The organism is Priestia sp. 40, assembly GCF_049368575.1.
GTDB classification, from domain to species: domain Bacteria; phylum Bacillota; class Bacilli; order Bacillales; family Bacillaceae_H; genus Priestia; species Priestia zanthoxyli.
Map to the genome: position 1 here is coordinate 1 of NZ_JBMPZA010000001.1, position 43,994 is coordinate 43,994.

Here is a 43,994-nt window from a genome sequence, read left to right on the forward strand (position 1 = left end):
AAGGGGGATTCCTTTTTTTATTATTAATTTTCTAGTGAATCAATCTGAGATTGAGCCAGTTTTTAAGTCCTGAACGAGATTAATTAGTTCACTATCTGAACGTATAAAGATTGTTAAAATTGCGATAAATACGTTGGTGCTAGAAGGTGCAGTAAATAGAAAAAAATCTCCTTGCTTATCAAGGAGATTTTTTTATCTTATTATTATATATTTTTTCTTCGATGCTCTCTCCATAGTGAAGTTAGTTCTTCTGACCAATATTTATAATCAAATACTGCTATATGTTTGCTAGGCATAAAAACATTTAAAAGCCAATTAACCCTCAATTTATCTCTGAGGCCTATCGTTTTATCATTTTTGCAGCAGCCTTCATCACAAGGTTTATCGTGTATTTTGTAAGGAATATTTTTAACGACTAATCCATCTTTTACACGTTTTGTGTATTCAATTCCTATAATCAAATATATCACTCCTCGCAGTAACTTCTATCTCCATAATCATATGTCTTAAGAACTTCTTTAATCATATCTATTTCATTTTTTAATCCCTTATCAACAAATTAAAATAGCATATAAAAAAGAGAGTCAATAAAAATGGACTGCTCATCTCTGTTATATAAATGAGGGGAGGGAAAGTATTTTTTAATGAAAGGGTAAGGAAGGCAGAAGCCAAAAATAAAAAAGCCCTGCTGTAGGGCTTTTAGATTAAGCAACTTTTGATGCAACGACAATTACTTTACCGTGATCTAATTCTTCTTCATAGCGTTCAGCTTCTGGCTGTGATAATCCTAGCGAACGCATTTTGGCGCGAAGCTCGTCTCCTCGAGAACGAAATACATTCGCAATTGAATCAAATACACCTTGCTCAGAAAGACCGATAGTGCTTGTGTTTGTTGCGGCTGTTAAATCCTCGGAGCGATCCTGATGGTGTGCAAGTAAATAAACTTCATCTTTTGTAAATCCTTCACGCAAAAATTGTTCAATTGTATCTTTTGCCTGTACCCCATTTTCAACTACTTTTACATTTACCATTTCAAAAAACCTCCTTGTATGATAGACAGCTTTCTGCAATACGTTTAGTAATGAAGAGAAGTTTAATTAACTTGTCTTCTTGTTTTGTGTATACACGTTATTGAAAGTGATAAAACCTATTTTATAAAATTGAGTTAAAAAGTCTAACATACAAGGAAGATAAAAACCTTTGTTATTTATGAGGAGCACCTGGCGGATAATAAGTAGGAGGGTACTTTAGCCAGCCTTTTTCTTGCATCAATTTTTTGACCTTTACGCCAAACAATACTTTTTCGGTATGAAATTTGAGCCACATCGTTCCAAGATCTTCTCGAATGGCCTGACTAATGTTTGTACTGCACATCACAATATTTGAAGCTACTTTTACTGAAATCAAATTCGAAATTTCAGTATTGGTTGCTTTTGCACCAAGAGGGATATCTTGTGAGTTCGATTCAGGCTTAGCAGCCGGGATTTCAGAAAGAGGGAGTCCTTCTTTCAGCATAAAGTGCTTAAGAGCATCCAACTGAGATTCTGCCAAATCTTTTGATTCGTTTACAAGTTTGACTAATTCTTTATCAGTTGTAGTATGTAAAGATGTTTCAAGCGCAGGGATTTCTTCTGCTAAAGCTGTAAAATAAAGCCAACACCCCATTGCTTCACCAATGTGCAAAGGAGGAAAATCGTCATTATGTGTGGATTTTAAGTACGTAAGAAGTGATTCCATTACATTCATTTGCTATGCTCCATTCTGTCACAAAATTTTCGCATAGTTAGTATGACCTTTCTGAATGTAATATAAACACTCTAGTGGTAAAGAAGACATGGGCGTATTTTTAAAACTTTTTTTAAAAAATAGTATTAGTATAAAAGATTGTAAACAGTCCGATTCTTTTTTTAAAAAATAATTACAGTGAAACTGGACGTTTAAATAGAAATGTCACAGCAAGCGCGGATTATAATCAAAGCAAATGGTTTTTTCTATGATAACTATGATACCAGGGTGGGAGAAACATATCATTATAAAGGTTATTGTAAAAGTAATATTTTTATAAAAATGAAAATTCCGCACTTATCTTTTTAGTCTTTTACCCTCAAGGGACAGAACGAACTCCAAAAAAGCCTAGATCTTAAACAGCTAAGATCCAGGCTTTTTGCATACATAAAAATAGAGAAATTTAAGATGAAAGACGTTCTTTTTGTTTTTCATAAACAGAAGTAGACTCGTTCCATGTATATCGACCGTCTTGTAATTGAATGGTTGCGCTGAATGGACAGTCTATTGACGTTTCTGCGTCATCTAAACTACTTTCAAGTAAACTTTTTTTAAATCGAAGCAAATCTTCTTTTGAAGCAACTCGAAAAACCATTTCTAATGTAAGATCATCGTCCATTGCATTGTGTAATTGACTAATACTTTTGCGGAATTCTTTATTATATTGGAGCATAATTTTAATATCTGCTACGCAAGCAACACCAAACACATCTTTCACAACAGACTCAACCGTTAACTGTGTTGTCGAAGCATATGTTGAAATATTACGCTGTGGATTTTCTAAATAATAAATCGTTTCTACAGGATGTCTCGTGATAAGCACCTCTTTCCTATTCTTAAGTATACAGGAAAAAAGAATGGAATGGGGAAAGATTTTTAGGAAAGGAGTCCTGACATACATAAAAAGACTGTTTGTAATAGGAAAGAGAGTTATAAATTGAGGGCTTTTCGCTTATCATTTTTGCTATAACCTTAAATCAACGAATTCTGTGCAACTTCCTATAAGATTTGATAAAATAAAACTCTACGTCTCAATTCTTTCCAATGGATCCCTCAACTACTATTTCTACTTATTTTAAAGGAGGACGCTATTTTGCAGTTTGAACAGGCTTTAACACATTTACAGTCCTATTTTGGCTATGATTCATTTCGAAAAGGACAGGAAGAGTCGATTCGTTACGTTTTAGAAGGGCACAATACAGCTTGTATTATGCCGACAGGAGGAGGGAAATCACTTTGTTATCAGATTCCTTCATTGCTTTTAGAAGGAACGACACTGGTTATTTCTCCGTTGATTTCTTTGATGAAAGACCAAGTGGATACGCTGAACGCAGCTGGTATTCCGGCCACGTATATTAACAGCTCGCTGACGCATACGGAGGTGCAGCAGCGCTTGGAAGAAGTGGCACTTGGCGAGTATAAGTTGCTTTATGTAGCGCCGGAACGACTGGAGTCACCTCAATTTTTAGAACAGCTTCAAATGCTTCCTATTCCGCTTGTAGCGGTAGATGAAGCGCACTGTATTTCACAGTGGGGTCATGATTTCAGACCGAGTTATTTGCGTATCAGTGATCTAATTACCAAGCTGTCTAACGCTCCGATTGTGATGGGGTTGACGGCTACTGCGACGCCTCAAGTGCGTGAAGATATTTGCAGAGCTCTTCATATTAATGAAGAGTACACGGTGATGACTGGGTTTGAACGTGAAAATTTATCGTTCGCCGTGGTGAAAGGTCAGGATCGAATCAGCTATATCGATCAGTATATCCGTAAAAATGATCAAGAAGCAGGCATCATTTATGCCGCTACGCGTAAAGATGTTGAAGAGCTTCACGCTAGGTTGCAAAAATCAGGAGTTAACGTATCGAAATACCATGCTGGTATGAGCGCAAACAGCCGTGATGAAGAGCAGAACCGCTTTCTTCAAGATGACGTTCAGGTAATGATAGCCACGTCTGCCTTCGGAATGGGGATCGATAAATCGAATATTCGCTTCGTTCTTCACTATCAGCTTCCAAAAAATATGGAAAGCTATTACCAAGAAGCAGGACGTGCTGGTCGTGACGGACTTCCAAGTGAGTGTATTGTGCTTTATTCACCTCAAGATATTCGCGTGCAGCGCTTTTTGATTGAACAGTCAACGTCGAATCCTAAAAAGCAGATTCAAGATCTTGAAAAGCTGCAAAATATGGTGAACTACTGTCATACAGAAGGCTGCTTGCAAGCGTATATTCTTCATTATTTTGGAGAAAGTGAAGCGCATGAATGCGGGCGCTGCAGCAACTGTACGGATGATCGTGTAGAAATAGACGTAACGGTTGATACGCAAAAAGTGTTATCTTGTATGATTCGTATGGGCGAACGTTTTGGTAAAATGATGATCGCTCAAGTGTTAACGGGTTCTCGAAATAAAAAAGTAGTGGATTTTGGTTTTGATAAACTGAAAACGTACGGCGTCATGAGCGATCGATCCGCTAAAGAAGTGAGCGATTTTATTGAGTATTTGATTTCAGAGCAGTTTATTTTAGTAGGACAAGGGTCATTTCCTACTTTATCCGTAGCGGCCAAAGGAAAAGGCGTGCTTCTTGGAACGGAAAAAGTAATGAGAAAAGAACAAATGGAAGTGAAGCAAATTGTCCAAGATGACGAGCTGTTTGCTCATTTGCGCTCCGTTCGAAAGCAGCTGGCAGACGAAGCCGGCGTGCCTCCTTTTGTTATTTTCTCAGACGATACTCTTCATGATATGTGTACAAAACTTCCGGTAACGCTTGAACAGTTCGCCACTGTAAAAGGAGTGGGAGAACAAAAACAAGAGCGATACGGAGAACGATTCACTTCTGAAATCAAACAGTTTTGTGAAGAACATCCAGATCGAAAGCGAGAAGTGTCAGCGCCTGCTCCGAAAAAAGCAAGAGCTTCATCAAAAGAAGGCTCTCACTTAATGACGTATGAGCTATTTCAGCAAGGCAAATCGTTAGATGAAATTGCTGAAGAACGTGAGTTGAGCCGTATTACTATTGAAAATCACTTGTTTAAATGTGCGGAAGAGGAAAAAGAAATTGACTGGGCGCCTTTTCTTTCGGATGATGACGAACAGCTTATTTTACAAGCCGCTTCGTCAGTAGGTGATGAAAAGTTAAAGCCAATCAAAGAAGAATTACCTGAAAACATTACTTATTTTATGATTAAAGTAGCGTTATTCAAACGAAAAATGAAGCAGATATCTTAGACAAAAGCTCCTATTAAAGGAGCTTTTTGTGTTGAATAAGGGAGTTTACTGATAAAATAGAAGAAATAAATATTTGAAAAGTCAGATTAAATGAAAAGGAGTACTGCACTGAGATGATTGAACGAGAGCTTGAAGCTATTTTGCATGCTTCTAACGACAATATCGTCATCACTGATGAAAAAGGGTGTATTTTACGAGCGAGTCAAAACTGCTGCGATATATACGGGTATGAGGTGTCAGAGTTAGTGGGACAAACCGTATATGAATTGCAAGACCGCGGGATATTTTCACCTTCCGTTACGATTGAAGTGTTAAAGAAAAAGAAAGAAGTACAGCTGATGCAAAAAACAGAAACGGGCAAAGTTGTAATGGCAACCGGTATTCCCGTGTATGATGAACATCAGTGTATGAAAAGAGTAATCAGCTTTTCGCATGATTTAACAGAGCTTCAGCGCTTAAAAGAAGATTACCAGCAGCTCGAAGTGAAAATGAAAACATATCAGCTAGAAGTGGAAGAGCTTCGTGAACAGCAGTCAAATGAGATGGTCATACGAAGTGAATCGATGAAAAAGGTATGGTCGATTATTAATCGCGTGGCAGACAGCGATGCAACGGTTGTGCTGCTAGGTGAATCGGGTGTTGGTAAAACGGCTTTTGCCCGTGCTTTACACTATGGAAGTGAACGAAAAGAAGAGCCTTTTGTTGAAATTAACTGCGGAGCCATTCCAGCTAGTTTGTTCGAATCTGAAATGTTTGGATACGAAGCAGGCTCTTTTACAGGTGCAAGTACAAAAGGGAAAATAGGAAAGTTTGAATTAGCTCATAACGGTACGCTTTTTTTAGATGAAATAGGAGAGCTTCCTCTTGATATGCAAGTGAAGCTGTTAAAAGTGCTGCAAGAAAAAACAGTCACTAAAATTGGAAGTGAACGAGCCAAACACGTAAACTTCAGGCTGATTGTAGCAACAAATCAGCCGCTTGAAGAAATGGTCAAAAAAAGAACGTTTCGCGAAGATTTATTTTATCGCTTGCACGTTATTCCGATTACCATTCCTCCACTTCGCGAGCGAAAAGAAGACATCACGGCACTGCTTTATCACGTGTTACATAAACAAAATGAAAAATATAACATGAAGAAATTTTTTCACGCAGAAGCATTAAATCTACTTCTTGAACATCAGTGGCCTGGAAATGTTCGCGAGCTTGAAAATACAATTGAACGCCTTGTGCTAACAACGGATGAAAACAGTATCTCGCCTCAAGACCTCCCGTTTTATTCAGAAAATGGCAGCAGTGAAAAAGAAGAATGGGAGTCTCTTGACACGTTAACCTCCCAGGGAATGACGCTTCAGCAAGCACTTGCAGAAGTGGAGAAAAACTGGTTGATTCGCGCTTATCGACAGTGTCAAACAACGTATGAAATGGCAAATACATTAGGAATTAGCCAGCCTACGGTTGTAAGACGTTTAAGAAAATACAATATTAAATAATGAGATTTTAATTCATTATGAATTAACTGATTCAATACTGAATCAGTTTTTTTGTTTTGATTCTATTATGAATTAAAAATCGTCCATAATTGCGCGGAATAAGGCGATAAAAATTGGCATGCATTTTGCATTAGTAAAAAGTATCTAAATAAAAAGCGTCAGTATCTAAAATAATGATGCGGCGCTAATGAATGAAACCCACTAGGAGGAATAAATCATGCCAAAATATCAGCCGAAAAATTCATTTGAATCTCCGCGTTTTTGCGGACCACGTACATTTATGAGACTTCCGTACGTAGAACAAGTAAATTCAGAGATGGATTTTATTGTAACGGGTATTCCATTTGATTCAGGTCAATCTTTTCGAACAGGAGCACGTTTTGGACCGGAAGCTATTCGAGATTTCTCCATTTTGCTTCGCCCGTATAACCCAGAACAAAAGATTAATATTTTTGATTACATTTCAGGCGTGGACTACGGTGATTTGTCAGTTGTTCCCGGATATATTTTAGAAACATATAAAAAAATTGAAGAAGGGCTAGCACCGGTTGTGAATGAAGGTATTATTCCTATTTCACTAGGTGGTGATCATTCGATGACCCTTGGTGAACTTCGTGCGATTGCAAAAAAACACGGACCGGTAGCACTTTTACAGTTTGATGCTCATTCTGATACGTGGGATAGCTATTTTGAACAAAAATACAATCACGGTACGGTATTCAGACGAGCAATTGAAGAAGGGTTAATCGACGTATCGCGCTCGATTCAAATCGGTATGCGAGGCGGTCTGTACGGCATTGAAGATTTAGAAGATGCAAAGAACTTAGGTCTAGCTCTGTATACGACAAATGAATATAAAAAACTGGGCGTTGAAAGAATGCTAGATATTATTCATGAGCGTGTAGGAGAAGGACCCGTATTTTTATCGTTTGACATTGACTTTTTAGATCCAGTTTACGCACCGGGAACAGGAACACCTGAAGTCTCAGGTGCAAGTATTGACGATGCGCTTCAATTCGTTCGAGGCTTAACAAATATTGACTTTGTCGGTTTTGATTTAGTGGAAGTACTGCCAGCTTATGATCATGGTCAAATTACAGCAGCAGCGGCCGCTAATATTGTCTATGAATTTATCACGCTTATTGCGTTAAGGAAAAAAGCAAAAGAAGAAGAAGCGCTGTTAGTAAAAGCACGCGACTGAATATAAACAAGACGTTAAAAGTGGGAAGGTACTATTATCTTCCCACTTTTATATAAGAGTTTTCTATAAGGAGCGTTTGACTATGAACGGGCAAGTAAATGTAAAAATAGATAAGAAGCAAGTAAGACCATTTAAAAGAGAAATAATCAACCCAGCGACCAATAAAATCATAGCGGAAGTGTTTGATTCGTCGCTTCAACAAGTAGAGGAAGCGGTAGGTAAAGCAAAGCAGGCTTTTGAACAGAGTGAATGGAAGAAAAATAAGTCACTGCGTGTAGAGGTGCTTACGAAACTAGCAAATTTATTAGAAAATGAAGCGAGTATATTCGCTGAAACAGAAACATTAAATACAGGCAAACCGATAAAAGAAGCGCAGTTAGATATTGAAGATACAATTAATTGTTTAAAATATTACGCAAATTTAATAGAAGAAAATCAGCCGTGGAAAAAGAACATGTTTGACGACACAAACAGTAAAATCATTCAAGAACCTATTGGCGTATGCGCGCTAATCGTTCCTTGGAATTTTCCTTTGCTGCTTGGCATGTGGAAGCTGGCTCCTGCCTTAGCAGCTGGAAATACGGTGGTGTTTAAGCCGTCAGAATTAACGCCGCTTTCTTTTTTAAAGTTAGCTTCACTATGTAAAAAAGCTGGTATACCAGAAGGCGTGTTTAATTTACTTACGGGAGACGGTGAAGTGGGAAGTACGCTAGTTAAACACAATGACGTAGCCAAAGTCTCTTTTACAGGAGGATCAGAAACAGGCAAACGTATTTATCAGCAGTGTGCAAAAGAAATGAAAAGAGTTTCGCTTGAACTGGGAGGGAAATCTCCGCTTCTTATTTTTGAAGATAGCGAAATTGATATTGCGGTAGACTGGACAATGTTTGGCTCGTTTTTTAATCAAGGACAAGTGTGTGTAGCTTCATCGCGTATACTCGTACACGAATCTATTTATAAGCCATTTCTTTCTGCTCTTACGGAGGCTGTTGCTACTATAAAAATTGGTAATCCGTTAAGAGAAGAAACGGAGATGGGTCCGGTTATTAGCAAGGAGCATCTGAATAAAATACGGGATTTTATAAAGCTAGGTCAAAAAGAAGGTGCGAATTTATTAACGGGAGGAACGTTAATCGACTGCGAAGGTGGAAACTATATAAAGCCGGCTGTGCTCGTTGACGTGAAGCAGCATATGAAAGTCGTACAAGAAGAAATATTTGGTCCGGTCATTACTGTTCAATCTTTTTCAAGTGAAGAAGAAGCCCTAGCACTTGCCAACGGCACGAGATTTGGTTTAGCTGCAGGAATTTTAACGAATGATGTAGCGAAAGCAGAGCGAGTTGCTGAACATCTTCAAGCGGGAACGATTTGGATCAACGGCTACCATACGCCTCATATTGAAACGGCTTGGGGCGGTTTTAAAGAAAGCGGCATTGGCCGGGAGTTAGGTCCATCAGGATTAGCTGCTTTTACTGAAACAAAACATGTGAATACAAATTCCAAGCTAGCTCGAGCCAATTGGTATCAATAAAAGTGAAAGGTGGAAAAGCAATGACAACAAAAAGTGGTCTCGCCCATGATGATGTGCAGCCGATTGCAATGAATAAAAGAAGTATGGGCTTCTTCTCTACATTTTCCATGTGGATAGGAGCCAATGTGGTAGTAACGACTGTTTTTACGGGAATGCTGTTTGTACCCGATATGACCTTTTTAAAGGCATTATTTATTATTGTGCTTGGCTCTTTAGTTGGTGCTATACCGCTCGTGCTGATGGGGAATATCGGAACTCGCACCGGTCTTCCAACCATGGTTTTAATGAGACCAGCTTTTGGGCAAAGAGGGGCTATGCTTCCTGCTGCTGTTAATCTTATTACATTAATAGGATGGGCATGGATTCAAGCCTACATGGCAGGGCTAAGTTTAAATCATGCCGTCACCTTTTTGACCGGTTACAGCAATATCAATCTATTTACAATTCTTACTCAAGTACTAGTAGTAGCTATTTCTATATACGGACACAAAGGCATTGAAGCAACGGAAAAATTAGTAGCTACGCTTATGGTCATTTTAGCAACCGTTGTGTTTAGCTATTTGTTTATCGAATTTGATGCAGCAAAATTAATTCAAATGAAAGCAAGCGAAAATCCTGGTATTACAGGAATGTTAGCTTTTGATATTGTAGTAGCTACAGCTTTTACGTGGATTCCTATTGTTTGCGATTATAACCGAAACTGTAAATCTGAAAAAACGGGAATTGCGGGAACTTATTTAGGCTATAACGTTGCGACTTTGATTGCGATGGGATTAGGAGCAACGGTTTCCGGCTTTTCAATTCTCGGAAATATGACGCAAACGTATGACCCGGTAAATTTAATCGGCGCATATAGCCCGCTGTTAGGATTAGTAGCAGCCATCGTCATTTTTTTATCGGTGTTGTCGACCAACGTAATGGTACTGTATAGCGCAACAATGTCTTATTTATCTATTTTTCCAAAGCAGCGCTTTTGGATACCGGCACTAACGATGGGAGTTGTCACAGTCCTAGGTTCTTTATTAAAAGAGTGGTTAATGACAAATTTTCAAAGCTTTTTGCTTATGATCGGCGTCTTATTTATTCCTATTATTGCGATTGTTCTTGTTGATTATTATATCATTCGCCGAAAACACTATGACATTTCAGCTATTTTAGATAAGGAAAATAAAATATACTGGTATATAAAAGGATTTAACCTTCATGTGTATGTATCATACGTAGTGGGGGCTGTATTTGCCTATTATTTTACGTACGTTCACCCGCTAGCCACAGGCGCAACAATCTTAGCTTTTTTATTTACAGGTGTTTTACACGTATCGTTAACCAAGCTTTCACAGCTCTCCATCACTTACTCAAAGGGAATCGACAGAAATGCTTGATAGATATTTTAAATAGACTGAATTATCTAAAAAATATCAAAAGCTCCTGTTTAAAGGAGCTTTTTGCCTTGAAAATAGGTGAGAAATAAGCAAAAGCATGGGAAAGAGAAGTTCTTAATCTAGCTTCAAATAAAGTGGTAACAATGTATTTGATTCTATAAGGGGTCTTTTCTATAATAAATGTAGGAAAACTTTCCGAAGGAGAATTTTATGCTCGAATTAGAGGCTATTCAAGGCAGGGCCATTGAAAAAACTAAGCATACATTGCTACAGGATATAAAAAGCGTATTAGGTGAACAAGACGAATGTCCGGATTTAGAGACGTATTTAACAGACAGGCACTCTTTTATTAAAAAAGCCTGGGGGACTGCGTGGAGAAAAATAGTTGTTTCTTCTGTATCTAAGAAAAACAGAAAATCGTATTTAACAGAAAGAGGCTTTGAGATAAAAGGATATAAACCTCAAGCTATCGATAAGTTATTTGCTAAAGAAACGAGAAAAGGTATAGAATTTGATGCTTTTTCTTGGTTAGAAAAGCAGTACGGAAAGGGCAATAAAGCAGAGTGGCTATCTCTATACGGAGAAGCAAGAGTTGAATTTGCCAAAAAAGAAGAAGAAAGAAAAGAGAAAGAAAGACAGCAAAGTATTAATGATCGAAAAGCTAGGTATCAATTACAGTCAAATTTAGAATCAGCTCCTATTTTGGAATCAAACAAAGAGCTGTATTACCTACATATAAGAGAAAAGCTTTCATATCAGCTATCAAAAGACATTGAAACAAACTCAAAGTATATTGAAAACTATGCGCCGCATACTGAGCTTGAAGATGAATTAATAGAAAACGGTGATTTAACACGTCATGATTATGAAACGGTTCATGACTTTTTTCAAGAGCTCACCGGGAACGTAAGCTCAGAATTAGACAGATATTCAACGATTATCTTGTTTGAAACGTATGAGGATGTATACGAGGTATTTATCACCGATAAGATTTATGAAATCATTCCAACTATGATTATGGATGACCTTCCTGCTTCATTTAAAGAAGAATATAAATCTTATACAAATGCTTCGGTAACACGAATTGATATTATAAAAGCACTTAGAAGTGATTTATCGGATTTGGTCTATGAATATAAAAGAATGCTTGTAGAAGAAAAGCTTTCCGATGTACTAGAAGTTTCAGATCACAATTTAACGATCGAAGAGCATCAAGAAAGATATCAACAGCAGCTGGAACAAAGACGATTACAACAAGAACGTGAACGTGAAGAAAAGAAAAAGCTGATTGAAGAAGAACAGCGACAATTAAATTATATTTTTGGGGCCGAATACGAAATGGACCCAAGAAAAGAAACGGAATACATTCTTCATCTCGGTGATACAAACACAGGAAAAACGTATACAGCATTAAAGTCATTAAAAAAAGCTGCTTCGGGTAGTTACTTAGCGCCGCTTCGCCTGTTAGCTTTAGAAGTTTTTGAAAAGCTGAACAAAGACGGAGTTGCTTGTTCATTAAAAACAGGTGAAGAAGAAAAGATTGTTGAAGATGCTCAGCACATGGCCGGTACCGTAGAGATGTTTAGTGAATTAGAACATGGCGATGTAACAGTCATTGATGAAGCACAAATGATTCAAGACAGAGACCGAGGGTTTTCATGGTATAAAGCCATCACCCGAGCCAATGCCAAACAAGTTCATGTGATCGGAAGTTTAAGCATTCGAAGTATGTTAGAAGAGATGTTAGACGGTGTGATCTCAGAAATTTATGAGTATGAAAGAGATATACCTTTAAAAGTAGATCTTCGAAAGTTCAAAATTGAACAAGTGAAACCCGCAGATGCTTTAATTGTTTTCTCGCGTAAAAAGGTGCTCCAAACAGCGGCTAAGCTAGAAAAAGATGGTCATAAAGTTAGCGTGATTTATGGAAGTATGCCGCCTGAAACAAGAAGAAAACAAATTGAGCAGTTCATTCATAGAGAAACAAATGTCATTGTGTCTACAGATGCGATTGGAATGGGATTAAATCTTCCAATTAGACGAATTGTGCTTTTAGAAAACATGAAGTTTGACGGGCAAAAGAGGAGATTGCTGACTTCTCAAGAGTTAAAGCAGATTGCAGGTCGTGCTGGAAGGAAGGGGCTCTACAATGTTGGAGAAGTTGCATTCGCTAAAGATGCAAAGCAAATGAGAGAACTATTATTTTCAACAGACGAGCAAATCAGCAAATTTTCAATTGCGCCTACTTCAGATATGCTAAGAAGATTTAAAGAATATCATCATGACCTCGGAACGTTTTTTGACATGTGGGCTAAATTTAAAAATCCAAAAGGTACACAAAAATCAAACCTGGCACAAGAACGTGAGCTTTATGAGGAAGTGAAAGACACGCTGATTGAAGCGAAAATGCCAATTGTTGATTTATATGGCTACTTGCAGCTTCCTTTTTCAGCTAAAGAAAGCTCTTTGAAAAAGCAGTGGGTGGCTAGCATGAATGCGATTGTTAACAGAGAAGAGTTACCTGAACCAAGGATAATAGAAGGTTCACTGGAAAAATTAGAGCTGTCTTATAAAGCGATTGGCCTGCATCTTTTATTTCTATATCGAATGGATAGAAGACCGGAAGCTATTTACTGGGAGCGTGTCCGAGAAGAGCTTACAGATAAAATCCATAACGTATTGAGAAAAGATATGAAAAAATTTAAAAGAACATGCAGTGCGTGTTCTAAAGACCTTCCTTGGAATCATGATCATGCGATATGCGATTCGTGTTTTCATAAAAGATTTCGCAGAAGACATGGGGACGACTACGATTTTAATTAATAAGATATAGAGATAAAAAAGAGGCTTGTATAAACGTATGTTAGTTGAAGGAAGATCCGAACGATAAATCGCTCGGATCTTTTCATTGTGATAGTGAACATAGGTTTCATGTATGTAGAGGCTTCTAGCGGTTGATTGGAGGGCAAGGCGAAGACTCCTGAGGAAAGTCAAGTCTTGCACGGAAATAAACTGCGGTGTCACAAGCAGTTCAGCTCATGTATCCCATTTATTCGTCTTTAGATTGAATTCGTTTCTTTATGTCTCAATCTCATTTTTTATACAGACTTTTAATTTTTTTGCTGCGAATTTCTGCGCCAAAGCAGATTTTTGTAGAAAAAAGGCGGAAATGTATAAGCGGTCATCTTGTAAAAAGAGCAATAAATTATTATGATATAAGATGGAACTTATATTTTAAAGGATTCCGTGATTTTTTTGTTGGGCGGACGTGTATTGTCTTAGAGTAAGTTTGCTATCATTCATTATGTTAAAAGCAGCACTTTTAAATAGAGATACGGTTCGTAATAGAAGGGAAGAGGATGATGACAAGTCATAACAAAGAAAACAAAGCTGCAGTCGAGCAGTATAGTAAAGGGAAAATTTTGTGGCAATTAACCCGTCCTCATACGCTAACAGCATCGTTTGTACCCGTTTTAATTGGAACAGTTCTAGCTATGTTTTATGGCCATGTGAACGTTTGGATGTTCCTTGCGATGCTTTTTTCATGTTTGTGGATTCAAATTGCGACGAACTTATTTAACGAGTACTATGATTTTAAACGCGGGTTAGACACAGAAGACTCCGTAGGAATCGGAGGAGCCATCGTCAGACACGGAATGAAGCCGAAAACGGTATTAAATTTAGCACTGATTTCTTATGGAATTGCTCTTATTTTAGGCGTATATATATGTGCAAACAGCAGCTGGTGGCTTGCTTTAGTTGGATTAGTAGGTATGGCGATTGGGTATTTGTATACAGGCGGACCGCTTCCGATTGCGTATACGCCGTTTGGAGAATTATTTTCAGGTCTTTGCATGGGCGCGATGTTCGTGTTGATTTCATTTTTTATTCAAACGAATACCGTAACGTCTGAAAGCATCTTTGTATCACTTCCGATTGCGATTTTAGTAGGCGCGATTAATTTGTCTAACAACATTCGTGATATAGAAGAAGATACAAAAGGTGGACGACGTACGCTAGCTATTTTATTAGGTTCTAAAAATGCGATCAGATTTTTAGCTGCTTTGTTTGGCATTGCGTATATTTGGACCGTTGCATTAGTGGTATTCTTCGATATTAGCCCTTGGATTTTCTTAGTGTTTCTTAGTGCACCTAAGCCAATTCAAGCCGTACAAGCATTTGTACGCGGAGAGCTTATTGCGATGAAAGCAACCGCGCAAACAAATACGTTTTTTGGATTTACTTTATCAATTGGATTATTAATTGGCTATTTAGTAAGCTGAGTGAGTGGAAAAAGCCTGTCTTTTTAAAGACAGGCTTTTTGTTATGCTTCAGTTATTTTTTCTTTTACTGCGCTAATAAATGCGTTCATATTTTCAGAAGATGAGAAGCTGGCTTGAGCTTGTTTTGGTCCGCCGCCGCCTTTTCCATCGTAAAGCGGAAGCAGCTCTTTATAAAGCTCTCCGCATTTTACCACACTGCCGCTGTGAGCCAGTAAGACTTTTTGATCACTTGAAAAAGCAAAAAGAAGCGTCGTATCAGGCGTTTGAAGCAGCTGCTTTGTCAAAGCTTGCACATCTTTTAATGTACGGTTTTCAAAGTGATAGTACAGAAATGAACCTTCTTTTTTTGCTTCTAGTTCACTCGCTAAATAAGCAGCATTTTCATTTTTTAATTCTTCTAGTTGTTTTTGCAGCTCTTTTTGTTCAGTCTCCAATTTTTTAATGCGTTCTACAACTAATTCACGGCTTGTACTGAATTTGTTGCTAAGTTCTGCTACGATTTCTTGAGACTGCTGATAATCAGCTAATGCACGCATACCGCATTTAAAAAAGAGGCGTGTATTGCCGCGCTGCTTTTCTGTTTTCGTAAGTTTAATGAGACCCAGCTCTCCAATTTGGTTCACATGAGTACCGCAGCAGGCAGAAACATCAATGCCTTCAATTTCTACGATGCGTACCACTTCGTCTTCTAGCTCGGGCACTTTGCGAAGCGCAAGAGTATGTAAGTCTTCCTTTTTCACTTCGTACGTTTTAATGGGGCGGTTGCTGTAAATAGCGTCGTTTACAACTTTTTCAATGTGTAATAGCTGCTCATGAGATAACTGAGGTACATTTAAATCAATAGAGACAGCGTCGCTTCCTAAATGAAAGCTAACGGTGTGAATATCGTATGTATCGATTAATAGAGCTGAAAGTAAGTGCTGTCCGCTATGCTGCTGCATATGATCAAAGCGGCGATGCCAGTCAATTTCACACGTGACGTTCGTTTGTGCAGGCAGTGTATCAACGAGATGATATACTTCTCCATTTTCTTCGTAAACATCTTTTACCTCAATTCCGGCAATAGTACCGTAATCAGAAGGCTGTCCACCGCCTTCTGGATAAAAAGCAGTTTGTTTTAATGTTAAAGCGTAGCCATTTGAAAGAGCGCGCGTCTCTGTCACTTCTGTTTCCCACGTTTTTGTGTAGGGATTGCTATAATAAAGTCTTTCTGTCATGTTCATCATCCTTTCTACTAAAACCATATCTAACTTTTTCTATAGTATCAGAAATATGTTTCTTCGAACATGGATAAGCTAACTTGTAATAATAAAACTGGGTGGGACATATGAAAAATACTGTTTATATTTATACGCGGGATTTAAAAAGAATTTTCACCAATTGGGCGATGATTATCATTGTGCTGACGCTTATGATTCTGCCGTCTTTTTACGCATGGTTTAATATAAAAGCATCTTGGGATCCATACGGGCGGACTGAAGGTATTGCCATTGCAGTAACGAGCGAAGACGAAGGTTCTACGATAAGAGGGCAGCACGTAAACGTGGGAAAAGATATTATTGCAACGTTAAAGAAAAATAAAACGCTTGGATGGACGTTCGTCTCCAAAGAAAAAGCTGATCACGGAGTAAAGCACGGTGACTATTATGCAAGTATTGTTATTCCAAAAGATTTTTCACAAAAGCTTGGTACGGTTCTTCAAGATCGTTTGGAAAAGCCGGTCATTCTTTACAAAGTAAACGAAAAAATAAACGCCGTGGCGCCTAAAATTACAAGCAAAGGAGCCAGCAGCTTAACACAACAGATTAGTGAAAAATTCGTCAAAACAGCGAATGGAGCCATTTTTTCTGTTTTTAACGAACTAGGTATTACCCTGCAGCGGGATTTGCCGACCATTCAACAAGTTGAACAACGGATTTTTGAGCTTGAAAATCGTCTTCCTGAAATTAAAAAAGTAATTAATGAAGCGAATGATACCACTCAAAAAGCTGGAGCTATTGTATCAAAAGCTCAGGCCGCTCTTCCTGAAGTAGAGAGACTAACAGCTGACGGCGCACAGATGACTCAGCAGCTAAACACTTTTTTAACTAAAAGCGATGAAATTTTAAAAAACGCTGAGCCAACGATCAACGAAACGCTGCATCGTGTTCAACAACGAGCTCTCGGAGTGCAAGAATTGAAGAATCAGCTGATGGAAAAAGATATCGCACCGGCTGAAGTCAGCGCAGCAGCGGAACAGCTAAAAGTGCAGTTAACAAAACAAATTGCTGACATAGGAGAGATTCTTACGCTTCTTACGGGTTTAAATACGGTGTCTCAAGGGAACGTCCTTTCACCGGTTATTACTCAAATAAAAAGTGTACATGCGCTTTTACAGCAGCAGCTGTCGGATGTAAACGACTTGCAGCAGCAAACAAAAAATGGAGATGCTCCAGATCCAAGTGTGCTTGAGAAATTCAGTTCTCGTACCGACCAAGCTGTTTCTAAATTAAATACGTTAACGAATTCGTATTCTTCTACGATTGTACCGGCTGTTGAACAAGCAATCAAAGAAGCGAAAGATAAAACAGCAAGCGCAAACTCACTGCTTGAGGAAGCCAATAAAAGCATGCCGGATGTTTCTAATGTGCTGTCTAAAACAGCGAGTGGCATTTTGCTCGGACAGCAGGAGCTTGCGAAAATAACAAAAGACTTTCCGCGAATTGAACAAAACGTGCACAATATAGCGGATAAAATACGCGAATTTCAGCGAAAAGAAAACATTGAAGATATTATTAATTTGTTGAAAAATGATGTACAAAAAGAAAGTGATTTTTTTGCTAAACCGGTTCTTTTAAAAGAAGAAAGACTTTATCCTATTCCGAACTACGGATCGGCTATGTCACCGTTTTATACAACGCTTTGCTTGTGGGTCGGGGCTTTGCTGTTAGTTTCAATTTTAAGCGTAGAAGTAGCCGATGAAGAGCGGTTTAAAAGCTATGAAGTCTATCTTGGAAGACTTTTAACGTTTTTGTCTATTGCTCTTGTGCAAGCTTTTATTGTGACGCTAGGCGATTTATTTTTAATCAAAACGTACGTCGTAGATAAAGTGCCTTTTATCTTTTTAGGCTTGCTGTGCAGCTTCGTATTTATGACGATTGTCTATACGCTTGTTGCGATATTTGGCAATGCAGGAAAAGCAATGGCGATTGTTTTGCTTGTGCTTCAGCTTTCCGCTGCAGGCGGTACATTTCCGATTCAAGTCGTGCCTGCTTTTTTCCAAGCACTCAATCCGTTTTTGCCATTTACCTACGCAATAAGCATGATGAGAGAAGTTGTGGGAGGCATGTTAGCGGATATAGTAAGAAAAGATGTTACCGTTCTACTTTGCATTTGGCTTGGCGTGCTGCTCGTTGGCATCTTCCTTCACAAGCCTCTTAGTAAAACGAGTGCAAAACTAACAAAAAAAGCGCGTGAAAGTAAATTAATTCATTAAAAAAACGTTTTGGGTTTCCAGACAGAACAAAATGCGGTAGTGTAGATAGAAAGGAGTGATAAGCATGGGTATATTAGATGGACTATTAGGAAATGCATCAGAAGCAGATATAAGAGGAACTGAAAAAGACTTGCAAAATATCTTAATTGCCAACGAGCGAGTGGAACAAGCATATAAAGTCATTCGCGATTTGATGGTGTTTACAACGAAACGCTTAATTATCGTTGATAAGCAAGGAGTGACGGGAAAGAAAACAGATTATCATTCCATTCCTTATAAAACGATTACACATTTTAGCGTAGAAACGGCTGGAACGTTCGATTTAGATGCCGAATTAAATATTTGGGTATCAGGTTCTAGCGCGCCGATCTCAAAAGAATTTCGTAAAGATAAAAGCATTTACGACGTGCAAAAAGTATTAGCATCTTATGTATTGGATTAAAAAGTTGAGCCATGAAAAATTGGCTCGACTTTTTTTGTGTGTAAAACAAGAAAGCATAGCAGTCTTGCATACAGTCGTTTGAAAATACTCAGGCTGTTGTCCATTCCTATTTTCACTTTACTCATTACTGAAATGCATGAAAACGATTTACATAATGAATTATACAGAATAAAAAAACCGTGATATGCTTTTTTTAGAGAAAAAAGGAAGTGACCAACTGTGAGCTATACCGTAATTGGAACATCGGCTTTTCGCAAAACAAATGTTGCACTTTTTGCAGCAGGCTTCAACACATTTTCAATTTTATATTGTACACAGGCCATTTTACCTGAATTTTCTAGAGAATTTGGGATATCCCCGGCTTTTGCGAGTTTATCTCTTTCGTTAACAACCATCACGCTTGCTGTTAGTATGCTTTTTTTAGGTTCTTTATCGGAAGTGTGGGGACGAAAGAAACTGATGGGCCTATCGTTAATTTTTGCGTCATTGCTATGCATCATGACAGCATTTAGCTCTACCTTTGAAACGCTGCTAGTTTTTCGCGTTATTCAAGGAATCGTGTTAGCAGGGCTGCCTTCTGTGGCCATGGCTTACTTAGGAGAAGAAATTGAACCCGGGAGTTTAGGAAAAGCGATGGGGATTTATATAAGCGGAAACGCCTTTGGAGGCGTAGCGGGAAGACTTATGACAGGAGTGCTCACGGAGTATTTTAACTGGTCGGTAGCTCTTGATGTTGTAAGCGCAATCAGCTTATTGGCCACATTTGTTTTTTTTATGAACTTGCCTGATTCACAGAACTTTACTTCTCGGTCATTTGAACTTAGGCAGCTTACCGGCTCTCTTCGCAGTCATCTTCAAGATAGAGGGATGCTTTGTCTTTTTGCTATTGGTTTTGCACTGCTTGGAAGTAACGTAGCTTTATACAATTATATTGGATACGCTTTATCCGCTCCTCCGTATTCTTGGAATCATACGCTTGTAAGTTTTATTTTTGTCATTTTCTTTGTAGGAGTATTCAGCTCAGTCTGGATGGGGACGCTGGCGGATCGATACGGTCGGAAAAAGGTGCTGTTATGTACGATTGCTGTTACGCTTATTGGTTCAATCGTTACGCTGCATCCGATTTTATGGATAAAAATTACCGGGCTTTTGCTGCTGACGTTTGGCTTTTTCGGAAGTCACTCCATCGCAAGCAGCTGGGTAGGAAGAAGAGCAACGCATGACAAAGCGCAGGCTTCGTCTTTATATTTGTTTTTTTACTATGCAGGATCAAGCATTGGAGGGACTGTGGCTGGCTTATGCTGGAGCGCGTACGGCTGGAAAGGTGTGATTGCTTTAATTGGTGTGTTTCTTACAACAGCCTTGTTCTTAGCTGTTCGTTTATCAAAAATGCCGGCTCAGCAGACGCACGCTCACTAAAAAAAGAATGTAAAGACATGTATGGCTATTATCTTAAAAAAGAGGCTGGAGCAAGAGCATCTTAGCTGAAGGAAAATCCGAACGCGTTTGATTCTTGATTAAGAATCAAACGCGTTCGGATTTTTTTATTTTGATGGTGAGCGCTAGTTTTATGTACTAGCTCCTTTAGCCAGTTTGTTCGTCTTTAGATTGGATTGATTTCGTTATGTCATAATCTTTTTTCTTAGTTTAAAAGCTGAATAAAAAGCTCCGCTACTTTTTTATGAGCGCTGTTAGCAGGATAGATATAAGAAAAACGGCGCTTAAAAGGAGCGGTGTTAACATTGAGAATCGACAGGTGCTTTTGTTCTACATCTTCTTTAATAGCACAAAGCGATAGCACAGACATTCCTAAATCGTGAACAATCGCTTCTTTAATTCCTTGATTGCTGCTGATTGTTAGCATGCTTTTCATTTTTAAACCGTTGGACATTAGAACGTGATCTAAATATTCTCTTGTTCCAGAGCCTTTTTCACGCGCTACCCACCGCTGATTTTGTAAATCATCAATTTCTACTTTTTTAAGCTGAGCCAAAGGGTGATCCACTGAAGCAACGATGGCAAGTTCATCGTCCATAAAGGATTGAATATGTAAGTCGGACTCTTCCGTGTGACCTTCAATAAGCCCTACATCTACTTTGAAATGACGAACAAGCTGAGCAATTTCTTTTGTATTACCGATCGTCACTTCTACATCAATATCAGGATATTGTTCACGAAGCTTTGCTAAAAAAGAAGGAAGAATATATTCGCCAATCGTAAAGCTGGCGCCAATCGTTAGCATTCCTTTGACACGGTGATGATGTTCGTAAATATCTCGTTTCGTATGCTCATATATTTGAATCATTTGTTTAGCACGATCGTATAAAATTTCGCCGCTGGGTGTGATTTTTAACATTTTAGGTGAACGCAGGAACAGGGAAGTTTGAAATTCTTTTTCGAGATTTTTGATGTGTACGCTTACGCTTGGCTGTGAAATCATTAATTTTTCCGCAGCTTTTGTAAAGCTTTGCTCTTCTACAACAGAAACAAACGTCTTTAACGCATCATAGTACATAGAGTATGGCTCCTTCTATATTAAAAAAATTAATTATAAACATTATAAAACATTATTATGGTAATAACTAGAGGCACTTGGTTAAGAAAAGTAAAACAAGGTGCTGACTTAAAGGAGTATGTTTGCTTACAACGAAGGAAGCCTGCGTAATTTGTTTACAGTTATTTTTATTTTATCTATAAAGCTATTAAACACTTTTTTGTCATCTATTTGTAACAAAAGTAAAAAAAGTACTTGTTTTTTCCAAAAAACATACTATAATATTAACTGTAATACGATAAGTAATACAGTTAATACACCTAGTACACACATCATGATTTTGGGTAGATGAAGGGAGGCAGACTATGTTCGATTTAGATATTCGTAGTCGTAAGCCGATATACGAGCAATTAGTAGATAAATTGAAAGAGCTTATTATCCATGAAGTCTTTAAGGCCGATCAAAAGCTTCCATCTGTTCGGCTGCTAGCAAAAGAATTAACGATTAATCCAAATACAATTCAAAAAGCGTATCGTGAACTAGAACATCAAAACTATATTTATTCAGTTCCAGGCAAAGGAAGTTTTGTAACGCCTCAAGTTGATACACTAAATAACGAGAAGGTGAAAAAGATGAAAGAAGAATTAGTAAAGCTGTTGGCAGAAGCTATGTATTTAGGGATGGATAAAGATGAAATTCTATCACTTATTTCACAGGCTGAAAAAGCAGTAAAAGGAGGAAGCGATAGTGATTGAACTGAAGGGGATAAAAAAAGAGTTTGAAGAAATGGAAGCTCTAAGAGACGTCACGCTTTCTATAAAAAAAGGATCTATTTACGGACTGCTTGGCTCCAACGGTGCAGGAAAAACAACGCTATTAAAAATCATTGCGGGTATTTACAAGCAGGATCACGGAAAGATCGCAATAGACGGCGAGGAAGTATTCGAAAACGTTGGTTTAAAAGAACGTCTTATTTTTATGCCAGATTCTCTTTATTTTTTCCCTCAAACAACGATTAAGCAATTAGCGTCTTTTTATAGAAGCGTCTATCCGACTTGGAACGAAGAGAGGTTCCAAAAATTAAAAGAAGCTTTCCCAATTCAATTACATAAAAAGGTACATAGAATGTCCAAGGGAATGCAGCGTCAAGTAGGTTTTTGGTTAGCGCTGTCTGCTATGCCTGATGTACTTATCTTAGATGAGCCGCTCGACGGTTTAGATGCGGTAATGCGTCAAAAAATCAAAAACCTTCTTGTTCAAGACGTGGCAGAACGGGAAATGACGATTTTAATTTCGTCACATAACCTGCGAGAAGTGGAAGATCTGTGTGATCATGTAGGCATCTTGCATCACGGTCAATTATTAATTGAAAAAGAGCTCGATGATTTAAAGTCTGATGTGCACAAAATTCAAGTTGCATTTGAAGGAGATGTGCCGCTAGCGCTTTATGACACGCTAGACATTTTATATCAAGAAAAACGAGGAAGCGTCTTGCTTTGTATTGTTCGAGGAAAGGAAAAGCACTTAGTCAACAAAGTCCGATCGTATAAGCCTTTAATTTTTGACATCTTGCCACTTACGCTGGAAGAAATCTTTATTTATGAAATGGGGGATGTGGGTTATGCAATCGAAAACATCATCGTTTAACCGCGGCATGTGGATTCAATCTATGAGAAACGTGGGATGGATTGGGCTTGTATACTTGCTAGTACTGCTGTTCGCTTTACCTTTACAACTGATTTTTACTTTCACAGGAAAGGTAGAGCCTTATATAGAAAAACCAGATACGCTATTTAACGTATTGGATGGGCTGGAATTTGTGTTTATGTTTGTTGTACCAGTGTTACTTGGTATTTTCCTATTTAGATATATACAAACGAAGATTGCGGCTGACTATATTCATAGTTTACCAATTAAGCGTTCTACGCTGTTTCATCAAAATATGCTTCTGGGCGCGTTGGTTTTAGTTGTTCCTATTTTAATTACGGGAGTCGTTACTTTTGCCGTTAAAGGAGTTTTAACCGTTGAGGATGTTTATACAACAGGAGATGTTCTAAGCTGGGTGGGTTACAGTATTTTAATTAATTTATTTGTGCTGACTGGAACTGTTTTAGCGGGAATGTTCACCGGAATGTCTGTCCTCCAAGGAATCTTTTTATATGTTCTATTTCTTCTACCCGGCGGAATCTCTTATTTAGCTATATCCAATGTAAAGTTTTACTGGTACGGCTATGCGTATGACTATTACGTGAACAAAAATGTTGACAGCCTTGTTCCGTTTTCACACGTAGCGCAAATGGTAGCTCATAAAAGCTTTTCTACTAGTGCATTTGTCTATATTGGACTCATTGTCTTATTCTACATCATTGCTTTAATCACCTACCAAAAAAGAAAAGTAGAAGCTGCTACGCAAACCATTTCAGTTAGCTGGTTAAAACCGGTATTCGTATACGGAGTAACGGCTTGTTCACTCATGTTAGGCGGATTTTACTTTATTAGCATGAAAGGTGAATTTTCATGGATGGTCGTGGGCTATATTATTGGTTCATTAATAGGCTATACAGTTGCTCAAATCATTTTAAATAAAACGTGGCGTATCTTTACGAAATGGAAAGGGTATCTAGGCTTTGTTATAGCTGCAGCTATTGTGGGCTTTATCATTCATCTAGATGTGTTCGGCTATTCTACTAAAGTGCCAGCAGCTTCAGAGATTGAAAGTGTATATTTCGATGAAGATATATATCCATTGACTGATAAACCTGAAAACTATGCAAATGGAATGAATGGCTATTATGAAGCTCCATATTATTATACAAGTAAAGAAACGATTGAGAGTGTTCGTCAGCTGCAAAAACAAATTACAGCATCTAAAGATAAGAAGCTGGATCCTGATAAACAAAGTGAAATAGAAAGCAGAAACGGGAAAATAGCTGTATTTGCTTATAAATTAAAAAATGGAAAACAAATGGTCCGAGAATACTTTATTCCATTTTCAGACTATAAAGCTTTTTATAAAGAAATTGCAGAAACAAAAGAATACAAAGAAAATTTCCATCCGCTTTTACGAACAAAAAACACGGATAAAATTAAAAGCGTGAGTTTTTCTGTTCCAGGAAAGTCAAATTCAATCAACATTACAAATCCAGATAAAGTACAAGAACTTATACACGTAGTCAAACAGTCGATGATGAACGAAACGTTTGATGAAATGTACAGCACAAAAGAAAGCTGGGCTTCAATTGAGTTTATGGATGGAAAAGGACAGTACGTACAAACTGCTTCTTGGGATAAGTCTTATAGCGAAGTAGAAGCATGGCTGAAGAAAGAGCATTTATATGAACGTGCTCGCCTGATGCCAAAGGATGTAGAAAAAACCGAAGTGTTTAAAAATTCTTCTCATCTTAAAATCGATTATCGTCTTCAAGAAGAGTTTACATCTTTAACGAAGGATGAGAAAGCAATTAAAGTAAAAAACAATCAGCAGGTAGAAACACTTCTTCAACATGCGAACTTACGAGACACGGGAGATTATCTTGTTGCTTTTTATTACAAAGATCAAGTAGATACTCCTCAGATTTATATGTTGAATGAAAATGAACTGCCAATCGAACTAAAAGAAAAACTAAAATAGCAAGGGAGAACTTATTATGTGCGGCGAGGAATTACAAGATTATTTAAATCAGGTGCTGGCTTATTTATTAAAAAATGGCGTGAATAGACAAGACGCTGAAGATATTACGCAAGAAGTAGCATTAAAATATTTAGAAAAACAAGAAATGGTCGATCCTGAAAAAATAAAAGCTTGGATGTTTCGCGTCGCATTAAATAAGCGCTGTGATTTAGGAAGGCGTAAAATGGTGAAAGACCGCTATACGTCTTCCTACAAAGAAGAACCCGTTATGTATACGCCTATTCAGCAGGTGCTCAGAAATGAAGAAGCGGCGGAATGTCAGGCGATTTTAAATCAATTGAATCCTAAATATCGCAATTTACTTCTGTTAAAATATGGATTAGGATTTAAATATGAAGAAATTGCCGAGTTATTAAATATGCAGATGACTACGTTAAAATCAGCTCTTTACCGCGCGCGCAAATACTTTGTGAAGGGATATAATGAAGTCATTTAATATAAATGAAACAGCAGCAGTTTGTGAAAAAGAACTTCTTTACACAAACTACTGCTGTTTTTTCGTATTTTTCTTCTTTGGACCGCATAGATAATCAAACTGATCGCACAAAAAGCTAAAGTGATCTCAATCACATCAGTATAAGAAGATGTCGTGTTAAAAAAGAAACCGAAAATAAATAAAGCCAGCGTCCAAATGAAACCGAAAGAAAATGAGACTTTAATGTAATGACGATGCTTCATTCCGCTTGCTCCGAGAAAAAAAGGCATCACATGTCGCATTCCTGGTAAAAAGTAGCTTGCGATGATGGCGTGAGATCCATATTCTTGAATCGTTCGCTCAACTTTCATCACATTCTTTTCCCATCGCGGGCGTTTTAATAGCGCAAGCGCCTGAGCTGAAAACAGACTGGCTATCAAAAATTTAAGATACAAGCTAAGCATCATGCCGCTGTAGGTAAGTATAAAAGCTGGAATATACTGAACGGATGGAGACGTAGCCTGACTGCCTGCAAGCATAATATATACTGGGTCAGGAATCGGAGTAAGGTTGGCTCCGACTAAAATGATAAAAAAGAAATATCCGTAGCCTAATTGGTTAATGGCTCCGATAAGCTGATCAATCAAATTTTCTTCCTCCTTTCTTCATTAGAATACGAGAGAGTGACACACAGTGTTCGCTCAAAATAAAAATAAAGTATAGGTACGCACAACTTAGGAAAAAAGAGTTATAATAAATAAGAATGTACGTTCTTCTTTCGGGGATTAATTATACAGAAAGAGGTGATAGTATGAAAATGATGTACCCTAAAAACGGCAAAGTTATTCTTCATATTGATGCCAATGCTTTTTATGCATCTGTTGAAACCGCACATGATCATACGCTCAAAGATAAGCCTCTTGCTATTGCTGGCAATCCAAAAGAACGAAGAGGAATTGTTGTAACCTGTAACTATATTGCTCGTAAACGCGGAGTGTATGCGCCTATGCCTCTTTGGGAAGCGAAAAAAAAATGCCCCGAGCTGGTTGTTATAAAACCTAATTTTCCATTATATCGCCAAGTGTCCAAAAACATGTTTGATTATTTAGTAACCATTTCACCTCTTTTAGAGCCCGCTTCAATTGATGAAGGCTATTTGGATATTACAAACTGTGCTGAATTAGGCTCTCCTCTTGACATAGCAAAGTCCATTCAGCAGCATTTAATACAGACGCTGCAAATTCCTGTGTCAATTGGAATCGCACCGAATAAATTTTTAGCCAAAACGGCAAGTGATATGCAAAAACCTTTAGGAATTACCGTTCTTCGAAAAAGAGATGTCCAAACAGTTCTTTGGCCAAAAGCCGTAGAGGAAATGCACGGAATCGGTAAGAAGACAGCTGAAAAGCTAAATGCGATTAAGGTGGTGACGATCGGTGATCTAGCAAATGCCGCTCCCGGTCTTCTTAAACAAACTCTCGGAGTAAAAGGAGAAGTGATGAGAGACCGAGCGCGGGGCCAAGATGATCGACAGGTGAACCCTGATCGCCAATCACAGTTTAAATCAATTGGAAACTCTACGACGCTATCTCAAAATGCAGTAGATGAACATGAAGTTCTGCCTATTTTAAATAAACTATCGCACTCAGTAAGTTCTCGTATGAAAGCAAAAAAAGTTGTAAGCAAAACGATTCAGTTAACGATACGATATAGTGATTTTAAAACTATTACTCGAAGCCAAACTATCTCTAAAGCAATTAGCGAGCCAAACGATCTTTTTCATTACAGTGCAGTATTATTTCAAAAGCATTGGAACGGAGAACCGATTCGTTTATTGGGCGTAGCTGCTCTTCAAGTGAGTCACCAACTCCAAGAAGAAGAACAGTTGGATTTGTTTACATACGGAGAACAAGCAAAAAAAGAGCCTTTATACAAAGCGGTCGAAAGTTTGCGTGAAAAATATGGAGATAACATTATTCAAAGCGGTTTAAAAAAACAAAGAGGAAAAGAAGAGAGGTAACTCTCTTTTTTTTGTATAAAATAATAGGTTTACACTCATTATAGAAGGGGAAGTACATTACTATCACGGTAATCAAAGTGATTACAAAATGAATTTGATTGCGACTTTTTTGATTGTCTGCAATGAAATTACATAAAATAATCTATGAGGTGATCTTATGTCAGACGTACTATTTACATCTAAAGCAACAGCCGTTGGAGGCCGAGATGGTCGAGTTAAATCAGATGATGGTATTATTGATTTAACCCTTGTAAATCCTTCTCCAAATAACAAAAAAGAAGGAACAAATCCCGAGCAGCTGTTTGCAGCAGGATATTCTGCTTGTTTTGACGGTGCTCTAAATTTAATCGCTAAGAAACAAAAAAAAGACATTGATTCGTCTATTACTGCAGAAGTAAGTCTACTAAAAGACCACACTGATGATGGCTTCAAAATTGGCGTGGTGTTAAACGCTCATATTAAAGGCGTTTCACAAGAAGTAGCTGAGAAGCTAGTAGAAGATGCACATCAATTCTGCCCGTATTCTAAAGCAACGCGTGGAAATGTTAGCGTAACGTTAAATACAACGGCTGAGTAAATAAAAAGCGCCTGGATTTTTCTTATATCCAGGCGTTTTTTTATGTGCAATTTTATATGGTCTATTTTTGATTGTACGTATGCAGTGATTGCAGTAACTCCTGCAGCGTTTCTTTCAACTTTTCTAATTCTCCCTGTGACTTATTTGTCATACTAAAAACTTCTTCTGGAATATGACAAGCTTTATCACGTAATTTTTTTCCTTTTTCGGTTAAACTAATAAAAACAACGCGTTCATCTTCATGAGAACGCTCACGAATCACTAATTCTTGATCCTGCATTCTTTTTAGCATAGGAGTAAGGGTGCCTGAATCCAAATACAGAAGTTCGCCCATTTTTTTCACGCTGAGTGTTTCATGTTCCCATAAAACAAGAAGGGCTAAATACTGCGGATAGGTTACTCCTAATTTATCGAGCAGCGGCTTGTACACCTTTGTAATTTCTCGAGACGTGGCGTAAATTGAGAAACAAAGCTGATTTTCTAACTGCAGCTGCTTATAAAGTTGTTCCATTCATGTTCCCTCCAGTCTATTGCTTTTTATTTAATTATACACAATTAAATAGTGGTGTCCAATAACGCTGGGTGAAAAAGTAATCAAGCTGTAAATAAAAAATGGGAATTTTACATATACTAAGAAAAAAAGGGAGCTGTGCACATGTATTTTGCAAAAAAAGCCGTAGAAGAAGAAGTAGATCAAATGATGGATACGACTGTATATGCGTGTCAATCTGAATCATGTAATGGGTGGATGAGAGAAGATTTTGTTACGGTTGATTATAACTGTCCGATGTGCGGAACAGGAATGTCGCAGGAAGTACGCGAGCTGCCGAAAATTAAGTATGATCACCAATTTTATAATAAATAAAAAAGAAGCAACTGCTTCTTTTTTATTTTTCACTAAAATTTCATTAAGCTGAGCTAAACTAATAACCAACATACGATGAAGGTGAGGAATATCAGAATGAATCAAGGGAACTTTTTGAAAGGTTTATTTTGGGGAACCTTATTTAGTATTCCTATTTGGATTTCATTGTTTGGCTGGTTCCGCATTTTATCACATCTTGCATAGTTTCGTTTTATAAATCGTCATACGCGCCCTTATCTTTCTATTTCCGCTATAATAAAGGTGATAGAAAAAATAAGGAGCTGTTCTCATGATTCAATATAAAACGGAGCAAATGACGGTTTTTGAAAGCGCACTATTTCAAACAACATCTGCAGTGATTGAAACAAAAGACTGTGTGATTGTTGTTGATCCAACATGGCTTCCTCACGAAATTAATGAAATTAAACAGCATGTTCAAGAGATCTTAAATCATCGCAAGCTGTATGTGTTTTTTACTCACGGAGATTTTGATCACGTCATTGGGTATGGCGCTTTCTTAGAATTAAATGCCATCTTTATCGGTAGCAAATTTTTAGAACATCATCCGGACAAAGAAGAAAAAGTTCAAATGATTAAGCAGTTTGATCATGATTATTATATAAAAAGATCTCATGATATTATATTCCCGGAGCTGGATATTGTGGTAACCGAAAATGAACAGCACATTACTTTAGGCGAAACATCCATTACCTGTTATTTTGCAAAAGGTCATACAAACGATGGACTATTTATGATTGTCGATAATTCAATATGGATCGCAGGAGATTATTTATCGGACTTTGAATATCCGTACATATATGAAAGTGTAAACGATTACCGCGACACGCTTGCTACTGCGCAACACATTTTAGCTAAGCACCAAAATCTAACGCTAGTTCCCGGACATGGAAAAACGACACATCACCGAGCTGAAATTCAAAGACGAGTGGAAATGGCCAGCTCTTATTTAGATGAACTGCAAGCTGCAGTGAAAGAAAACAATAAAGAAGCGCTTGATAAGCTAAACGACAAATTGGCATTTCCATCTGATTTCACGGCACAATGTCATCAAAAAAATGTTGAAATTATGAAAAGAGAATTGCTGTTATAGAAATCGAGTGTACATTCATCCCGTCGATATTAGTCGATGTTAAAAGTAAGAAACCGCATCTTCTGTTGGAGATGCGGTTTCTTACTTTCCTTTATTTATCAATTAAATGAAACTTTTTCCTTTTTATATCCGTTTATATAAATAAGAAATTATTTTATTTATAAAGGAGTATGACAATGGGGAAAAACGGTTGTGTAAAATGTGGACATACAGAAGCAAAAACAAAAGAAATTGCTACAACGGGAACGGGACTGTCTAGATACTTAGATGTTCAGCACAATCACTTCACAGTGGCATATTGCACGAGCTGCGGGTATTCAGAGCTATATAATAAATCATCTTCAAGAGGCAGCAATATTATTGACTTATTTTTTGGAGGATGAAAATGAGTATCGACCTTATTGAAATCCACAAAGACCGGCGCGCTTCCTATTTAAATCTGCTATTAATAGGGGATGAAGACGAAAAAATAGTGAAGTCATATATAAATGAAGGTTCCTTATTTACCATTGTGTATAAAAAGAAGGAGGTAGGAGTTGTGCAGTGCCTCACCGATGAAGAGGAATCGGCAGTAGAAGTAAAGAATATCGGTTTAAAAGAAGCATACAGAGGAAAAGGAATCGGCAGCAAAGTCATTAAAAAGTTAGAAGTACTGTATGAACGTAACCAATATTCTAAAATGATTGTAGGAACAGCGGACTCCAGCCTTGAAAACATAGCATTTTATAAAAAGGCAGGCTTTTATCAAAGCGGTGTCAAAAAGAATTTCTTTTTGCAGTACGTTCCACCGATTTACGAGAATGGCTTGCAAGCTATCGATATGATTATGTTTGAAAAAAAATTAAAAAGCAGAAGCGACTAACACGCTTCTGCTTTTAGTGATTAATCTAAAATTTGAAGTTTTACCGTTTTGCGTCCCCAATTTAAAGCTGAGCTCTGAGATGCCATAAATAAATCAACGCGAGTACCTTTAATGGCACCGCCAGTATCTCCAGCAATTGCTTCTCCGTAACCTTCTACGTATACGCGAGAACCTAATGGAATCACGCGAGGATCAACTGCAATTACTTTTCGATTAGGATTTGACCTTAAGTCGATGCCTGTAGCAGTGATTCCGCTGCAGCCCGCACAGTAAGCAGTATAAGCTGTTGCTTCAACCGTAATCTCTTTCGAAACCGACTTACTTTCTTGCGCTGGAGCAGGTGCTGGCGTTGAAGTCGACGGTGCTGAAGTTGACGGTGTTGAAGGAGCAGCAGGTGATGGCGTTGATGGTTTCGCCTGAGCTGCAGCTTGTCCGCCTACTTGTAGCACTTGATTAATGTAAATCGTATTAGACGATAAGTTATTCCACTGTTTTAATTGAGAAATTGAAATGCCGTGTCGCTGTGCTACGCTCCACATTGTATCTCCAGGCTGAACTTTGTAACTTTTACTGTTGCTAGGAGCCGGGGATGCTTGCGTTCCGTTTGTTTTTTCTTGTACAGGTGCTGAAGGTGATGATGAAACAGTTCCTGTTCCGTTTATTTTTAATACTTGATTCACATAAATTAAATGACTAGATAAGTTATTCCACTCTTTTAGCTGCTGTACAGAAGTACCGTTGTTTTTAGCGATACGATAAAGCGTGTCACCTGATTTTACTGTATATGTATGATTTGAAGATGTTGTAGTTGGAGTTGAACTAGATGAAGAGTCAGTAGATGTAGATCCAATTTGTAATGTTTGGTTTGCATAAATTAATGTCGAAGAAAGACCATTCCACTTTTTTAAGTCCTCAACTGTTACATTATGCTGCTGTGAGATGCTGAATAACGTTTCTCCAGCTTTTACTTTATGCGTGTCTGTGTCAGCTGATGCTGCGTCTGCAATTCCAATTGATACTAAAGCTGTAGCTCCTAATGTAAAAATGTGTTTTTTCATCTAATATTTCTCCTTTATTTCCAATAGTTGTCTCTTATTCTATCAGCAATATGTAACAAACTCATGACAAAATGGTGGGTTTTATATTACAAGTTTGTAACAATACGTCTAAAGTTATAGAAAAAACGCGGTTTTTTTATGATTATGATGAAAAAAGTCTTAATTTGTCTGTAGAAATAGAATAGTGAAAAAGGTGTTCTCCTTTTATAAAAATGAAGAAGAAAGAAGCTATGCTATATTCAAATGACGTGATAGAATAGACAAGTTAGAAATGAACGGATAAAAAGGGAGTTAGACATCTATGGAAAAACGCTCTATCTCTTCATATTTAAAAGCATGGGTGCGCGCACTTTCAATTGAGATTAATTATATGAAGAAACACGGCGGAGAAAAGTATACGGTAGGAAAAGGAGAGTACTTAGGGCAGCAGGGAGATGCGTATCTTTACCGGTTTGAACGCACAGCCGATTTATACCTTTTTGATGGAGCTCAGGTGCGCCTCGTCCACCAGCATAAAGAAAGTAAAGGAGAAGTTATCGGAACAGAAGGATTTGATTTGTACCTTAAAATAGATGCGTTTATTGGACAAGAAGTAGACGAACTCGATATATATAACGAACCATGGGAATTATTGCAGGCTCTCATTGATAGACTCACGGAAGCAAAAGATTACAAGCAAAAAATAGTAAGAATCAAACGTCTTATGAGAGGCGATAGTCCTGTTCGTCATAAGGAGTATACGTCTAAGAACACTCTTCATGAAGTGTTGCTGCGAGCGCGTTATAACCGTACTACTTATATTTGGGGGCCTCCTGGAACAGGAAAAACATATACGCTGTCCAAAATCGCGGCAAGCTATTACCGGAAATCAAAGCGGATCCTGTTATTATCTCACAGTAATGCAGCGGTGGACGGTTTGCTGCAAGAAACTGCACGTCAGTTAAAAAAGAAAGAAGCTTGGAAAAAAGGAAAACTCATTCGATACGGAGCAACAAAAAGCAGCGGCTTAGAAAATATAAAAGTAGAAGAAGTCATTGGAGAAGATGATCCTGATTTAGCTCAGGAGATGCGGGAGCTACAAGAAGAACGAGTTTACTTAAGCAGGTATCCCAATAGAGCTCACCAGCTTCAGCAAGTTAACAAAAAGCTAAACGCCCTTCGTAACAAGTGGATTGAAGCGGAGAAAAATGTGTTTGATCAAGCGTATATTGTAGGCACTACTTTATCAAAAGCGGCTATTGACCGATTACTTTATCAAAGTGAATTTGATATGGTTGTGGTAGACGAAATTAGCATGGCATACGCACCGCAAATTGCTTTTGCAGCTACGTTAGGAAAACGAATTGTCGTATGCGGGGATTTTAAACAGCTTCCCCCGGTATCTCAATCTTCTCATGCTGAAGTGAAGAAGTGGCTGCAGCGAGATTTATTTGAGCAGACGGGTCTTGTAGAGCAAGTAGAAAGCGGTGATATACACCCGCATCTTTTTATGTTGACGAAGCAAAGAAGAATGCATAAAGATATCTCGGCTTTTACAAATCGCTATATTTACAGCAATCGAGTAGGGGATCATCCATCTGTCACAAAAAGTCGAGAAGTAGTAGCAAGCAGCCGGCCGTTTGCTCATGAAGCAGCGCTTATGCTTAACATTGGTCAGTTGCATTCTTCCGCTATGCGAGATGTCGTTTCCGGCTCACGCTACAATGTGATAACGGCTGTTTTGGCGGTAAGTTTGATGCTGCGGGCACGCAAAGCTTCTTCGGCTACTATTGGCTATGTGACTCCTTATAAGTCTCAAGCTAAATTGATCAATGCCTTTCTTCAAGATATTGAACCAGCTAGCGATATAATTGCAGCAACCGTACACAAATTTCAAGGCGCAGAACGAGATATCATGATTTTTGATACGGTCGATACAAAGCCGCAGTCAAAACCAGGTTTACTTTTAACAAATGAAAATAGCGATCGATTGGTAAATGTAGCGGTGACGCGTTCAAAAGGAAAATTTATGATGCTTTCAGACGAGTCGTTTGCCCAGCAGCGTGTACCAAAGGAGCGAGCGTTATGGAAGCTGGTCAACCACTTTAACGAAAATCAAAAAGTATACCAACCTCAGCAATTTTTAAAAGAAGTCATTCAGCATCCTAAATTGATTTGGTACCATCCAGCGAACAGCAGTCAGTTAAAAAAAGACTTATATCAAGCTCAGCAGCAGATTTTATTGTGTATTCCTTATGCTTCCCTTGTCCCTCAAGAAATAAGGGATATGTTACATTCATTCAAAGGTGAAGTGACCGTTCTTACTCGTGAACCAAAAGAAGTTCGAATTGACGGCGCTCATGTCATTTCATCTGCTGTTCCGATGTCACTGCTTATCATCGATGAATCCACTATATGGATTAATATGCCTTACGGCGGAAAAAATGAAGCGTTTATGGCAGCTAGAATTGAGTCAAAGCTAGGCGCTAAACAGCTTATTCGGTCAATTGACTTTACCGAAGATAAAACAAGAAATCAAGAAACAAAAATGTATATAGAAACAAATAAACCACAATATTCTTTGAGCAATTACCTTCGCAGCTGGGATCGCTGTGAATCTTGTCAGCATATGCGAGAAGTAGAGATAACAAAAAAAGGAAAAGTAAGGTTTATTTGCTATTATTGCGGGAAAACAAGTGGGGCAACACGTTTATTAGTTGAGAAATATTTAAACTACGTACATGCTGTATGTAAAGTATGCAAGCAGCCGATGAACGTAGAGTATAATGAAAATAAAGGCGTCTACGCATGTTGTCCATCGTGCAAAAATGAAGTTTTGCCTAGAGATTTATTGTAACTTTAAGAAAAGGGCGTGATCTTATCGTTTACTCTCGTAATGTAGCGGCTTTAGCTGATTGTTTGCTAGAAGGAGACGTTCAAAAAAGCTGGCTGCTCATTGCTATATATAGAGAAGAAGGCCATTCTTCAACTGACGTATACACGTTTCTGACAGAAGCAATGTATGAGATAGGGAAAAGGTGGCAAGAAAATAAAATTTCAGTCGCGGACGAGCATTTGGCTACTGCAACCTGTGACTATGTGTTAACTCGCTTTCAGCTATCACAGCATCAATTGCTTCAGCGCCATCGAGCACTTCTTTTTTGCATTGAAGGAGAAGAGCATTACTTAGGCATTAAAATGATTGCAGGACTTATGAGAGAGCAGGGATGGGAAGTTAAAAACTTAGGAGCAAACTTGCCGCTGCCGTTTGCTCTAAAAAGCATTGAAAGATGGGATCCTGATGTAGTATGTTTGTCCGTCTCACAAGTGCATTTGCTGCCGGATTTACAAAAATACATTGCTGAGATTGAAAGCATGGCGCAAAGTCCTCTTGTATTAGTGGGCAGCAGGCTTCTCAGCACGCATGATTTATCGGCTTCAGGATCTTCAAAAACTATATTCATTAATCATATTCAAGCTTTTAAAGACTGGCTTCTAATCAACAATAAAGAAAGTTCGACGCAAGATAAAATGTTAGTAATGGGGGAAGAAATATGATCAGTTTGCCGATTCAACACATTCCGGTTCCAATGTTTTTACTCAATAAAGACAACGAAATAATTGAATTTACACCAAGCGTCACGAAAAATTTCCCGCCTGTTCAGAACTTTTTAGATTTAGTTGATGAAGACAGCCAAGAAAAAGTAAAAAGAGCACTCCAGGGAAAGGAAGAAGTGCAAATCGAAGTAAATATGCGCACCTTTTCTAACCCAGTTGCTCTTTTTGATTTTCATTTTAAGCCTGAAGCCTATCATTCGCTGCACGCTGTTTTCTGCTATCCTATTCATGAGCATATGATGAGTGTTCAATCAACCCTTCAACAGTTTCGCTCTATGCTTATGCAAGACTCATCACAAGTAAACCAAGATTTTTCAGTCAGGGAAACAGATGTAGAAACGGCGAAAAAAATGCAGCTAGTTGATCTTCAGCGTCATTTTCGAGAAATGAAAACAAATGTGCTAACCATTCAAGACCTCCTAAGTATTATCCGCTCCGACGTAATTGAAGCAGGGAAAGGAGAATATATTGAATTGGTCTCTACACATTTGTTTGACATTCAAGATTTAATTAATCGGGAGCTTGACTGTTTAAGACAGAAGAACAAAGTACATTAAGAAAGCGGTAATCGAATTTCTACCGTTGTTCCTTTTCCTTCTTCACTATCATACGAAATGCTTCCTTTATGATTACTAATGATTTTGTGACTCACCATCAATCCTAATCCTGTTCCTTTTTCTTTTGTTGTATAGAAAGGCTCGCTAATTCGTGTTAATCGATCTTTCGGCATGCCTTTTCCTTCATCTATCACTTGGATGACTACTTGATTTGTATCTGGATCAAATTTAGATACCACTAGAATAGACCCGGGGTCATCCATCGCTTCAATAGAATTTTTCACCATGTTGATAAATACTTGTTTCATATCTTTTTCAATACAATGAACAACAGGTAATTTTTCTTCAAAATCCGTTGAAATAGTAATGTTTTTAAGAATGGCCTGTGTATGCAGTAGTGTACACACGTCTTGAAGAATTAAATTTATCTGCTTATTTTCATATTTTACGACTTCGGGTTTGGCTAGAATGAGCAGTTCGCTAATAATCAGTTCTAAGCGGTTAAACTCGGACATCATGACATCCATATATTCTTTTTTATACGTTTCTTCTTGCATCATAAGCTGTAAAAAGCCCTTTAATGATGTAAGAGGGTTTCGTATTTCATGGGCAATCCCAGCAGCCAGTTGCCCGAGTGCTGATAGCATCTCTGAATTTTTGAGCATCATTTCCGACTGTTTGCGCTGTGAAATGTCTTCACTTAACCCAATGTAATGGATGATTTCATCCTGATCATTTTTAACAGGCATTAAGGCTAACTGTTCCCAAACGGTTTCCCCGTCTTCTTGAACGTAGGAAATTTCTCCGTTCCATTTTTCTCCTCTATATACTTCGTTCCAAATTTTAGGGAATCTTTTAACGCCTAGCTTTTTAGTATATAAGTCATAGAGGTGTAGCCCAAATACTTCCTGCGGCGCATGCTTTTGCTCCATGAATTTTTGATTAATGTACTTAATTTTACCTTGATGATCGGTAATAAAAATGCCGGTAGGGCTATGAGCTACTGCAAATGATGTAATAGCCAATTCCTCATTGGATCGTTTAATTTCTGTAATGTTAATAAACGTAATAACTACACCGTTAATTAAATTCTCATTCGTACGATAAGGCATCATTTTCATGCTGTACCATTGGTTATCGTAGCTTTGAATTTCTTTTTGAAGGGTGTTATTTGTTCTTAAAACATGCATTGCATCCTCGATTAGATGGTCATACCTAAAGTTATGCGAAATATGAAAGAAAGGTCTTCCGATATCTTGATGTAGAACGTTGATTACCGTTTTCGTTTCCGGCGTAAATAATTTAATATTCAGCTGCTCGTCTAAGAAAATGGTAGCAATAGTTGTACTGATTAATAAATTATCAATATCGTTGTTTAAGTCCGTTAATTCTTCAATTTTGCGCTCGTACTGGTTGTTAACACTAATTAATTCTTCGTTAACAGACTGCAATTCTTCATTTGTAGACTGCAGCTCTTCGTTAGAAGCAATCAGTTCTTCGTTTGTTGACTTTAGCTCTTCATTTGCTGTTTCCAGCTCTTCAATCGTCGTTTGCAAATGCTGCTGCGTGTAATGAAGCTCTTGCTCTAAATCTACTACAAGTTCACTAATAGAACTTGTTTGATTAAGAAATAAGGGCTCTTCTTTATCAATAATGGCACCATCTGTCTGTTCATCAAACATAAGTAAGTAAAGAGAGTGATTTGTTGGAAGAGCAGATATTGTAATATTAAAACGGCGCTGAACGTTGTTTATGACAAACTCAATGTGCTGACAGCATACGCTCATACCTTGCTCTTTTACACGTTTAATAGCTGCTCCAATGGCTAAAGAGACGTGAACTGGAACCATTTTGAAAATCGTATAATTAATTTTGCCTACAGGAACGTTAATAAGCTGAGTCGCTTCTTTTGAACAAAATATTACTTCATTGTATTCATTTAATACAAGACAAGGGCTCATAAAGTGATCAATCATTGATTGATACATCTCATCTAATTTAAGCGAAGGAAGAGGCTTATAAAGTTGACTTGGCAGCGGCACGCTAGAGAAATCACCTTCATGCAAGTTGGATTTCGAAAGATTAAAAGCTCCCGTAATTTGTCGGCTGGACTGTCCGGAACGCTTAAATATTTTCCATTTACTGTTGATAGGGCGGAACAAATCAGACAAATTTCCTGTTGTTTCACTAGGACCTAAAAAAAGTACGCCTTCTTCTGTCAAAGAAAAATGAAAAAGAGACAGAATGCGCTGCTGCAGTTCAGCTTGGAAATAAATCATCATGTTTCTACAGCTAATTAAATCAACGTTTACAAAAGGCGAGTCTTTTCCTATATTATGCGGGGCAAAAACAATCATTTTGCGGATTGTTTTTTTGACTTGATAACCACCGTGTTTTGTTTGCTCAAAATATTCATTAATTTGAGATGCTGAGAAGGAATGAACTTCCGCTTCTTCATAAATGCCTTGGCTCGCTCTTTTAATTGCATGACGATCGATGTCTGTAGCAAAGATTCGGACATCGAAATAACGGTTGATTGTTGATAAATAGTCATGAAGCAAAATAGCTAATGTGTATGCTTCTTGACCGGTAGAACAACCTGCTACCCAGATGCGGATTTCATCTTCTTGACTATGAATCTTTCTTTCTACTAATTGAGGGATGACTTGTTCTTCGATAATAGAGAAGGCTTCTCTATCTCTAAGAAATTGCGTCACTCCAATCAGCAGGTCTCGCTGCAGTTCGACGATTTCTTCGGCTTCTTTACATAAATAGTCCCGGTACTCTTCCATCGTTTGAGAGGGTGGGTCGAGTAAAGCCATTCTTTTTTCGAGTCGTCGCAGCACCGTATTTTTTTTATACATAGAAAAGTCGATGCCTGTTTTTTTCTTTATTAATGAATAAATGTATTGCAGTGTTTCTTCATTATATGTAAATTCAGTTTGGCTGACATGCGTTTGCACAAGGTCAGGCATATCAGCAGGAGAAAGGATATAATCAGCAAGGTGTGCATCAATAGCGCTTAGGGGCATATCTCTGTACTTCGCTGTGCTTTCATCTTGTACAAGTACAGTGCCTCCGTACTCTCGTATCGTTTTTGCTCCTCCTGTTCCATCACTTCCTTTTCCCGATAAAATAATGGCTGTGCATCGATGTTTTTTTGCAGCAGCAAGAGAATGAAAAAAGGCGTCAATTGGATACTTTACCTGATCATTTTCTTCATAAGGACGAAGGTGAAGAGTATGATCAACAACGGTCACATAATGATGGGGAGGATTTAAATAAATTGTGTCTTCTTGTAAAGTCATCCCGTCTTGTGTCAGTTCGATATTCATTCCTGTTTTCTTTGCTAAAAGTTCTGGCATAAAGCTTTTATATTTAGAGGAAAGGTGTTGTACAATAATAAACGCCATTCCATTTGGTGAAGGCATATTAGCGAAAAACTGCTCAATAGCTTCCAACCCTCCGGCAGAAGCGCCAATTCCCACAACGTGTAAATCCTGTTTCTCTATTCCTTCTGTAGACGATGGAACTGTAGAAAACGAGTTGTTCTTCATAATAGAACCTCCAATAATGTTTAGACACTTCGTAGATTGTATGTCGTTTTGTCTATTTTAATGTCGACAGCACAGCATGGTTTACATCAAAAGTAAATTTTTCTAAAAAAACCAAGATGCTGGTACATAGGTTCATTTTAGCAAACCTATTATATTGTTCAAATAACGTTTTCAAAATTCCTCTATTTTTCGTAAAAAAATTTTAGAGTCAAACTATATAGTATGCCCCGATTTTCTTTATATAAACGTATTTTTATAAAAAAAATCGGTTTTTTTTTCGTAAAAAATTATTTAAAAAAGTTTTGTTTGCGCTTACATATGCATAAGGTTATACGCTCAAGGAGGAAAAAAACGGTTAAATCCAACTTGACACTCTTTTTCAGCATGTTACTATAGGAACCGTTGAAAGAAACGAGAACAAAAATACGAACAAATGACAGGGGAGATTTGATGGATCAAAAACAAAAAGTTGCTTTTTTAGGTGCTGGATCAATGGCAGAAGCGATGATTTCTGGTATGGTCAATGCAAAGAAATTACCTGCTGAAAATATTATCGTAACAAATCGCAGCAATGACGCGCGACTGCACGAACTTGAAAATAGATATGGTATCAAAGCAGTAAAGCGCAGCGAGCTGAAAACAGATGACATTGATGTTTTTATTCTAGCGATGAAGCCAAAAGGCGCTGAAGAGGCATTAAACGAATTAAAGCCTCAAATCAACAAAGACCAGCTTGTCCTATCTGTTCTTGCAGGGATTTCGTCTTCTTACATGGAAGAGTTATTGCATGATGAACAGCAGGTCATTCGAGTGATGCCGAATACATCAAGTATGATTCAGCAATCAGCAACGGCTATATCTCCAGGTCAATATGCTGCAATGGATGCTGTGCTAACAGCAAAAGAGCTGCTTTCTGCAATTGGAAAAGTGTACGTGATTGATGAGCCTCAAATGGACATTTTTACAGGAATTGCCGGAAGTGGACCCGCTTATTTTTATTTCCTTATGGAGCATATCGAAAAAGCAGCTAAAGAAGAAGGTCTCGATCCTGAGCTAGCACGTGAAATTGGCGCCCAAACCATTTACGGTGCAGCAAGAATGATGATGGAAAGAGATGAAACGCCGACGGAGCTTCGTGAAAATGTGACGTCTCCAAACGGTACAACAGCAGCTGGTTTAGACGCCTTAGCTAAACACGGCGGCGGAGAAGCAATGATGCAAGCAGTTAAAGGAGCATCAAAGCGTTCAAAAGAAATGAGTGCTCAACTACAAAAAGTGGCAAGTACTAATTAATTCGTCACTTATCTTCTTCGTGAATTCCTCACCACAAAAAAATAATCATAAACAAGAAAACATACAGAACACACTAGGAGTGATTTGATGAGTCCCGACAATAAGAAGCGGGTTGTAATTAAAATTGGAAGTAGTTCATTAACAAGTTCACACGGTGAAATCAGCAGAAGGAAGCTCGAGCGCCTTGTGGATCAAGTCGTAGACTTAAAAGACAGCGGTCATGAAGTGCTATTGGTTTCATCAGGAGCTGTAGCTGCAGGATACCGAAAGCTCGGCTGCTTAGAGCGACCTAGCTCTTTACCTGAAAAACAAGCAGCTGCCTCAATCGGTCAAGGACTGTTAATGGAGGCTTATTCGGAACTGTTCCTATCACACGGATACGTTGCTTCTCAAATCTTAATTACAAGAGACGATTTTTCAGACGAAAATCGTTACAACAATGCACGAAATACAATCAACGTGCTGTTAGAACGCGGCATTGTGCCAATTGTCAATGAAAACGACACGGTAACCATCAATCGATTAAAATTTGGCGATAATGATACACTTTCAGCTAAAGTTGCTGGACTAGTGGATTCCGACCTGCTTATTATTTTATCGGATATCGATGGCTTATACAGCGCGGACCCTCGCCAGGATCCAAATGCAAAATTAGTCCCTCACGTAGGGGAAATCACGCAAGAAATCGAAGAATCTGCAGGAGATTCAGGAAGTTCAGTTGGAACAGGCGGTATGCGCTCGAAAATTGACGCGTTCAAAATCGCTATGGCGTCAGGAATTCCAGCATTTTTAGGAAGAGCTGGTGTGCCAAACATTTTAACACAAGCGGTTGACGGAGATGCAACAGGAACGTATTTTGAATCTGAAGATGATTCTGCGAACCTTAATCAGAAAAAGCAGTGGATTGCGTTTAACTCTGGTCCTGAAGGGGAAATAGTAGTCGAAGATGCCGCGAAACGTGCAATTATTGAAGATAAAGAGCCTTTACTTCGCGAGCATGTTAAATATATTAAAGGCCACTTTAGTGAACGAGCAGTTGTACGTATTCTAGATAAAGAAGAAAATGAGCTGGCTCTGGGCGTGACAAATTATTCATCTGATGAACTTGCACTGAATGAGCCAATTGATCAACCGATTGTAGACAGCGAAGGTCTAGTGTGTCACTTAGAAATTCCAGTACCGGTCGGTTTGTAAGCAAACATGCTGTAAAGAAAAGGAGCCCTTCCTTTTCTTTGCATGATTGCATTTACCTCTTATGCCTCACACTTTAAAATCAAACAAAACTAAAACGAATCCAGGAGTGATTTGGTGTTACAAACAAATGAAAAGTATTCAGTAGAAGAACAAGCTATTTTAGCAAAAAAAGCAGCTAAGCAATTAAGTTTACTAACAACAAAGCAAAAAAACGATGCGTTGTTAACGATTGCTTCTACACTTGAAAGCAACACGGAGTATATTTTAAAAGCAAATGAAGTAGACTTAAAAAACGGAAAAGAAAAAGGTTTTGATGAAGCGCTTATGGACCGCCTTGCTCTTTCAGTGGAACGTGTAAAAGAATTTGCAAACGGCCTTCGTGAAGTTGCTGAGCTAGATGATCCAACAGGGGATATTTTATCAAGCTGGACATTGGATAACGGTCTAGATGTAAAACAAGTACGCGTGCCTCTTGGCGTTATCGGAATGATTTATGAAGCACGTCCAAACGTAACGGTAGATGCAACAGGGCTAGCGTTGAAATCTGGAAATGCTATTGTGTTAAAAGGCGGCTCTTCAGCTATTTCATCTAACCAAGCTATCGTGGACATTATTCATAAAGCTCTTGATGAAACGCCAATTCCTAAAGAAGCCGTACAGTTTATTTCAAGTACAAATCGTGCGGCTACGCAAGAATTATTTACAATGAAAGAGCATATTGACGTGCTGATTCCGCGCGGAGGGGCTTCATTGATTCAAGCGGTCGTCAATAACGCAACGGTTCCCGTGTTAGAAACGGGAGTCGGAAACTGTCATATTTATATCGATGAACAAGCTGATGTTAAGAAGGCCATTCCGATTTTAATTAATGCAAAAACAGATCGACCAGCGGTGTGTAATGCAGCAGAAACGGTTCTTGTACACAAAAATTGGCTCGATTCTCATAAAGATGAATTGATTCAAGCATTCAACGATCGTAATATTGAAGTATATGGTGATAAAGCGACAGTGGGTGAAATTCCTGGAGCAAAACCAGCGTCTGAAAAAGACTGGGCTGAAGAGTATTTGCGCTTAGCAATTGCGATGAAAGTAGTAGAGAGTGTGGATGAAGCGATTGACCATATCGAAACATATGGAACAAAACACTCTGAAGCCATCATTTCAGAAGATGAACAAGCCGTTTCACGCTTTATGTCTTTAGTGGATGCAGCCGCACTGTATCATAATGCATCTACGCGTTTTACTGACGGAGGAGCTTTAGGATTTGGAGCTGAAATTGGGATTTCCACTCAAAAGCTTCATGCACGCGGTCCCATGGGACTTCCTGCACTTACGACAATTAAGTATATTATGAGTGGAAACGGACAAACTCGATAAGAAATGAAAAGCGAGCCTAATCATGTGCTCGCTTTTTTTTTATGAAAAGCAAAAAAAGTAAATGGAAGCTGATTTGTAAAAAATTATAAACTCTGTTATAATAGTAAAATATATAATTTTTGTGATCTTCATTTTTGTTCTTTTCAGACTATCCCGTTGTTTTAAGAAAAGCAACTGCTATCTGCTTTGCTATAACTTCATTTTTATTTTAGTCTTTCAAGACGCCGTATTATTCCTCAAAGATTGATTTACGGATGTATAGTATCACTTTATCTTGCACCATTTACCACATTTACACGCTAAGTTAATCTTCATTTATTATCCACTTAAAAAGTACTGTTTAAAGGAGACGATGTGTATGTATAATCGTAAAAATTTAGAGCCGGCTGAAGCGGCGCACGAAAAACGCGAAAGCGTTTCACGAGAAACGCGAAAACGCAGTCCCTCAGCTTCGTAAGTAGGGTTAAACACCGGGTTCGATCAAGACCGGTCAAGGCGCCATGCAACA

Annotated in this window: 36 protein-coding genes; 26 read left to right on the forward strand and 10 right to left on the reverse strand. The window is 38.1% G+C overall.

Going from position 1 to position 43,994, the window contains the following annotated elements:
* Window positions 1-203: 203 nt before the first annotated feature.
* From ACO1DI_RS00005 to ACO1DI_RS00020, 4 genes are all read right to left on the reverse strand, one after another.
* Window positions 204-461 carry a hypothetical protein gene (locus ACO1DI_RS00005; protein ID WP_014460199.1) on the reverse strand — a complete coding sequence of 86 codons (258 nt, stop codon included), beginning with the start codon at window positions 459-461 and terminating at the stop codon, window positions 204-206.
* Window positions 462-704: 243 nt separating this feature from the next.
* Window positions 705-1,031 carry a general stress protein gene (locus ACO1DI_RS00010; protein ID WP_115653839.1) on the reverse strand — a complete coding sequence of 109 codons (327 nt, stop codon included), beginning with the start codon at window positions 1,029-1,031 and terminating at the stop codon, window positions 705-707.
* Between the two features lie 172 nt (window positions 1,032-1,203).
* The gene (locus ACO1DI_RS00015; RefSeq protein WP_423144911.1) at window positions 1,204-1,746 is read right to left on the reverse strand and encodes a DUF3231 family protein; all 543 of its coding nucleotides are present in this window, start codon (window positions 1,744-1,746) and stop codon (window positions 1,204-1,206) included.
* 442 nt (window positions 1,747-2,188) lie between these two features.
* Window positions 2,189-2,608 (reverse strand): hypothetical protein, encoded by a 420-nt coding sequence (locus ACO1DI_RS00020; RefSeq protein WP_013056956.1) that lies wholly within the window; start codon window positions 2,606-2,608, stop codon window positions 2,189-2,191.
* 270 nt (window positions 2,609-2,878) lie between these two features.
* Here ACO1DI_RS00020 and recQ point away from each other — a divergent pair, with 270 nt between their 5' ends.
* The 7 genes from recQ to ACO1DI_RS00055 all read left to right on the forward strand — a co-directional run bounded on the left by recQ (window position 2,879) and on the right by ACO1DI_RS00055 (window position 14,901).
* The gene (gene recQ, locus ACO1DI_RS00025; protein ID WP_115653840.1) at window positions 2,879-5,014 is read left to right on the forward strand and encodes a DNA helicase RecQ; all 2,136 of its coding nucleotides are present in this window, start codon (window positions 2,879-2,881) and stop codon (window positions 5,012-5,014) included.
* A 113-nt stretch (window positions 5,015-5,127) separates the two neighbouring features.
* Entirely contained in the window at window positions 5,128-6,504 is a 1,377-nt protein-coding gene (locus tag ACO1DI_RS00030; protein ID WP_115653841.1) for a sigma-54 interaction domain-containing protein, read from the forward strand.
* A 217-nt stretch (window positions 6,505-6,721) separates the two neighbouring features.
* Window positions 6,722-7,705, forward strand: coding sequence for an agmatinase (gene speB / locus ACO1DI_RS00035; protein WP_115653842.1), 984 nt, complete (start codon window positions 6,722-6,724; stop codon window positions 7,703-7,705).
* Between the two features lie 82 nt (window positions 7,706-7,787).
* A complete protein-coding gene (locus tag ACO1DI_RS00040) occupies window positions 7,788-9,236 on the forward strand; it encodes an aldehyde dehydrogenase family protein (protein WP_014460191.1) in 1,449 nt (482 codons plus the stop codon).
* Between the two features lie 20 nt (window positions 9,237-9,256).
* Window positions 9,257-10,618, forward strand: a complete 1,362-nt coding sequence (locus ACO1DI_RS00045) for a purine-cytosine permease family protein (RefSeq protein WP_014460190.1) — start codon at window positions 9,257-9,259, stop codon at window positions 10,616-10,618.
* A 210-nt stretch (window positions 10,619-10,828) separates the two neighbouring features.
* On the forward strand, window positions 10,829-13,441 hold the full coding sequence (locus tag ACO1DI_RS00050; protein WP_423144912.1) for a helicase-related protein: 2,613 nt from the start codon (window positions 10,829-10,831) through the stop codon (window positions 13,439-13,441).
* Between the two features lie 539 nt (window positions 13,442-13,980).
* On the forward strand, window positions 13,981-14,901 hold the full coding sequence (locus tag ACO1DI_RS00055; RefSeq protein WP_025752322.1) for a 1,4-dihydroxy-2-naphthoate polyprenyltransferase: 921 nt from the start codon (window positions 13,981-13,983) through the stop codon (window positions 14,899-14,901).
* A 41-nt stretch (window positions 14,902-14,942) separates the two neighbouring features.
* Here ACO1DI_RS00055 and ACO1DI_RS00060 read toward each other — a convergent pair whose 3' ends face one another.
* The gene (locus ACO1DI_RS00060) at window positions 14,943-16,118 is read right to left on the reverse strand and encodes an alanyl-tRNA editing protein (protein ID WP_423144913.1); all 1,176 of its coding nucleotides are present in this window, start codon (window positions 16,116-16,118) and stop codon (window positions 14,943-14,945) included.
* 110 nt (window positions 16,119-16,228) lie between these two features.
* Here ACO1DI_RS00060 and ACO1DI_RS00065 point away from each other — a divergent pair, with 110 nt between their 5' ends.
* From ACO1DI_RS00065 to ACO1DI_RS00075, 3 genes are all read left to right on the forward strand, one after another.
* Entirely contained in the window at window positions 16,229-18,376 is a 2,148-nt protein-coding gene (locus tag ACO1DI_RS00065; RefSeq protein ID WP_423144914.1) for a YhgE/Pip family protein, read from the forward strand.
* Window positions 18,377-18,440: 64 nt separating this feature from the next.
* Entirely contained in the window at window positions 18,441-18,818 is a 378-nt protein-coding gene (locus ACO1DI_RS00070; RefSeq protein ID WP_014460184.1) for a PH domain-containing protein, read from the forward strand.
* 219 nt (window positions 18,819-19,037) lie between these two features.
* The gene (locus ACO1DI_RS00075) at window positions 19,038-20,237 is read left to right on the forward strand and encodes an MFS transporter (RefSeq protein WP_423144915.1); all 1,200 of its coding nucleotides are present in this window, start codon (window positions 19,038-19,040) and stop codon (window positions 20,235-20,237) included.
* Between the two features lie 223 nt (window positions 20,238-20,460).
* On the opposite strand, the gene ACO1DI_RS00080 is transcribed toward ACO1DI_RS00075, so the two are convergent.
* Window positions 20,461-21,333: a selenium metabolism-associated LysR family transcriptional regulator gene (locus tag ACO1DI_RS00080; protein WP_013083080.1), complete on the reverse strand. Its 873-nt coding sequence runs from the start codon at window positions 21,331-21,333 to the stop codon at window positions 20,461-20,463.
* A 344-nt stretch (window positions 21,334-21,677) separates the two neighbouring features.
* Between ACO1DI_RS00080 and ACO1DI_RS00085 the strand changes: the two genes are divergently transcribed.
* From ACO1DI_RS00085 to ACO1DI_RS00100, 4 genes are read left to right on the forward strand one after another with little or no spacing between them, the layout of a single operon-like run.
* A complete protein-coding gene (locus ACO1DI_RS00085) occupies window positions 21,678-22,067 on the forward strand; it encodes a GntR family transcriptional regulator (RefSeq protein WP_013083081.1) in 390 nt (129 codons plus the stop codon).
* Entirely contained in the window at window positions 22,060-22,959 is a 900-nt protein-coding gene (locus ACO1DI_RS00090; protein ID WP_423144916.1) for an ABC transporter ATP-binding protein, read from the forward strand. Before ACO1DI_RS00085 ends, ACO1DI_RS00090 begins: the two co-directional genes overlap by 8 nt.
* Complete coding sequence (locus ACO1DI_RS00095; RefSeq protein WP_221779943.1) at window positions 22,934-24,943, forward strand: DUF6449 domain-containing protein; 2,010 nt, start codon at window positions 22,934-22,936, stop codon at window positions 24,941-24,943. Before ACO1DI_RS00090 ends, ACO1DI_RS00095 begins: the two co-directional genes overlap by 26 nt.
* 16 nt (window positions 24,944-24,959) lie before the next feature.
* A complete protein-coding gene (locus ACO1DI_RS00100) occupies window positions 24,960-25,439 on the forward strand; it encodes an RNA polymerase sigma factor (RefSeq protein WP_014460179.1) in 480 nt (159 codons plus the stop codon).
* On the opposite strand, the gene ACO1DI_RS00105 is transcribed toward ACO1DI_RS00100, so the two are convergent.
* Window positions 25,436-26,065: a DedA family protein gene (locus tag ACO1DI_RS00105; RefSeq protein WP_423144917.1), complete on the reverse strand. Its 630-nt coding sequence runs from the start codon at window positions 26,063-26,065 to the stop codon at window positions 25,436-25,438. The genes ACO1DI_RS00100 and ACO1DI_RS00105 overlap by 4 nt on opposite strands.
* A gap of 164 nt (window positions 26,066-26,229) precedes the next feature.
* Between ACO1DI_RS00105 and ACO1DI_RS00110 the strand changes: the two genes are divergently transcribed.
* Both ACO1DI_RS00110 and ACO1DI_RS00115 read left to right on the forward strand, forming a co-directional pair.
* The gene (locus ACO1DI_RS00110) at window positions 26,230-27,438 is read left to right on the forward strand and encodes a DNA polymerase IV (RefSeq protein WP_371905607.1); all 1,209 of its coding nucleotides are present in this window, start codon (window positions 26,230-26,232) and stop codon (window positions 27,436-27,438) included.
* Window positions 27,439-27,595: 157 nt separating this feature from the next.
* Window positions 27,596-28,015, forward strand: coding sequence for an organic hydroperoxide resistance protein (locus ACO1DI_RS00115; RefSeq protein WP_014460176.1), 420 nt, complete (start codon window positions 27,596-27,598; stop codon window positions 28,013-28,015).
* A 61-nt stretch (window positions 28,016-28,076) separates the two neighbouring features.
* Here the strand turns inward: ACO1DI_RS00115 and ACO1DI_RS00120 are convergent, their stop codons facing one another.
* Complete coding sequence (locus tag ACO1DI_RS00120) at window positions 28,077-28,526, reverse strand: MarR family winged helix-turn-helix transcriptional regulator (protein WP_014460175.1); 450 nt, start codon at window positions 28,524-28,526, stop codon at window positions 28,077-28,079.
* A 144-nt stretch (window positions 28,527-28,670) separates the two neighbouring features.
* Here ACO1DI_RS00120 and ACO1DI_RS00125 point away from each other — a divergent pair, with 144 nt between their 5' ends.
* The 4 genes from ACO1DI_RS00125 (at window position 28,671) to ACO1DI_RS00140 (ending at window position 30,853) form a co-directional block, all read left to right on the forward strand.
* Window positions 28,671-28,880, forward strand: a complete 210-nt coding sequence (locus ACO1DI_RS00125; RefSeq protein WP_014460174.1) for a cold-inducible protein YdjO-related protein — start codon at window positions 28,671-28,673, stop codon at window positions 28,878-28,880.
* 289 nt (window positions 28,881-29,169) lie between these two features.
* Window positions 29,170-29,991 (forward strand): MBL fold metallo-hydrolase, encoded by an 822-nt coding sequence (locus tag ACO1DI_RS00130; RefSeq protein WP_209369183.1) that lies wholly within the window; start codon window positions 29,170-29,172, stop codon window positions 29,989-29,991.
* 176 nt (window positions 29,992-30,167) lie between these two features.
* The gene (locus tag ACO1DI_RS00135) at window positions 30,168-30,374 is read left to right on the forward strand and encodes a zinc ribbon domain-containing protein (RefSeq protein WP_140450833.1); all 207 of its coding nucleotides are present in this window, start codon (window positions 30,168-30,170) and stop codon (window positions 30,372-30,374) included.
* Window positions 30,375-30,376: 2 nt separating this feature from the next.
* On the forward strand, window positions 30,377-30,853 hold the full coding sequence (locus ACO1DI_RS00140) for a GNAT family N-acetyltransferase (protein ID WP_208732335.1): 477 nt from the start codon (window positions 30,377-30,379) through the stop codon (window positions 30,851-30,853).
* Window positions 30,854-30,873: 20 nt separating this feature from the next.
* Here the strand turns inward: ACO1DI_RS00140 and ACO1DI_RS00145 are convergent, their stop codons facing one another.
* The gene (locus ACO1DI_RS00145; protein WP_014460170.1) at window positions 30,874-31,911 is read right to left on the reverse strand and encodes a LysM peptidoglycan-binding and 3D domain-containing protein; all 1,038 of its coding nucleotides are present in this window, start codon (window positions 31,909-31,911) and stop codon (window positions 30,874-30,876) included.
* A gap of 301 nt (window positions 31,912-32,212) precedes the next feature.
* On the opposite strand from ACO1DI_RS00145, the gene ACO1DI_RS00150 reads away from it, so the two are divergent.
* The 3 genes from ACO1DI_RS00150 to ACO1DI_RS00160 are packed head-to-tail and all read left to right on the forward strand — an operon-like array spanning window position 32,213 to window position 36,065.
* The gene (locus ACO1DI_RS00150) at window positions 32,213-34,747 is read left to right on the forward strand and encodes an AAA domain-containing protein (RefSeq protein ID WP_182420611.1); all 2,535 of its coding nucleotides are present in this window, start codon (window positions 32,213-32,215) and stop codon (window positions 34,745-34,747) included.
* Between the two features lie 23 nt (window positions 34,748-34,770).
* Window positions 34,771-35,448, forward strand: a complete 678-nt coding sequence (locus ACO1DI_RS00155) for a cobalamin B12-binding domain-containing protein (protein WP_258232152.1) — start codon at window positions 34,771-34,773, stop codon at window positions 35,446-35,448.
* On the forward strand, window positions 35,445-36,065 hold the full coding sequence (locus ACO1DI_RS00160) for a hypothetical protein (RefSeq protein WP_208732332.1): 621 nt from the start codon (window positions 35,445-35,447) through the stop codon (window positions 36,063-36,065). Before ACO1DI_RS00155 ends, ACO1DI_RS00160 begins: the two co-directional genes overlap by 4 nt.
* Here the strand turns inward: ACO1DI_RS00160 and ACO1DI_RS00165 are convergent.
* Window positions 36,062-39,622, reverse strand: coding sequence for a CheR family methyltransferase (locus ACO1DI_RS00165; protein WP_423144918.1), 3,561 nt, complete (start codon window positions 39,620-39,622; stop codon window positions 36,062-36,064). The genes ACO1DI_RS00160 and ACO1DI_RS00165 overlap by 4 nt on opposite strands.
* A 450-nt stretch (window positions 39,623-40,072) precedes the next feature.
* Between ACO1DI_RS00165 and proC the strand changes: the two genes are divergently transcribed.
* From proC to ACO1DI_RS00180, 3 genes are all read left to right on the forward strand, one after another.
* Window positions 40,073-40,915 (forward strand): pyrroline-5-carboxylate reductase, encoded by an 843-nt coding sequence (proC, locus tag ACO1DI_RS00170; protein WP_028413399.1) that lies wholly within the window; start codon window positions 40,073-40,075, stop codon window positions 40,913-40,915.
* A gap of 87 nt (window positions 40,916-41,002) precedes the next feature.
* Window positions 41,003-42,109 (forward strand): glutamate 5-kinase, encoded by a 1,107-nt coding sequence (gene proB, locus ACO1DI_RS00175; protein ID WP_014460164.1) that lies wholly within the window; start codon window positions 41,003-41,005, stop codon window positions 42,107-42,109.
* Between the two features lie 114 nt (window positions 42,110-42,223).
* Window positions 42,224-43,486 carry a glutamate-5-semialdehyde dehydrogenase gene (locus tag ACO1DI_RS00180; RefSeq protein ID WP_423144919.1) on the forward strand — a complete coding sequence of 421 codons (1,263 nt, stop codon included), beginning with the start codon at window positions 42,224-42,226 and terminating at the stop codon, window positions 43,484-43,486.
* Window positions 43,487-43,994: the final 508 nt, after the last annotated feature.

Excerpts from the sequence above, each read along its gene's own strand:
- ACO1DI_RS00120 (WP_014460175.1), bottom strand. The coding sequence starts at position 28,526 with ATGGAACAACTTTATAAGCAGCTGCAGTTAGAAAATCAGCTTTGTTTC.
- ACO1DI_RS00095 (WP_221779943.1), top strand. The coding sequence starts at position 22,934 with ATGCAATCGAAAACATCATCGTTTAACCGCGGCATGTGGATTCAATCT.
- ACO1DI_RS00160 (WP_208732332.1), top strand. The coding sequence starts at position 35,445 with ATGATCAGTTTGCCGATTCAACACATTCCGGTTCCAATGTTTTTACTC.
- ACO1DI_RS00085 (WP_013083081.1), top strand. The coding sequence starts at position 21,678 with ATGTTCGATTTAGATATTCGTAGTCGTAAGCCGATATACGAGCAATTA.
- ACO1DI_RS00010 (WP_115653839.1), bottom strand. The coding sequence starts at position 1,031 with ATGGTAAATGTAAAAGTAGTTGAAAATGGGGTACAGGCAAAAGATACA.
- ACO1DI_RS00115 (WP_014460176.1), top strand. The coding sequence starts at position 27,596 with ATGTCAGACGTACTATTTACATCTAAAGCAACAGCCGTTGGAGGCCGA.
- ACO1DI_RS00125 (WP_014460174.1), top strand. The coding sequence starts at position 28,671 with ATGTATTTTGCAAAAAAAGCCGTAGAAGAAGAAGTAGATCAAATGATG.
- ACO1DI_RS00145 (WP_014460170.1), bottom strand. The coding sequence starts at position 31,911 with ATGAAAAAACACATTTTTACATTAGGAGCTACAGCTTTAGTATCAATT.
- ACO1DI_RS00150 (WP_182420611.1), top strand. The coding sequence starts at position 32,213 with ATGGAAAAACGCTCTATCTCTTCATATTTAAAAGCATGGGTGCGCGCA.
- speB (WP_115653842.1), top strand. The coding sequence starts at position 6,722 with ATGCCAAAATATCAGCCGAAAAATTCATTTGAATCTCCGCGTTTTTGC.
- ACO1DI_RS00135 (WP_140450833.1), top strand. The coding sequence starts at position 30,168 with ATGGGGAAAAACGGTTGTGTAAAATGTGGACATACAGAAGCAAAAACA.
- ACO1DI_RS00055 (WP_025752322.1), top strand. The coding sequence starts at position 13,981 with ATGACAAGTCATAACAAAGAAAACAAAGCTGCAGTCGAGCAGTATAGT.
- ACO1DI_RS00060 (WP_423144913.1), bottom strand. The coding sequence starts at position 16,118 with ATGACAGAAAGACTTTATTATAGCAATCCCTACACAAAAACGTGGGAA.
- ACO1DI_RS00030 (WP_115653841.1), top strand. The coding sequence starts at position 5,128 with ATGATTGAACGAGAGCTTGAAGCTATTTTGCATGCTTCTAACGACAAT.
- ACO1DI_RS00015 (WP_423144911.1), bottom strand. The coding sequence starts at position 1,746 with ATGAATGTAATGGAATCACTTCTTACGTACTTAAAATCCACACATAAT.
- proC (WP_028413399.1), top strand. The coding sequence starts at position 40,073 with ATGGATCAAAAACAAAAAGTTGCTTTTTTAGGTGCTGGATCAATGGCA.
- ACO1DI_RS00130 (WP_209369183.1), top strand. The coding sequence starts at position 29,170 with ATGATTCAATATAAAACGGAGCAAATGACGGTTTTTGAAAGCGCACTA.
- ACO1DI_RS00045 (WP_014460190.1), top strand. The coding sequence starts at position 9,257 with ATGACAACAAAAAGTGGTCTCGCCCATGATGATGTGCAGCCGATTGCA.
- ACO1DI_RS00040 (WP_014460191.1), top strand. The coding sequence starts at position 7,788 with ATGAACGGGCAAGTAAATGTAAAAATAGATAAGAAGCAAGTAAGACCA.
- ACO1DI_RS00050 (WP_423144912.1), top strand. The coding sequence starts at position 10,829 with ATGCTCGAATTAGAGGCTATTCAAGGCAGGGCCATTGAAAAAACTAAG.
- ACO1DI_RS00100 (WP_014460179.1), top strand. The coding sequence starts at position 24,960 with ATGTGCGGCGAGGAATTACAAGATTATTTAAATCAGGTGCTGGCTTAT.
- ACO1DI_RS00140 (WP_208732335.1), top strand. The coding sequence starts at position 30,377 with ATGAGTATCGACCTTATTGAAATCCACAAAGACCGGCGCGCTTCCTAT.
- ACO1DI_RS00165 (WP_423144918.1), bottom strand. The coding sequence starts at position 39,622 with ATGAAGAACAACTCGTTTTCTACAGTTCCATCGTCTACAGAAGGAATA.
- proB (WP_014460164.1), top strand. The coding sequence starts at position 41,003 with ATGAGTCCCGACAATAAGAAGCGGGTTGTAATTAAAATTGGAAGTAGT.
- ACO1DI_RS00065 (WP_423144914.1), top strand. The coding sequence starts at position 16,229 with ATGAAAAATACTGTTTATATTTATACGCGGGATTTAAAAAGAATTTTC.
- ACO1DI_RS00070 (WP_014460184.1), top strand. The coding sequence starts at position 18,441 with ATGGGTATATTAGATGGACTATTAGGAAATGCATCAGAAGCAGATATA.
- ACO1DI_RS00080 (WP_013083080.1), bottom strand. The coding sequence starts at position 21,333 with ATGTACTATGATGCGTTAAAGACGTTTGTTTCTGTTGTAGAAGAGCAA.
- ACO1DI_RS00110 (WP_371905607.1), top strand. The coding sequence starts at position 26,230 with ATGAAAATGATGTACCCTAAAAACGGCAAAGTTATTCTTCATATTGAT.